Source organism: Roseateles albus (genome assembly GCF_028595345.1).
Classification (GTDB): domain Bacteria; phylum Pseudomonadota; class Gammaproteobacteria; order Burkholderiales; family Burkholderiaceae_C; genus Paucibacter_A; species Paucibacter_A albus.
Genome location: NZ_JAQQXT010000008.1, coordinates 227283 through 284953, shown reverse-complemented (window position 1 = coordinate 284953; position 57671 = coordinate 227283). Strand labels below are relative to the sequence as shown.

The 57671-nt window shown below is 63.5% G+C and carries 42 protein-coding genes (2 of these 42 cut by a window edge); 20 read left to right on the top strand and 22 right to left on the bottom strand.

All coding sequences use genetic code 11. The annotated features are described in order from the left end of the window. A protein-coding gene (locus PRZ03_RS14860; protein WP_273601021.1) for a zinc-dependent metalloprotease crosses the window boundary here: on the bottom strand, positions 1-89 show its beginning. 2668 nt of this gene lie to the left of the window's left edge; the window shows 89 of its 2757 coding nt (coding positions 1-89); the start codon lies at positions 87-89; the stop codon falls past the left edge of the window. A gap of 276 nt (positions 90-365) precedes the next feature. Between PRZ03_RS14860 and PRZ03_RS14855 the strand changes: the two genes are divergently transcribed. Further along, the gene (locus PRZ03_RS14855) at positions 366-971 is read left to right on the top strand and encodes a YqiA/YcfP family alpha/beta fold hydrolase (protein WP_273601020.1); all 606 of its coding nucleotides are present in this window, start codon (positions 366-368) and stop codon (positions 969-971) included. On the opposite strand, the gene PRZ03_RS14850 is transcribed toward PRZ03_RS14855, so the two are convergent. From PRZ03_RS14850 to PRZ03_RS14840, 3 genes are all read right to left on the bottom strand, one after another. Continuing rightward, entirely contained in the window at positions 968-1879 is a 912-nt protein-coding gene (locus tag PRZ03_RS14850) for a DUF2145 domain-containing protein (RefSeq protein ID WP_273601019.1), read from the bottom strand. The two genes, PRZ03_RS14855 and PRZ03_RS14850, sit on opposite strands and share 4 nt — an antisense overlap. Further along, entirely contained in the window at positions 1876-2373 is a 498-nt protein-coding gene (locus PRZ03_RS14845) for a hypothetical protein (protein WP_273601018.1), read from the bottom strand. The genes PRZ03_RS14850 and PRZ03_RS14845 overlap by 4 nt, the downstream gene beginning before the upstream one ends. Positions 2374-2520: 147 nt before the next feature. Beyond that, complete coding sequence (locus PRZ03_RS14840) at positions 2521-2649, bottom strand: hypothetical protein (RefSeq protein WP_263531715.1); 129 nt, start codon at positions 2647-2649, stop codon at positions 2521-2523. Here PRZ03_RS14840 and PRZ03_RS14835 point away from each other — a divergent pair. The 4 genes from PRZ03_RS14835 to PRZ03_RS14820 all read left to right on the top strand — a co-directional run bounded on the left by PRZ03_RS14835 (position 2648) and on the right by PRZ03_RS14820 (position 7202). Continuing rightward, the gene (locus PRZ03_RS14835; RefSeq protein WP_273601017.1) at positions 2648-4336 is read left to right on the top strand and encodes an alkaline phosphatase D family protein; all 1689 of its coding nucleotides are present in this window, start codon (positions 2648-2650) and stop codon (positions 4334-4336) included. The genes PRZ03_RS14840 and PRZ03_RS14835 overlap by 2 nt on opposite strands. Positions 4337-4359: 23 nt before the next feature. Continuing rightward, positions 4360-4980 carry a DVUA0089 family protein gene (locus tag PRZ03_RS14830; protein WP_273601016.1) on the top strand — a complete coding sequence of 207 codons (621 nt, stop codon included), beginning with the start codon at positions 4360-4362 and terminating at the stop codon, positions 4978-4980. Positions 4981-5159: 179 nt separating this feature from the next. Beyond that, on the top strand, positions 5160-6569 hold the full coding sequence (locus PRZ03_RS14825; RefSeq protein ID WP_273601015.1) for a bifunctional enoyl-CoA hydratase/phosphate acetyltransferase: 1410 nt from the start codon (positions 5160-5162) through the stop codon (positions 6567-6569). Between the two features lie 156 nt (positions 6570-6725). Next, positions 6726-7202 (top strand): hypothetical protein, encoded by a 477-nt coding sequence (locus PRZ03_RS14820; RefSeq protein WP_273601014.1) that lies wholly within the window; start codon positions 6726-6728, stop codon positions 7200-7202. A gap of 683 nt (positions 7203-7885) precedes the next feature. Here PRZ03_RS14820 and PRZ03_RS14815 read toward each other — a convergent pair. The 5 genes from PRZ03_RS14815 to PRZ03_RS14795 all read right to left on the bottom strand — a co-directional run bounded on the left by PRZ03_RS14815 (position 7886) and on the right by PRZ03_RS14795 (position 16473). Then, entirely contained in the window at positions 7886-9493 is a 1608-nt protein-coding gene (locus PRZ03_RS14815; protein ID WP_273601013.1) for a PEP/pyruvate-binding domain-containing protein, read from the bottom strand. Further along, positions 9490-11448, bottom strand: a complete 1959-nt coding sequence (locus PRZ03_RS14810; protein ID WP_273601012.1) for a DUF47 domain-containing protein — start codon at positions 11446-11448, stop codon at positions 9490-9492. Before PRZ03_RS14810 ends, PRZ03_RS14815 begins: the two co-directional genes overlap by 4 nt. A gap of 183 nt (positions 11449-11631) precedes the next feature. Beyond that, complete coding sequence (locus PRZ03_RS14805; protein WP_273601011.1) at positions 11632-12537, bottom strand: substrate-binding periplasmic protein; 906 nt, start codon at positions 12535-12537, stop codon at positions 11632-11634. Between the two features lie 8 nt (positions 12538-12545). Further along, positions 12546-14738, bottom strand: coding sequence for a prolyl oligopeptidase family serine peptidase (locus tag PRZ03_RS14800; protein WP_273601009.1), 2193 nt, complete (start codon positions 14736-14738; stop codon positions 12546-12548). A 127-nt stretch (positions 14739-14865) separates the two neighbouring features. Then, positions 14866-16473 (bottom strand): ABC transporter permease, encoded by a 1608-nt coding sequence (locus tag PRZ03_RS14795; RefSeq protein WP_273601007.1) that lies wholly within the window; start codon positions 16471-16473, stop codon positions 14866-14868. A 115-nt stretch (positions 16474-16588) separates the two neighbouring features. Between PRZ03_RS14795 and PRZ03_RS14790 the strand changes: the two genes are divergently transcribed. The 5 genes from PRZ03_RS14790 to rocF all read left to right on the top strand — a co-directional run bounded on the left by PRZ03_RS14790 (position 16589) and on the right by rocF (position 22163). Then, a complete protein-coding gene (locus PRZ03_RS14790; RefSeq protein WP_273601006.1) occupies positions 16589-17731 on the top strand; it encodes an ABC transporter ATP-binding protein in 1143 nt (380 codons plus the stop codon). A gap of 218 nt (positions 17732-17949) precedes the next feature. After that, on the top strand, positions 17950-19389 hold the full coding sequence (locus PRZ03_RS14785; RefSeq protein ID WP_263531704.1) for a S41 family peptidase: 1440 nt from the start codon (positions 17950-17952) through the stop codon (positions 19387-19389). 85 nt (positions 19390-19474) lie between these two features. Then, complete coding sequence (locus PRZ03_RS14780) at positions 19475-20254, top strand: HesA/MoeB/ThiF family protein (protein ID WP_273601005.1); 780 nt, start codon at positions 19475-19477, stop codon at positions 20252-20254. An 87-nt stretch (positions 20255-20341) separates the two neighbouring features. Continuing rightward, on the top strand, positions 20342-21226 hold the full coding sequence (locus PRZ03_RS14775; RefSeq protein ID WP_273601004.1) for an LOG family protein: 885 nt from the start codon (positions 20342-20344) through the stop codon (positions 21224-21226). Between the two features lie 16 nt (positions 21227-21242). After that, complete coding sequence (gene rocF / locus PRZ03_RS14770) at positions 21243-22163, top strand: arginase (protein ID WP_263531701.1); 921 nt, start codon at positions 21243-21245, stop codon at positions 22161-22163. A 27-nt stretch (positions 22164-22190) separates the two neighbouring features. Here the strand turns inward: rocF and PRZ03_RS14765 are convergent, their stop codons facing one another. Continuing rightward, positions 22191-23021, bottom strand: a complete 831-nt coding sequence (locus PRZ03_RS14765) for a DUF429 domain-containing protein (RefSeq protein ID WP_273601003.1) — start codon at positions 23019-23021, stop codon at positions 22191-22193. Between the two features lie 33 nt (positions 23022-23054). Here PRZ03_RS14765 and PRZ03_RS14760 point away from each other — a divergent pair, with 33 nt between their 5' ends. Further along, on the top strand, positions 23055-24575 hold the full coding sequence (locus tag PRZ03_RS14760; protein ID WP_273601002.1) for a S10 family peptidase: 1521 nt from the start codon (positions 23055-23057) through the stop codon (positions 24573-24575). Positions 24576-24578: 3 nt separating this feature from the next. On the opposite strand, the gene PRZ03_RS14755 is transcribed toward PRZ03_RS14760, so the two are convergent. Together PRZ03_RS14755 and PRZ03_RS14750 are read right to left on the bottom strand one after the other, a co-directional pair. Beyond that, the gene (locus PRZ03_RS14755) at positions 24579-25166 is read right to left on the bottom strand and encodes a hypothetical protein (protein WP_273601001.1); all 588 of its coding nucleotides are present in this window, start codon (positions 25164-25166) and stop codon (positions 24579-24581) included. A 5-nt stretch (positions 25167-25171) separates the two neighbouring features. After that, positions 25172-26881: a methyl-accepting chemotaxis protein gene (locus PRZ03_RS14750; protein WP_273601000.1), complete on the bottom strand. Its 1710-nt coding sequence runs from the start codon at positions 26879-26881 to the stop codon at positions 25172-25174. 249 nt (positions 26882-27130) lie between these two features. Between PRZ03_RS14750 and PRZ03_RS14745 the strand changes: the two genes are divergently transcribed. Continuing rightward, the gene (locus PRZ03_RS14745) at positions 27131-27730 is read left to right on the top strand and encodes a response regulator (protein ID WP_273600999.1); all 600 of its coding nucleotides are present in this window, start codon (positions 27131-27133) and stop codon (positions 27728-27730) included. 7 nt (positions 27731-27737) lie between these two features. Here the strand turns inward: PRZ03_RS14745 and PRZ03_RS14740 are convergent, their stop codons facing one another. Next, on the bottom strand, positions 27738-30365 hold the full coding sequence (locus PRZ03_RS14740; RefSeq protein WP_273600998.1) for a response regulator: 2628 nt from the start codon (positions 30363-30365) through the stop codon (positions 27738-27740). Positions 30366-30531: 166 nt separating this feature from the next. On the opposite strand from PRZ03_RS14740, the gene PRZ03_RS14735 reads away from it, so the two are divergent. Together PRZ03_RS14735 and PRZ03_RS14730 are read left to right on the top strand one after the other, a co-directional pair. After that, positions 30532-31086, top strand: coding sequence for a YfiR family protein (locus tag PRZ03_RS14735; protein WP_263531695.1), 555 nt, complete (start codon positions 30532-30534; stop codon positions 31084-31086). Further along, positions 31086-32693, top strand: a complete 1608-nt coding sequence (locus PRZ03_RS14730) for an ATP-binding protein (protein ID WP_273600997.1) — start codon at positions 31086-31088, stop codon at positions 32691-32693. Before PRZ03_RS14735 ends, PRZ03_RS14730 begins: the two co-directional genes overlap by 1 nt. A 30-nt stretch (positions 32694-32723) precedes the next feature. Here PRZ03_RS14730 and PRZ03_RS14725 read toward each other — a convergent pair whose 3' ends face one another. Continuing rightward, positions 32724-34955, bottom strand: a complete 2232-nt coding sequence (locus PRZ03_RS14725) for an EAL domain-containing protein (RefSeq protein ID WP_273600996.1) — start codon at positions 34953-34955, stop codon at positions 32724-32726. A gap of 191 nt (positions 34956-35146) precedes the next feature. Here PRZ03_RS14725 and PRZ03_RS14720 point away from each other — a divergent pair, with 191 nt between their 5' ends. The 3 genes from PRZ03_RS14720 to PRZ03_RS14710 are packed head-to-tail and all read left to right on the top strand — an operon-like array spanning position 35147 to position 41289. Continuing rightward, positions 35147-37198, top strand: coding sequence for a TonB-dependent receptor plug domain-containing protein (locus PRZ03_RS14720; RefSeq protein ID WP_273600995.1), 2052 nt, complete (start codon positions 35147-35149; stop codon positions 37196-37198). A gap of 5 nt (positions 37199-37203) precedes the next feature. Then, complete coding sequence (locus PRZ03_RS14715; RefSeq protein ID WP_273600993.1) at positions 37204-38538, top strand: branched-chain amino acid ABC transporter substrate-binding protein; 1335 nt, start codon at positions 37204-37206, stop codon at positions 38536-38538. Positions 38539-38568: 30 nt separating this feature from the next. Beyond that, positions 38569-41289, top strand: a complete 2721-nt coding sequence (locus PRZ03_RS14710) for an HD domain-containing phosphohydrolase (protein ID WP_273600992.1) — start codon at positions 38569-38571, stop codon at positions 41287-41289. A gap of 27 nt (positions 41290-41316) precedes the next feature. Here PRZ03_RS14710 and PRZ03_RS14705 read toward each other — a convergent pair whose 3' ends face one another. The 5 genes from PRZ03_RS14705 to PRZ03_RS14685 all read right to left on the bottom strand — a co-directional run bounded on the left by PRZ03_RS14705 (position 41317) and on the right by PRZ03_RS14685 (position 48921). Beyond that, positions 41317-42861 carry a methyl-accepting chemotaxis protein gene (locus tag PRZ03_RS14705; protein WP_273600991.1) on the bottom strand — a complete coding sequence of 515 codons (1545 nt, stop codon included), beginning with the start codon at positions 42859-42861 and terminating at the stop codon, positions 41317-41319. Positions 42862-42996: 135 nt separating this feature from the next. Next, positions 42997-44154, bottom strand: coding sequence for a DUF3369 domain-containing protein (locus tag PRZ03_RS14700; RefSeq protein WP_273600990.1), 1158 nt, complete (start codon positions 44152-44154; stop codon positions 42997-42999). A gap of 31 nt (positions 44155-44185) precedes the next feature. Further along, a complete protein-coding gene (locus tag PRZ03_RS14695) occupies positions 44186-45652 on the bottom strand; it encodes a sensor histidine kinase (RefSeq protein ID WP_273600989.1) in 1467 nt (488 codons plus the stop codon). A 28-nt stretch (positions 45653-45680) separates the two neighbouring features. After that, on the bottom strand, positions 45681-47231 hold the full coding sequence (locus PRZ03_RS14690) for a methyl-accepting chemotaxis protein (RefSeq protein ID WP_273600988.1): 1551 nt from the start codon (positions 47229-47231) through the stop codon (positions 45681-45683). Positions 47232-47370: 139 nt separating this feature from the next. Next, complete coding sequence (locus PRZ03_RS14685; protein ID WP_273600987.1) at positions 47371-48921, bottom strand: methyl-accepting chemotaxis protein; 1551 nt, start codon at positions 48919-48921, stop codon at positions 47371-47373. Positions 48922-49187: 266 nt separating this feature from the next. Between PRZ03_RS14685 and PRZ03_RS14680 the strand changes: the two genes are divergently transcribed. Beyond that, positions 49188-50240, top strand: coding sequence for a choice-of-anchor A family protein (locus PRZ03_RS14680; protein WP_273600986.1), 1053 nt, complete (start codon positions 49188-49190; stop codon positions 50238-50240). Between the two features lie 68 nt (positions 50241-50308). Here the strand turns inward: PRZ03_RS14680 and PRZ03_RS14675 are convergent, their stop codons facing one another. Further along, positions 50309-51373, bottom strand: a complete 1065-nt coding sequence (locus PRZ03_RS14675) for a hypothetical protein (RefSeq protein WP_273600985.1) — start codon at positions 51371-51373, stop codon at positions 50309-50311. 133 nt (positions 51374-51506) lie between these two features. Here PRZ03_RS14675 and PRZ03_RS14670 point away from each other — a divergent pair, with 133 nt between their 5' ends. Together PRZ03_RS14670 and PRZ03_RS14665 are read left to right on the top strand one after the other, a co-directional pair. Then, on the top strand, positions 51507-52751 hold the full coding sequence (locus PRZ03_RS14670) for a nuclear transport factor 2 family protein (RefSeq protein WP_273600984.1): 1245 nt from the start codon (positions 51507-51509) through the stop codon (positions 52749-52751). A 32-nt stretch (positions 52752-52783) separates the two neighbouring features. Continuing rightward, entirely contained in the window at positions 52784-54208 is a 1425-nt protein-coding gene (locus tag PRZ03_RS14665) for a L,D-transpeptidase family protein (protein WP_273600983.1), read from the top strand. Here PRZ03_RS14665 and PRZ03_RS14660 read toward each other — a convergent pair. Together PRZ03_RS14660 and PRZ03_RS14655 are read right to left on the bottom strand one after the other, a co-directional pair. Then, positions 54201-55322, bottom strand: coding sequence for an OmpA family protein (locus tag PRZ03_RS14660; RefSeq protein WP_273600982.1), 1122 nt, complete (start codon positions 55320-55322; stop codon positions 54201-54203). The two genes, PRZ03_RS14665 and PRZ03_RS14660, sit on opposite strands and share 8 nt — an antisense overlap. 20 nt (positions 55323-55342) lie before the next feature. Then, on the bottom strand, positions 55343-57671 hold the 3' portion of the coding sequence (locus PRZ03_RS14655; RefSeq protein ID WP_273600981.1) for a hypothetical protein. 1055 nt of this gene lie beyond the right edge of the window; 2329 of the gene's 3384 nt are visible here — the last part of the coding sequence; its start codon lies beyond the right edge, outside the window; its stop codon occupies positions 55343-55345.

Here is a 57671-nt window from a genome sequence, read left to right as displayed (position 1 = left end):
GTGGCGCAAGCACTCAGCAATGAAACGGCCGCAGCCACGGCAGACAAGGTGAGCCGGCGCGAGCCGAGCAGCGAAACATATGAAGTCATTCAGACCATCCTGAAACATTGCACAAGGCTCAAGCGGATGGCCCGAGCCCGAATATATTGGCAGCGTGAGCGCCCATCAACGGTGCTCGCGCGACAAAGTCGGCCACTGTGAACCAGCCGCAGCGCGCCGTCAATGCGGCCGAGCGTGCTTCGCACAAAGCGTTCCGCCATTCGTCGCATTTAGTCACTTGGCAAAGGGTTTACCCCAGGCGCTGGCGCACAAGCCATGACGCCCAGTCGCCAACAAGCCTCTAGCCAGCCCTTTAGACTGCGCCCATGGATACCCGACCCCGAACCACCCACCTGCTCTATCTGCACGGCTTTCGCTCTTCGCCGCGCTCGGCCAAGGCGCTCAGAATGGCCGAATGGGTGCGCAGCCACAACCCTGCGCTGGTATTTGCCTGCCCGCAACTGCCGCCCTCGCCCACCGAGGCGATGGCCTTGCTGCGAGACTTGACGGCAGACTGGCCGAGCCAAGGCTGCGCGCTGATGGGCAGCTCGCTCGGCGGCTTTTACGCCACCGGTTTGGCCGAGTGGCCACGCTTTCGAAGCAGCCGCGCCGTGCTCTTGAACCCGGCCGTCGACCCGGCGCGCGACCTGGAAAAATACATCGGCGAGCAAAGCTGCTGGCAAGACCCTGAAGAACGCTTCTTCTTCCGCCCCGAATTCATCCAAGAGCTGCAAGCGCTGAGCACCGCCTTCAGCAGCCAGCCGCAGCGCCTACTGCCCGTCATCGCCAAGGGCGACGAAGTGCTGGACTGGCGCGAGATGCAGGCCCGCTATGCCAACTGCCGCGTCAAGCTGCTGGAGGGCAGCGACCATGGCTTGTCGGACTTTGACGACTATTTGCCCGAGTTGAGCGACTTCCTGGGCCTGGCCTAATTCAATGCAATGACCCGGTCTTGCGCCTCGGCCACGCAGCCCTCGGCCAGGCCCGGCCCCCAGCCGCGCCGGATCAGCACATAGCGGCCGTTATGGCAAAACTCGATGCGCTGCGCGCCGGCCATGGTTTGCTGCACAAAGCCTTCGATCGAGGCCGGCATGCTGACGAGGTAGCGGGCCGCTGCCAGGTCCTCGGCCGGATGGTCATCGTTGTGCACCCAGGGGATGAAGGCGGCCGCACCCCATAGCAGCGGCGCAAAGCCGATGTCGAACAACGCAGGCCGGTAGCCTTGCGCCTTCAACCAGGCCTGGGCCTGCGGGCGAATCTCTTCTTGCGCCGCGCCCTGCCCTAAGTTCCCCAAGGTGGCCGCCAACAACTCCGCCACCCATTGGTTGCAGTTTTGATAGCGCGCACTGAAGGGGTAGGCGTTGGCGCTGTAGCTGGGTGCCAGCAACTGCAAGGCATTGCGCTTGTCCAGCGCGGCGCGTTCAATCGCGGCGGATTCGGCCGGCGCAAAGAGCAGCACCGATAGATAGCCAATTTCGGCCTGATTGGCTCCGATCAAAAAGCCTGCCAAGCCTTGGTCATAGAGCTTTGGCGCGGCTTCATCGCAGACGTAATAAAGCTGGCGCACCGACCAAGGCGTGTTGTCACTGTCCCGCAAAGCCAAACCCGCGTGCGAATAGCGCATCCCAAAGCGACTCAAATCGGTGCCGGCCCGCGACACCAAAGCGACGCCCTGACCGCTGCGTTCCAACTCTTCTTTGACGATGGCCACAAAGCGCAGCTGCTTGTCCTGCTGGCTGGCACTGAGCTGCGTGGGCTGCTCGCAAAACCGCAAGCCGCCGGCTTGCACCGCGCCGCTGCCCAGCAGCGCGAGCGCCAACAGTCCTAGGACTCGATTCAAATCGCAACGGCCTTGCTGTCGAGTTCGCGATACCACTCGTCGCTCAGCACCAGGAAAAATGCCTGCTTGCTTTGGCCATTAGCAAACTCCAGGCCGTAAGCGTGTTGGCGCGCTGTCACCAGCTGCCCCGTGCTCAGCTGGCTTTTCTCGAAGGCTTGTTCGGGCAGGACCAAATAGAAGTCATCCGCCGCATTTGGCGCCGCTATGTTGGTGGTGGTGGCGGCAGCCGCCTGCAGATGCACGCGCACCATGCCGGGCCGGTCAACGGCAGCGGCCACGTCGATGATTTTGTAGTCGCCGGCCGCAACCTTGTCGCCCTTGGTCGACGAGCCGCTTGAGGCCTCCAGCGATTTGGAGCCGCTGCTGGCCGCACTGCTGGCGCCCTCGGAGGCCGACGAGGCGGTCGAGCTGGCAGCCAAGGCCGGCAACGCCAGGGCGCTGCTCAAAAGCAGGCCCGCAGCAAGAGTCCGCTTGATGAGAGTGGAGGAGTTCATGGTCGGGTTCCCGTAGGTGGTTGGAGAGCTGGGCTGGCGCAAAGCCGAAATCGGCCGCCATGGTAGCAAGGCTTTGCTGCAGCAGCGCTGAGTAGACCCCCTGCCGAATGCCGTAGTCCTTTTGCACGGCAGCGTCACACAGCGCTCCTACAGTCCGCCCGGCTCGAAGCTGCTGGCAGGCAGCGTTCGGATCAAAGACGCGGCATCTTCCGCAAAGCCCGCAAGCGCCAACTCCCCACTTGCGTCGCCCAACATCGCACAAGGACAGTCCATCATGGGTCGCCCCTCCCTCATCAAGCCCGTTCGCGTCGGCAGCAGCCGCCGCGGCTTCTTCAAGAACACCGGCTCGGCCGCCGCCGCTCTGCTGGCCGCACCTATGCTGCCTTTGGCCGGCACAGCTGAAGCTGCAGTCGCCATCAACGGCAACTTCCAACACGGTGTGGCCAGCGGAGACCCGCTGTCTGACCGCGTGATCCTGTGGACCCGCGTCACGCCGACCAATGGCCGCAGTTCGCAAGTGGTGGACTACACCATCGCCAAAGACCCGGCCTTCACCCAAATCGTCAGCACCGGCCGCAGCAAAGCCATCCTGGAGCGCGACTTCACCGTCAAGATCGACGCGCTGGGCCTGAGCCCCAACACCACGTATTACTACCGCTTCTCGGTTGACGGCGTGATCTCGCCCATAGGCCGCACCAAGACGCTGCCGGTCGGCGGCGTCAGCAATTTGCGCATGGCCGTGGTGAGCTGCTCCAACCACGCGTATGGCTACTTCAACGCCTACCGCCGCATCGCCGAGCGGGCCGATCTGGACATGGTCGTGCACCTGGGCGACTACATCTACGAATACGGCGCCAACCAATACGGCAATGTGCGCACGCCCGAGCCAACGAACGAGATCGTCACGCTGGCCGACTACCGCATGCGCCACGCGCAGTACAAGCGCGACCCGGACTCGCAAGCCATGCATCGCCAGCATCCGCTGGTGGCCATCTGGGACGACCACGAAACCGCCAACAATTCTTACGTCGATGGCGCCGAGAACCACCAAGCCGGCGAAGGCGCTTGGGCAGCCCGCGTCGGCGCGGCTTTGCAGGCCTATTACGAGTGGATGCCGGTGCGCGTGGTGGACCCAAAACAGCCGCGCAATAACGCACGCAGCTACGCCTTCGGCAATCTGGTCGATCTGATCATGCTGGAAGAGCGCTTGAATGGCCGTTCGGCCCAGCTGGGTACGAATATCGGCAACGCCAGCGGCTACTTCGTCCAGCAAGGCGCTTACCTGGACCCGGCCCGTCAACTGCTCGGCGCCAGCGAAGAAGCCTGGTTATTCAACAAGCTGCGCACCAGCACGGCCAAGTGGAAGTTCCTGGGCCAAGGCGTGATGTTTGCCCAGGTCAAGGTGCAAGGCGCGCCGAACTCGGCCGGCGGCGGCGTGTTCTTCAACTCCGACGCCTGGGACGGCTACCAGCCCGCGCGCGACCGGGTCTACGAGGTGCTCAAGGGCAGCCAGACCCAAGCCCCGGTCAACAACGTCGTGATCCTGACGGGTGATATCCACAGCAGCTGGGCCGCCGATCTGAGCCAAGACCCGAACAATGCCAACGTGGCGACCGGTGGCTACGACAAGGTCACGGGCCAAGGCTCGCGCGCAGTCGAGTTCGTTGGTACTTCGATCTCCTCGCCCGGCGTGGACAACCCGCAGCAGGCCGCAGGGACGATCGCACAGCTGGCACCGGCCAACCCACATCTGAAGTACATCAAGCTCGACAAGCGCGGCTATATGTTGATCGACGCCGACGCCACCCGCTGCGTGTGCGAATGGTGGTATGTCGACACCGTCGCCAGCGTCAGCAATGTGCAGACCTTTGGCACCGCCTTCCAAGTAGTGGACGGCGCCAATCGCCTGAGCCCTGCCGCGCAAACGCCGAACCGCGCCAACCCGGCCGCCTTGGCTCCTTGAACATCAGAACTGGACATATCGCCATGAAACTCAACCGCTCTTTTGCCCGCAAGGCAATGGCCAGCGCCTTGCTGGCAGCCGCTGCCATGTCTTCGGCCCAGGCCGCCAACTTCGACTTCGCCGGCCAAGCCGTTTACAACACCGATGTCGTGCGCATCAGCTTCAGCCTGGCCGCCGACAGCGCAGACTTCAAGACCTGGACCGATTCCTGGCAGACGGGCCTGAACTTTGACCCGGTGCTGCAACTCTGGGCCAAGGCCGGCAATGACTACAGCTTGATCATCGAAGTGGACGACAACGACAAGCTCGGCGCCGGCCAAGGCTCGCTCGACGCCGGCATTCAGCTCAGCAGTTTGAGCGCCGGCCAGTACCTGCTCACACTCAGCGCTGCCGACAACTACGCCAAGGGCCAAACCCTGTCGGCCGGCTTCACGCTGGACGGCAGCACGCCCGTGGCCATCGCCGACTGGACACAAAGCAGCAGCAACCCCAACTACCCCGACCAAAAAGGCGGGCTGTGGAGCGTCAAGCTGAATTCGGTGGACCAGGCTGCTGTCGTGCCTGAGCCCGGCAGCTGGGCCTTGATGGGCCTGGGTTTGTTGGGCTTGGCCTGCTTGCACCAGCGTCGTCAGCGCAAGGCTTGAGTTAGCCACTGCGCAAGACACAGCCGAAAGGGGCTGCGGCCGTCAAGTGTCGCAGCCCCTTTTTTGATACAGCTCAAGTGAACCCGCCTTGAACCAGCGCGAATGCGCCGGCGTCACGCGCCTGACATGATGCCAATCCAAGCTGTCGTTTGATGGATGACACTTGGAGCTTGGCGCTTATGAACGCACCCGACCTCTTGCGCACCGAATGGATGCGCAACCGCACCTACGACGAATTGGCCCTGGGCCAAACTGCGCGCCTGGTGCGCACCCTCAAGCACAGCGATATCCAGGCCTTCGCCCTGGTGTCGGGCGACGTCAACCCGGCTCACCTGGACGCCGAATACGCCGAAGGCACACGCTTTCACGGTGTGATCGCGCATGGCATGTGGGGCGGCGCCCTGATCTCGTCAGTGCTGGGCAATGAGTTCCCCGGCCCAGGCACGATCTATATGGAGCAGACGCTGCGCTTCTCACGCCCGGTGCATGTGGGTGACACCTTGACCATCGTGCTGACGGTGCTGGAGATGTTTGATGACAGCGGCATCGTCAAGCTGGGCTGTGAAGCCAATAACCAAAAAGGCCAGACCGTCATCAGCGGCCTGGCCACCGTGCTGGCGCCGCGCACGCGCATCGAGCGGCCACGCCCGGCCCTGCCAGAGATGCATTTGTTCGATGCCGAGTCGCGCATGAACGCCTGGCTGAGCCAGATCAAGCTGGCCACGCCGCTGCGCTGTGCCGTCGTGCACCCTTGCAGCGAAGACGCGCTGCGCGCCGCCTTGATGGGCGCCGAGCGCGGCCTGATCGAGCCCTGGCTGATAGGCCCGGAAGCGCGCATTCGGGCCTTGGCCGAGCAGTTGGATTTGAGCCTGCAAGGCTGCCACTTCCAGGCCACCGCACACAGCCACGCCGCAGCCACGCAAGCCTGCAAAATGGCCGCCGAGGGCCAGTTGGACATGCTGGTGCAAGGCAGCTTGAGCAGCGATGAGTTGCTGACGGCGCTGCAAGCGAACCCGGCCCTGCACTGCGGCCGGCGCTTGGCACATGTCTACCGCTTTGACATTCCCAGCTATGCCAAGCCGCTGTTCATGAGCGATGCCGGCATCAATATCCGCCCCGACCTGGACGCCAAAGCCGACATCGTGCGCCTGGCCGTGGGTCTGGCGCATGCGAACGGTCTGGCTTGCCCCAAGGTGGCCTTGTTGTCGGCGGTGGAAACCATCACCGAGCGCATCAGCTCCACGCTGGACGCCGCAGCACTGTGCAAGATGGCCCAGCGCAGCCAAATCGCCGGCGCCATCCTCGACGGCCCCTTGGCTTTTGACAGCGCCGTCAACCTCGACGCTGCCCGCCTGCAAGGCCTCAGCGACTCGGCCGTGGCCGGCGACGCCGACATCTTGCTGGCGCCCGACTTGGAGTCGGGCAGCCTCTTGGCCAAGTTGCTGGAATACATGGCGGGTGCCGCCAGCTGCGGTGTCGTGCTGGGTGCGCGCGTGCCCGTGGCGATGAGCGGGCGCACCGACAGCATGCGCACACGCCTGGGCTCACTGGCCTTGGCGGCAATGGCGACGCGCGTCATGCCGGACTGACTCGAAAATCAAGCGGCTTCAGGAAAATTCTGCCTGATTTGGGAGAGCAAGAGATACATGGCCTAACGTCCAAACAATGTGGCAACATGCGCATCACAACATCTTGAGCGCCTAAGACTCATCGCAAACGCACCCGCCACAGAGGAGTTTCTCGCAATGGCAAAGGTTCCTGAATTCGATGTCGCCGCAGCCCACAAATACTTCTCAGCCCATTGCTTCAACAAAGCATGGGACCTGATCGAAAAACCAGATCGAACGCCTGAAGACGAACGATTGATGGTGGCGCTCAATCAAGCGTGCATCTATCACTGGCTCCAACGTGACGACTGCAGCCAACAACGCCTTTCGGTGGGCTACTGGCAGGCATCCCGAATACAGGCGCTTTTGGGAAACGCTGCTGAGGCCTTGCGCTTAGGCGAGGTATGCCTCTTCTACAGTGGCGAGCTGAAACCCTTCTACCTCGGCTATGCCCATGAGGCCCTTGCTCGCGCGTACGGGCTGGCCGCCAGTCCAGGGGACTCTGCGCGCCACCTGACCTTGGCACTGGAACTCGTTGCCAAGGTCGGCGACAACAGTGAACGGAAACTGCTGGAAGCCGACCTTGAGCAACTGAAAAAAGGCCTGGCTTTGTGAAAGAGACGCCCAAGTCTGCGACCAACTTGACCCAGTCTGCTTTTTCGTCTCTGCTTGTCGCAAAGGAATGTCATGCATCGACTGACTTTCTTGGCCCTCGGGCTGTCAATGCTTTGTGCAGGCTGCACCACTGCGCCAAGCGAAGAGATTCTTAGGCCAGAGCCTGATTTCGTAGCTAACAGCGTTGAATGCGACGAATTGGGAAGTCCCGAACTTCCGGAGTCGTTCAGGTTGGACTCCATGCCTTATGGATGGGCGCTGGTTCGAATCGACGTTGAGCAAGGTGCTGTAACCAGGGTTGAAATACTAGACGCCAGCCCAAGGCGTGCTGTAGAGGCCCCGACGACAGCCCTTTTTCAGAGCGTGCATTTTCCTTCGCTCAAGTCAGCTCGTGGATGCGCATGGATCCACAGTCGTTCAATCACGCCTGGAAGCGAGTGATCAGCAGGACGGTTAGCGGCAAGAATCCAAGGGATTTTTCTGTTCAAAGCCACGATATCGCCATCCCACGCGAGAACTTGCCGTCATTGACGAAGACGACTCACTGATTCGCGTGGGGCAAGCGTTGTGAACAGCTCGGCTCGAACTCCCGGCGGAGCCCGCCTGTCGACCCAGACTTTTGCCTTGATCTTCTTCATCCCTTCCAGCCCATGCGCCCGCAGCCGGCGTCGCTATCTCTCCAATCAAGCGGCCACAGCGACATCCCGCCTCAGTTCAGCCAGCTCGGCCAGCAGCTCCGGCGGGCAGAACCATTCGGTCTGCACCTGTGCGGCATAGACACAGGCTTCATTGCCATCCAGGCTGAGCCAATCGCCCTCGGCCAAGCGAGTACCGAAGATATGAATCTCGCGCCGGGCTTCATCGACCTGCAAGCCTTCACAAGCGACCAGGCAAACCTTGCCCATCTGGCGCGCCACCACGGCCGCATGCGAGGTGCGCGCGCCGTTCTGAGTCAACAGGCCCAGCGCCATTTCCAGCGCAGCACTGTCGCCGGTCTCAGCATCGCGGCGCACCAGAATGGCGGGCCGGCCCGCCTCTTTGGCGGCGCGCGCTCCCGCTTCGTCCAGCACGATCTGACCGATGGCCACGCCGCTGCTTGCGGCTTGGGCCTGCGCCAAGGGCTGCAACGGCTGGCCGTCCGGGGCGACAACGCGGCTGACACGCAGATGTTCGGCGTCCAGGCCTTTGCAGCGCAAGCGGGCCGTCGCCACATCAATCGCACCCTCGCGCAGCAGGTCGAGCGCAATGCGCGCGGCAGCCTGCGGCGTGCGCTTGCCGCCGCGGGTTTGCAGCAGGAACAAACGGCCATCCTGCACGGTGAACTCGAAGTCCTGCATATCGCCCATCTCGCGCTCGAGCCGAGCGCAAGCCTGCAGCAACTCGGCCCAAACCTCAGGCAAGACCTGCTGCAGTTGCTCATGGCCCTGGGCGCTGCGCCGACCGGATACCACGTCCTCGCCCTGCGCATTGAACAAAAAGTCCACCCACAGCGCGGCCTCGCCGCTGCGCGGGTCGCGCGTGAAGCCGACCCCTGCTCCAGAGCGCGCGCCGGCATTGCCGAACACCATGGCCTGCACCGTCACCGCCGTGCCTATCGTGTCTTCGATGCCATGAGCGGCTCGGTAACTGCAAGCCTTGGCGGACTGCCAGGAGTCGAACACGGCGGCGATCGCCTGCTGCAATTGCGCTTCTGCGGCCTGCGGAAAAGGCCGGCCTGCGGCCTGCGCAAACAGCTGCAGATAGCGTCGCGCCAAGGCCCGCAGCTCGGCAAAGTCGAGCAGCCGCTCGTCCCGGCCCGCACAAAGCAAGGTCAATTCATCTTCGAACAAGGCGGCCGGCAAGCCCGCCACCACCTCGCCAAAGCTGGCGATCAAGCGGCGGTAGGCATCCCAGGCCAAGCGCGGGTTGCCGGTCTGGCGGATCAGGCCCTGCACGGTCTCGTCGTTGAGGCCGATATTGAGCAGGGTTTCCATCATGCCGGGCATGGACACCGGCGCACCGGAGCGCACCGACAGCAGCAAGGGCCTGGCCACATCGCCGAAACGCAGGCCGGCGCTGGCCGACTCCAAGGCCTGCAGCGCCGGCAACCACAGCGCAGGCTGCGCGGCCCCGGCCCGCAGCTCGGCATCGGCGCAAAAGCGCGTGCCCAGAACAAAGGCCGGCGGCACCGGCAGGCCTAGCTCGGCCATGCGCAGCAGGTTGAAGGCCTTGAAGCCCAAGCGCTGCGGACTGGTTTGAGCGACCGTGGTCTGGCCTGGGCAGCCGATCAAGCAGAGATCCGCGGTACTCATGCGCCCACCTCGGTCTTGCTGAACACCAGCTCGCGCAAGGCATAGGCCGCGTTCAGCAGCCGATCGGACGCGAACTCCAGCTGATTGGCCAGGTCGTTGACCAGCATCAGCGCGGCGGCGTTCGTCACTTCGGCCGCCATGCAGCGCTTGGCCGCACGCAGCAGCTCATCGCATTGGCGCTCGGCGCGCAGCACCTGCCAGGTGGACGCGACAAAATCATCGTGCTCGGCCGCTTCGCTGGCCCCGTTCAGGCCACGCGCCACGGCCACGGCCCTCACTTGCTCCTGCGTCGCATGCAGCACTGCCTGTGCCAGCTGAGCGAGCAGGCCGCGCAGTTCTTTGTTCCAGCCTTGGTGGTGATGTTCGGCAATCAGGCCGAGCAGGAACGCGCATTCCTCCAGCGCATCGGCCGCATCATCGGCCGTCTCCAGCAGGCGCGCAAACTGCGCCCAGCGCGGCTGGCGGCGCGCCCGCTCGCGCGCTTGCATCACCAAATGATCGGCCTGGCGCTCCCAGGCCTTGGCGCGCTGCGCCAGCTTGGCCGCCGCCTCTTTGTCTTGCTCCCAGCCATGTGAAAGGGCCTGACTGATGCCTTCGGCCAGGGTCTGGCAATAGGCGGCATGTTCGGCCAGTAAATCGAACTCGGGCGCCCTGCGCTGCAGTTGACGCGCCAGCAGCAAACGGGTTTCGTCGGCCACCAGCGCAGCCGGCTGCTGCGCCAGCATCGCGGTCGACGACAGGCGCAAGACCTCCAGCAAAAAGGCCTGCGCACCGGCTTCGCCTAAGACTTCATCCAGCCGGTCTCCGATGCGAAACGCGTCGGCGCCTACGGCCTGCATGGCCTCGAACAGCATGCGCTCGGCGCCGGCCTTGAGCCAGGCCATATGGCCAATCTCTGCCTTGGCCGCCTCGGCCAGCACGGCAATCGCCTCGCGCTTGCCGACAAAGTTCAACAGCCTCTTGCGAGCGCGGTTCCAGTCGATCAAAAAGACGATGCGGGAGGCGATGCCTTCCAGCATGCCTTGCAGCTGCGCCTCATCGGTCGCTTCGAAGCGCGCCGTGCCCAGCTGATAGGCCTCGCCCCGATTCAGCCCGGCCGAGACCCGCGCCTCGGGCGAGGACCATTGCGCGCCATACGTGGCAAGCTGGGCCTGAAAGAACTCGAAGCGGCTGCTGTGCAGATCGGAATAGGTCAGACTGATCGTCAAACCCTGCACTTGCAAGACCAGCACATGGGCATCATTGGTGCCGATATCGTTCTGGATCAAGAGCCGCTCGCCGTCGCGCGTGGCGGCGGTGTCAAGGCCCGGATGATCGAACTTCAGCGCCGATGTGCGCTGCAGGCCGCGCATAAAGGCGGCAACGCGTGGCCGGTCGTCGTCCTGCAGCTGCCAGACATGAGCGCCGTCTATCAGCTCGCTGGCCAGGCTGGCGGCCAGATGGTTGAGCTGCTTGTGCAGGTCCATCACCAGCAGGTGCAGGCTGTCATCCGCAGGCTCACCATGCTTGGCACGGTGGCCATGGCTCAAGGCCCGCAGCAAGGCGGGGCTGAGCACGTCTTCGTCATGCAGCCCATCCAGCTTCGCGGCCCAAAAGGCGACGCGCTCGCGGGTGCTTTTGTCAGTTTCGGTCTGCAAGAGCGGCCGCGCCATCAGGCTCAGGTCTTGCGCGAGTTGCGTGGCCAACTGCGGCAGTTGCGGCAAGAGCACATCTTCGCCGTCGCGGCTGGCCTGCGTAGGCATATCGCGCAGCCAGGCGGCGTCGAGGCCAGCGGCGGCCATTTCACTGCGCAGATCGGGCGGCGTCTTGGCGGGCGCCATGGCGCGATCGGCAGCGGCCTGCAAAACCGTCAGGCACAGCTTCAAGCGGTCATTGGCGAGCAAAGCGGTCTTGACCCAGGCGGGCAGCAAGAGGCTGTGCTGGCCCAGCGAGGCAACGGCGTCGGACTTTTCCATGATTGGCGTACCGCAGCAAAGCGGCATTAGGTGCAATGCCGCCAGTATGTTCAGCGCTCGGTGACAACATGGTTACAAGCAACGCCGGACGGCAAGCCTGATCAAGCAATATTGATCTGGCTCAAACCCGTGAAAACCGAGCGCCGAGCCCAAAGACATGGGCGGGCGCGTCGGACCACCGGGCTAGCCTTCGTGTGCCTGCAGCTTGAAAACCCGGGTTTTGCTCTTGCTCAGGGTGTCCCAGCTGGACTTGAGCGCCGGAACCGTGAAGAAGAGTTTGTCGAAACTCCCGTCTGCCTTCGCCATCTCCAGACCTTGCCGAATGCGCTCCGCCAAGGCCACATTGCCTTTGGTCAGAAAAAAATAGATCGGCTGCTTGTATTGCAGCAGCAAGCCGTCCACCACGGCCAAGTCCAGCTCCGGGTGTTGGAGCAAATCGGCCTCGATTTCATTGATCGCACGCGCGATGAAATCGAATCGCCCGGCGGCCAACATCTTGAACAAGCCATCGTGACTCGTGGCCGTGACAACTTGAAACCCGTTCGTGCGAAGAATGCTCGCATCGCTCCAATGTTCACCCGCACCGACCCGGAACTCCCTCAGGTGCTCCAGGCTTTGAACCTGCGATAGCTTTGCGGCATCTTGCTTGCGGATCAAAAGAAAACGCTGCTCGTTGATGCCCTTCAGCAAGTTGAAGCGCACGGGCTCAAAGGCCGATTCGCGTTGAGCGGTGCTACTGCTCCAGAGCAGGTCGATCTCGCCCCGCTCAAGCATCAGCCGCAGCCGCGCTCGCGGCACGCCGCCGGGAAAGTGGCTGAGCCGAACGGACTCCTTGCCCTTGGCCGTCTTGCTCAAGGCCAGCAGCAGCGCGTTGACATAGAAGCTCCCCACAGCGCCGGGCTCATAATCATGCGGATCCGGCACACGCAGCACAAGCTCGGTCGGGGCTTGAGGCTGAGGCTGAGGCTGTTGCGGCGCCGCTGAGCCAATGATGGGAGCGCCCACCGCAAGCGCGCACAGACCAGCCTCGACCAGGACAGTTCGGCGGCTGATGGTGCGAGCGCTGCTCGCTTGTGGGCGCAACGACATAGGCGGGTTTAAGGAGCCGACGCCGCTCCAAGCTTCGGAGCGGGCTGGAAAGCCGCGTCGCCGAACTGCCAGAGGAAGAAGCTCCACACATCGGCGGTTTCATCGAGGCGCTGCGAGACGCTAGAGCCCATGCCATGGCCGCCTTCAAAGTCAACTCGCAAAATCACCGGGCGGGTCTTGACCGCGTCTGGATTGGCAGTTTGCATGCGCGCGGCCAGCTTGGCCGGAATCCAGGCCTCGACGCGCGGGTCATTGGCGCCGGTGGTGACGATGACGGCGGGGTAGCTGCGCCCATCCTTGACGTTATGGTAGGGACTCAGCGCGAACATGCTCTTGAAATGCGCTGGGTTGGTCACCGTGCCGAACTCGGCGATATTGGGCGCGCCGTTCAAGGTCAGCTCCATACGCAACATATCGGACAAGCCGACCGCGCTTTGCGCCGCGGCGAACAAGTCGCCGCGCTGCGTGACGGCGCCGCCAATCGTGATGCCGCCAGCACTGCCGCCCGTGCCGGCCAGGGTCGCGGGCGAGGTGTATTTGTTGGCAATCAGCCATTCAGCACAGGCGATGAAGTCAGACACGGTGTTTTGCTTGGTGGCGATATATCCACCGCGGTGCCAATCGTCACCGAGTTCGCCGCCGCCGCGCACATGGCAGATCGCCTGCACGCCGCCGCGCTCGGTCCAGGCCAGGCGGGTCGCGCTGAAACGCGGCTCCTGCGTGATGCCGTAGGCGCCATAAGCGCTCAGAATCGTCGGGCGCTTGCCGTCCAGGGTGACCGCTTTGGGTGCCACGATGGACAGCGGCACCATCACGCCGTCATGGCTCTTGACCATCACGCGGCGCGCTTCGACGCCGGAGGCATCGACGGCGACGGGCTTTTGGATCGTCAGCCGCTGCGCCGGCGCATCGGCCACACCGCCTGCTTGCAGCAACAAGCTTTGCGGTGCCTGCGTCCAGCCTTCCAGCAAGACCAGCAACTCGTCGCCCTTGAGCGGGTTGACGCTGCGCAGCGTGCCCTCGAACGGCAGGGCCACGGTCGAGACCTTGCCGTCCTTTTTACCCACACGCCAGAGCTTGCTCACGCCCGCGTCCAGCGCCTTCACATAGACGGCGGTGTCGCCGGTCTCAATGGTTTGCAGCACGCTGTCACCGGCTGGCAGAGCGGTCTTGAAGCCGGGCTTGGCCGAGGCCAGATCCAGGCTCAGCAGTTCGCGGCGCGAGGCTTTTTGCTGGCTCAGCGCATACAGCGATCCGCCGGCCACTTCGGCCCGAGTGACCTTGTCACTAGGCCGCACCACGCGCCGCCATGGTGTGGCCGCACCCTTGAGTTGATCGACCCGCGCCACCCAGTAGCTGCGCTCGGCCGCGTCGCCATGCAAGACCTCGGCCAGCGCCCAGGGCGAGCCTTTGGTGATGCGCACATAGGGCAGATCGGCAATTTCGAAATTCTCTTTCTTGCTCACCTGCCAGCCAAACTGCGCCACATCCTTGGCTGGGTCCTGGCCCAGGATGTGCAGGAAAACCGCGCTCTTGTTGTAGCGCTCCTCTGCAGGATGGCGGTTGTAGAGAAAACCGCTGGCGTCGGGCAACCAGGCCACGCCGCCTTCGTTCAGGCCGGTGCGGTCGATCGCAACAGGCAAGAACTTGGCCGTGGCCACATCGAGCAGACGCAAGACGCTGTCCTCGCTGCCGCCCTTGGACAGGCCCACCGCCAAGATACGGCCGTTGGGCGAGACGCTGTACCAGTCGATCGCATGCTTACCGGGCTCGCCGGGTAGGTTGTTGGGGTCGAGCAGTTCGCGTTCAGCCCCTGCCAAACCGTCGCGTACCCACAAGCGCGCTTGGTTTTGGCCCGGGGCGCGCTTTGAATAAAACAGCTTGCCGGCCACCATCTCATAGCCGCCGGTGCTTTCGCCCGCATCGGCCAGCACACCCAGGCGCTCGCGCAAGGCGGCGCGGCCGGGGATCTGGGCCAGCACGCCGTCCGCAAAAGCGGCCTGCGTCTTCAACCAGGACTGGAACTCCGGCGACTTCATGTCCTCCATCCAGCGATAGGGGTCTACGACAGCGGTGCCGTGATAGACATCGGTGACCGGCTTGGCGGGCGTGGCCGGATAGGGGCCGGCTTGTGCCAGCAGGGCCAAAGGGGCGGCCAAACAGGTCGCCAGAGCGGACTTGAAGAAGATGGATGGGTTCATCGTGTGCCTGATGGGTAGGTTGCCGCGGTAGCGGCGGTGAAGCAGAGGATAAGCAGAGGGTAAGCAGCCGCGCAGTTTACGCATTCGCAAGCAGCGGGCGGAAATGCCAAAAGTCTGCTGAGCCTGCTCAGCGCTGGCGCATTGCCTTCGAGAGCATCAACACGGGCACCAGGCCCACCAGCACAATCGCCAATGAAGGCAAGGCGGCTTCACCCAAACGCTCGTCACGCGCCAGCTGATAGGCGACGACAGCCAGGGTGTCGCTGTTGAAGGGCCGCAAGACCAAGGTGGCGGGCAGCTCCTTCATGACATCGACAAACACCAGCAGCGCCGCCGCCAAGGCCGAGCGCGCCAGCAAGGGCGCGTGCAAGACACGGAACAGGCGGCCACGCGAGGCGCCGAGTAGACGAGCGGTTTCGTCCACGGTGGGCGAAATGCGTGCATAGCCGGCCTCGACCGACTGCAAAGCCACACCGGAGAAACGCACCAGGTAGGCGTAGATCAGGCCGGTGATGGTGCCGGTGACGATGTTGGTGAGGCCAAGCTGTGGCGCATATTCCTGCAGCCAGGCCAGCGGCAGCAAGATGCCCACGGCGATGACGGCGCCCGGCACCGCGTAACCGAGCGAGACCACGCGCGTGGCCGCACCCAGCAAGCGCCCGCCGGCCGAGATGCGCGCCGCATAGGCCAGGACCAGCGCCAGCGCCACGGCCAGAAGCGCCGAGATAGCGGCCAGCTGCAAGCTGGTCCAGGCCCATTGCGCAAAGCGGGCCAAGGGCAGGCCAAATTCGCCGAACCTGGCCTCCAGCCACATCAGCTTCAGCAGTGCGAACACCGGCAGCACAAAACCCAGCAGCACCGGCAAGCCGCACAGTGCAAACGCGCCGGCCGCCGCCCAGCCGCGCAGGACCAAGGGGCGGGCCTCGGCCGCGTGTTGGGCACCCGCCCGGCTGCTGGCAAATCGCAGCTTGGCCTGGGCGCGCCGCTCGGCCCACAGCAGCAAGGCAACCGCCAGCAGCAAGGCCGAGGCCAGCTGCGCGGCGGCCATGCGCTCATTCATCACCAACCAGGCCTTGTAAATGCCCGTGGTCAAGGTGCTGAGCCCGAAATAGGCGCCGACGCCATAGTCGGCCAGCGTTTCCATCAAGGCCAGCGCGACGCCGGCCGCCAGCGCCGGCCGCGCCAAGGGCAGCGCCACCTCGCGCACCCGCCGCCAAGTGCCCGCCCCCAGGATGCGGGCGGTTTCCATCAAGGTGACGCCGCGCTCCTGCAGCGCGGTGCGCGTCAAGAGATAGACATAGGGATACAGACACAGCACAAACAAGGCCACCGCGCCGGGCAGGCTTCGCACATCGGACCACAGCGCGCCCTGAGCACCGCTCAGCGCGCGCAACCAAGTCTGCAAGGCGCCGCTGTACTGCAAGGCATCAGTGTAGGCATAAGCCGCGACATAGGCCGGCATCGCCATCGGCAGCAGCAAGGCCCACTCAAACCAACGCCGGCCGGGGAACTCAAACAGGCTGATCGCCGCCGCCGTCATGCCGCCCAGCAAGGCCACACCAAGGCCTACGCTGACCGAGAGCAGCAAAGAGGTGCCCACATATTCGGGCAGGACTGTCGCCCATTGATGCTGCAAGACCGCCCAGCTTTCCTGATCCAGACCCAACCAGGACCCCAGGATGCCCAGCACAGGGACGGCCAACAGCAGGCAAACAACGGTGACCAGACGCAGCATGCGAGAAAAAAGTGGAGAGGAAGAATTGGGAGCGCAGCGGCGGGCAGCACAGCCGACAATGAATGCGAATTAGGCGCGTTCTGCGCAGCACCGGCCGCCCGCTATCATAAGGGCCATGTTTCTAGCCCTCGACCAGATCGGGCTGCGCTACCCCGGTGCAGCGCAAGCTCAACAAGCAAATTCGCCATCCAGCAGTCAAGCCATGGCCCGTGGGCAGCGGCGCGGCGCAGTCGAGGCGCTCAGCCTGAGCCTGGTCAGCGGGCAGATCGGCGTGCTGATCGGCCCCTCGGGCTGCGGCAAGACCTCGGTGCTGCGCTGCGTCGCCGGCCTGGAGCGCTTGCACAGCGGCCGCATCAGCATTGCCGGCGAGGTCTTGGCCGATGCAGCCATGGGCCGGCACCTGACCCCGGAAGAGCGCCGCATCGGCATGGTGTTCCAAGACTATGCGCTCTTCCCCCACCTGAGCGTGGCCGACAACATCGGCTTTGGCCTGCGCCATTTGAGCCGCCCGGCGCGCGCCGCGCGCATCCAGGAGGTGCTGGACCTGGTGGGCCTGGCCCATGCGGCCAAACGCGCACCCCATCAGCTCTCGGGCGGCCAGCAGCAGCGCGTGGCGCTGGCGCGCGCCTTGGCTCCGGCGCCAAGACTGCTTTTGCTGGACGAACCCTTCTCCAGCCTGGATGTGGACTTGCGCGAGCATTTGTCGCAGGAATTGCGGGCGATCCTGAAGGCCAGCGGCACCACGGCCTTGTTCGTCACCCACGACCAGGCCGAGGCCTTCGCGATTGGCGATGTGGTCGGCGTGATGCACCAAGGCAGCCTGGAGCAATGGGATGCGCCCTACGACGTCTATCACCGACCGGCCACGCGCTTTGTGGCGGACTTCATCGGCCATAGCGTGTTCACGCCGGGCCGCATCGTGCAGAGCGAACAAGGCCCGGCGGTGTTGACGCCCGTCGGCTCCTTGATGGACGCCGAAGCCTGCGCACTGGCCAGCGCCTACCCCGGCGGCTTGTGCGATGTGCTGCTGCGGGCCGATGACATCATTCACGATGATCTGGCGCCGGTCAAAGCGCAGATCGAGCGCAAAGTCTTTCGCGGCGCCGACTTCCTCTACACCCTCAGGCTCAGCACCGGCGAGCGTTTGATGGCCCATGTGCCCTCGCACCACGACCACCATGTGGGCGAATGGATAGGCATACGCGCCGACGTTGACCATGTCGTCACCTTCGCCAAACAGGCCAGCGTCGTCGAGTGAAGCGCGGCGGCTTGCCGCAGCGGCTGGCACAAAGACCGAGATTTAGTCTCTTTTTCACTCCAAAGCCTTGATTTGTCAGGCCAAAGCGCTGCCTTTCCGGCAGGGCTGCGCGGTGCGCCCGCATATACTGAACAAGCGAGATTTGTGCCAGCTCGGAGCTGGGCCAAAACGCATTGATTTTTAGATTTTTCGCTAGACGGATAGGACGGACTCTGCCCATGAGTGCCAAATTCAAAGTTGTAGGCTGGCTGGCCTTAGGTGTTGTGGCCGGAGCGCTCACGACCATGCAGTTGCAGGCCAATGCACGCAGCAACCTATCGCCCTTGCCCCTCGAAGAGCTACAGCAACTGGCGGCCGTCTTTGCAATGATCAAGTCCGACTATGTCGAGCCGGTCGACGAGAAAAAGCTGATCAATGACGCGATCGCCGGCATGGTGGCCGGGCTGGATCCGCATTCGCAGTTTTTCGACAAAAAGAACTTCAAAGAGTTCCGCGAAGGCACGACCGGCAAATTCGTCGGCGTCGGCATCGAGATCGGCATGGAAGACGGCTTGGTCAAGATCGTCTCGCCGATTGAAGGCTCGCCGGCCTTCCGCGCCGGCCTCAAGAGCGGCGACCTGATCAGCAAGATCGATGACTCGCTGGTGCGCGGCTTAGGCATAGACCAAGCCGTCAAACGCATGCGCGGCGAGTTGGGCTCCAAGGTGCAGCTGACGATTTACCGCAAGAGCGAGAACCGCAGCTTCCCCATCACCATCGTGCGCGAAGAGATCCACAACCGCAGCGTGCGCGGCAAGATCATCGAGCCCGGCTACGCCTGGCTGCGCGTCAGCCAGTTCCAGGACAGCACCGTCGACGACTTCGCCAAAAAGCTCGAGGAGCTCTACAAGCAAGAGCCCCATCTGAAGGGCTTGGTGCTGGATCTGCGCAATGACCCGGGTGGCTTGCTCGAGGCCTCAGTGGCGATCTCGTCCGCCTTCTTGACCAAGGATCTGGTCGTCGTCAGCACCAATGGGCAGATTGCCGACTCCAAGGCCAGCTTCAAAGCCAATCCCGACGATTACCTGCGCCGCGGCGGCAGCGACCCGCTGCGCAATCTGCCGGCTGCGCTGAAGAAGGTGCCGATGATTGTGTTGGTCAACGAGGGCTCGGCCTCGGCCAGCGAAATCGTGGCCGGCGCCTTGCAGGATCACAAACGTGCGCTGGTCATGGGCGCCCAGACCTTCGGCAAGGGCTCCGTGCAAACAGTGCGTCAGCTCAGCCCCGAAACGGCGTTGAAAATCACCACCGCACGCTACTACACGCCTAGCGGCCGCTCCATCCAAGCGACCGGCATCCTGCCCGACATCTTGTTGGACGAGACCGCCGAGGGCAATGTGTTCGCCGCCCTGCGCACCCGCGAAGCAGATCTGGAAAAGCATCTGAACAACGGCAAGGAAGAAATCAAGGACGAAGCGCGCGAGAAAGCGCGCGAAGAAGCACGCGAGAAACTCGAAGCCGAGTACGCTAAGAAGAACGAGCCGCCCAAGCCGCTGCCCGAGTTCGGCAGTGCCGAGGACTTCCAGCTGATGCAAGCCTTGAATCAACTCAAGGGCTTGCCGGTGATGGTGTCCAAGACGGCCATCGAGCGCAAAGCCGAGGCGAAAACAGACGAGTAATGCACCGTCCTTAAGCTAAAACAGCCCGCCCTTTTTGGCGGGCTGTTTTGTTTAAGGCACGCCTAGGCCGCGCTATGCTCGGGCCATGAATGACGAGCAATTACTGCGCTACTCAAGGCATATATTCCTGGACGACATCGGCATCGAAGGCCAGCAGCGCTTGCTGGCCGCCCATGCCCTGATCATCGGCGCCGGCGGCCTGGGATCACCCGCCGCGCTCTATTTGGCCAGCGCCGGTGTCGGCCACATCACGCTGGTGGATGACGACGCTGTGGACCTGACCAATCTGCAGCGCCAGATCGTCCACAACATGGACCGCGTCGGCTTGCCCAAGGTCGAGTCCGCCGCACTCGGCCTGGCAGCCATCAACCCCGAGGTGCGCGTCAGTGCCCTGCGCCAACGCGCCGATGCGGCGCTGCTCGACAAGCTGGTGGCGCAGGCCGATGTGGTGCTGGACTGCAGCGACAACTTCGCCACCCGCCAAGCCATCAACCGGTCCTGCGTCAAGCATGCCAAGCCCTTGGTGGCGGGTGCGGCAATCGGTTTTGACGGCCAGATCAGCGTCTACGACAGCCGCCAGCCCGCCGCCCCCTGCTACGCCTGCGTATTCCCGCCCGACAGCCAATTCGAAGAGGCCCGCTGCGCCAGCATGGGCGTGTTCGCACCCCTGGTCGGCGTGATCGGCAGCATGCAGGCTGCGGAAGGCTTGAAGCTGCTCTTGGGCCTGAGCGGCAGCTTGGCGGGGCGCTTGCAGATGCTGGATGGCCGCAGGATGGAGTGGAACGAAATAGTCGTACAAGCCGACCCGCGCTGCAGCGTTTGCAGCAGCACGAAAACTGAAAATGCGCACGAAACAATCACTTGAGCAAAAAATACGCACGAAAATTCTTCGCAGCCTCCCGTAAGCTGCGCCCTGGCAGTCAAGGCTGCTGATCCGACCCGACCAATTCCCATGCACAAGCGCAAACAACTGATCGCCCGCAATTTCCCCAGCGCCAAAGAAGAGACCAAGGCCCTGGCGCCACAGCCCAACTACGACCAGCCGGGCAGCGCCTACCGTTTGGCTTTTGACGACAACGAGTTCCTCTTGCGCGAAGAGCTGCGTCCGGTGCGCATGCAGCTGGAGCTGCTCAAGCCCGAGCTGATGCAGCAAGAGCTGGGCATCAAGTCAACCATCGTGATGTTCGGCAGCGCCCGCATCCCCTCGCAAGAAGAAGCGCAAGCCTTGCTGGACCAGGCTCGCACGGGCGGTGACGCGGAGCAGATCAAGCGCGTCGAAATGCAGCTGGCGATGAGCCATTACTACGAAGAAGCCCGGCGCTTCGCCGCGCTCGTGACGCGCTCCTCCAGCGAGCGCAACAACCCGATCTACGTCGTCACCGGCGGCGGGCCCGGCATCATGGAGGCCGGCAATCGCGGCGCCTTTGAGGCCGGAGGCAAAAGCATTGGCCTCAATATCGTGCTGCCCTTCGAGCAGCATCCGAACCGCTACATCACACCCGAGCTGTGCTTTAGATTTCACTACTTTGCGCTGCGCAAGATGCATTTTCTGATGCGCTCGGTGGCGCTGGTGTGCTTTCCCGGCGGCTTCGGCACGCTCGACGAGCTGTTCGAGACCATGACCCTGATACAGACCGGCAAAAGCCGGCGCCGCCCGATTCTGCTGTTCGGGCGCGAGTTCTGGACCCGCCTGATCAACTTTGACTATTTGGTCGAGACCGGCATGATTGGCCCTGCCGATGTGCGCCTCTTCCATTTCGTCGAAACGGCCGAAGAGGCTTGGGCGCTGCTGGAATCCGAATACGACATGAACCCCGGCGCGCCCAGCGCCGACTAAAAGAAGGAAGACCGACATGACCACTTTGCGATCCGTATCCTTGATTGGTGTGCCCACCGACATCGGCGCCGGCGAGCGCGGCGCCAGCATGGGCCCAGAAGCGCTGCGCGTGGCCGACCTGACCAAGGCACTGAGGAGTCACGGCGTCGATGTGGTCGATCGCGGCAATTTGAGCGGCCCGCCCAACCCCTGGCTGCCGCCGGTGGATGGGTACCGCCATCTGAGCGAAGTGGTGGCCTGGAACCAGGTCACGCATGACGCCATCTACGCCGAACTGAAGGCCGGCCGCATGCCCATCATGCTGGGCGGCGACCATTGCTTGGGCATTGGCTCGGTCAGCGCGGTAGCCCGGCATTGCCGCGATACCGGCAAAAAGCTGCGCATCTTGTGGCTGGACGCCCATGCCGATTTCAACACCAGCAAGCTGACGCCCAGCGGCAATGTGCATGGCATGCCGGTCGCCTGCCTGTGCGGCTTCGGGCCGCAAGAGCTGATCGAGATTGGCGGCCAAGTGCCGGCGATCAGCCCGAAATGGGTACGCCAGATCGGCATCCGCAGCGTTGACGCGGGCGAGAAACGCTTCGTCCACGAGCAAGATTTGGAAGTCTTCGATATGCGCTATATCGACGAAATGGGCATGCGTCACACCATGGAGTTAGCACTGGCAACGCTGGACGCCAACACCCATCTGCATGTCAGCTTCGATGTGGACTTTCTGGACCCGTCCATCGCACCCGGCGTCGGCACTACCGTCCCCGGCGGCCCGACATACCGTGAAGCCCATCTGTGCATGGAGATGATCGCCAACACCGGCTATATGGGCTCGCTCGACATCGTCGAGCTCAACCCGGCGCTGGACTTGCAAAACCGCACGGCCAAGGTGTCGGTGGATTTGATTGAGTCTCTTTTTGGCAAGAGCACCTTGATGCGTAAATAGCTTGCCCTGCCTGCGGCAGAAGGTGCTTCAAGCGCTGACGATCCAGCCCTCCAAAGGGTCGATCACCTCCGGCAAGCCGTAGCCCGGCCTCCCCTGCGCCCAAGCCGCTTGCAGCAAACATAAGACCGCATCCAAGCGGTCACCGCTGGCGTCATCGACCAAGCTATCGCGCTGCGCGTGGCTGAGCTTCAAGCGCAAACCCAGCCGCGTGCGGCCCTGCTCCAGTGCCTCGATCAAGTCCTTGCGGGCGATCAGGCGCTCGGGTGTCTGCTTCGCTTTGTCATCGCTTTTATAGCTGCGCCGACCGAGAATCTCGCGCGCCAGCAGGCCCGGATAAGCCTCCAGCGCGACCCGTTTGGGGTCACCCGCCTGCAGGCCGGGCAGATCGACACCGGCTTGCAGCAACAAAGGCACACCGGCGTGCAGCATGAAGGCCACCGGCGGGTTGACCCATTTCATGCTGGGCGAGGAACCCGCCGGCCCATCGCAAGCACGGTGGGCGAATTTGCCGCCGACCGGCCGGGCCGCGCAAAAACCGGCAAAGTGATCGCGGATCTCGGCCCGGCTCAGCCTCGTGTAGTGGGCCATCAGCGCCGGCCAACTTTGCGGCCAATCCAGCGCCAGCACCAGCTCCCGCGGCAGGCCAAAAGGGAAATCAAAGCCCCCCAACCAAACGCCCGGCGCGGCCAAAAACTCACCAAAGCCCGGCAGCGACTCGAAACTCAACACAGCGTCCAGACGCAAGACCTGACCCTGCCGCCGGCCCTGCGCCACGGTGATCGGTTTGCGGCGTGTCGGGGCGCTGCTGAAATCAACCCCCAGCAAGAGGGGGTTTGAATTTATCGGGCTAGAGTGCATGCTTGACACCATAGCGCACACCCAGGAGCCCTCATGTCCGCAGACCAGCCGAACAGCAAGCCCAAAACCAAAGCCGAAGCCGAGTCCGACCAAGCCCCACTCCCACCGGTCGAGCATCTGGTCAGCACCGATCACAAATTGGTGCTCGGCAAACGCACACTCGAGTACACAGCCACTTGCGGCACCTTGTTGCTGCAAGAAGTGCAAAGCGAGACCGACGGCGCACACAAGGGCCAGTACAAGGGCAAGAAGACCCGCGCCAGCGTCTTCTTCATCGCCTACACGCTCAAGCCCGACAAGAAGGCGCGTGCGGAGCGCCCAGTCACCTTCAGCTTCAACGGCGGGCCGGGCTCATCCAGCGTCTGGCTGCATCTGGGCCTGCTCGGGCCGCAGCGCGTGCCCACCGATGAAATGGGCCAATGCGGCGCGCCGCCCTATGCGCTGACCGACAACGAATTCACCCTCTTGACCGAGTCGGACCTGGTCTTCATCGATCCGGTCGGCACCGGCCACTCACGCGTGGCCGAGGGCGAGAAGCTGGCCGAATACCACGAGTACCAACGTGACCTCGATGCGGTCGGTGAATTCATCCGCCTCTACCTGACCCGCAACGGCCGCTGGGGCGCGCCCAAATACCTGATCGGCGAGAGCTACGGCACCACGCGCGCGGCCGGCCTGTCCCGCCATCTGCAGGAAAAACATAACATCCATCTCAACGGCCTGATGCTGGTGTCAATGGCGGTGGACTTCCAGACACTGAGCTTCGACCATGGCAACGAGTTGCCCTACCCGCTCTACCTGCCCACTTATGCGGCGACCGCCTGGTATCACCAGGCCTTGAAGCCAGCGCTGCAAAAAAAGCCGCTCAAAGACGTGGTCGCCGAGGCAGAGGCCTTTGCCAATGGCGAGTATTGGACAGCGTTGATGCAGGGCTCGCGCCTGAGCACCGAGCAGCGCCAGAAGGTGGCCGACAAGCTCGCCCATTTCAGCGGCCTGAGCGCGCAATACCTATTGCGCTGTGATTTACGCCCGACCGAGTTCCGCTTCTTCAAGGAGTTGCTGCGTGAGCGTGGCCAGACGGTTGGCAGGCTGGACAGCCGCTTCCTCGGCCTGGACCGTGACGACGCCGGCGAACATCCGGAAGAAGACCCCGGTATGAACAATCTAGCCGGCGCCTATGCGGTCGGCATCAACCGCCTGCTGCGCGACACGCTCAAGTTCGAGGACGATGCGCCTTATCTGGTGCTGGCGCCGATCTGGAACAGCTGGAGTTGGAAGGGCTTTGAGAACAAATACGTCAATGTCGGCGACAGCCTGCGCCGCGCCATGCATGCCAACCCGGCCATGCGCATCTATGTGGCGAGCGGCTACTACGACCTGGCTACGCCGCATGCGGCGGGCGACTACACGCTCAGCCACCTGGGCCTGCACGAGAAGCTGCAGGGCAATGTGCAGGTCAGCTACTTTGAGGCGGGCCACATGATGTATATCCACCAGCCCTCGCTGGCGCGCATGGCGCAGGAGTTGCGGGCGTTTGTAAAACAGCCGGTTTGAAACTCAGGCGCAGCGCTTGATCAAGCTCGCTTCGATGCTGGCCTGCAGCAAGGCGCTGCGGCCTTCGACATCCAGCTTGCGGCACTCGGCACGCAGGTCGCTGACCGCATAGCGGCTCAGGAACTCGCCCTCGATACGCGAGCGGTTGCAGCTCAGGAACGGCGCCGCAGCCGTCAGAAGAATCGAACAATCGCGCATTTGGTGAATGTCGCGGATGTACTCCACCAGGGCCTGCCCGACCAGGCTGCTCTGGTACTCCGCATTCAAGATCACGGCGGCAAATTCTTGCGTCGCGTCCAGCGCTTCCATCAGGGCCTTGGGGGTGGCCACCACCAGCAGTTGCAGCTCGCGGCCCGCAAACACCTGGCCCTCGATGGCGCCGACCAAGCTGCGCTGGGCCGCCTCGTCGGACTCCAGCACCAAGACGCGGCAGGCTTGTTCGACGCTTTGACCCTGGACTTGATCTTGGTCTAGCGCTTGCCTGCGCGCAGGCAGGCGGGGCGCGTTTGATGCCGAGCGGGTGCCTGGAAAATTGCTGCTGTCCATACCGTGATCCTCTTGCGCTGCGCTGTGGATTGCCTCTTCAGCCATGCTGTTCAAAATGCCGCCCAGTTGTCGCCAGCCAGCGCTGCGTTCGACGTCACAGGGCGCGCGCTGCGTGCGGGGCTCTTGGCTGCGGGGAAGCTGCGGATGGTGGAACTGCGGGGTTCGCTGGCCTTGGCTTGAGCGGCTTGGGCGGCCACCGCTGGCTCAGCAGAGGCCTCCAGCTTGAACACACCGACCGTGGCGACCAATCCGGCGGCCTGCGTCTGCAAGCTGCTGGACGCTGCGGCCGACTCTTCCACCAGCGCGGCGTTTTGTTGCGTGACTTGGTCGAGCTGGTTCACCGCCTCATTGATCTGCCCGATGCCGCTGGTCTGCTCGATGGTGGCGGCGCTGATCTCGGCGATCAAGTCATTGACGCGGCCGACCTGGGCGACGATCTCGCCCATGGTGCTGCCGGCCGAGGCCACCAGCTTGCTGCCCGCTTCCACCTTGCCGACGCTGGCGCCGATCAAGGCCTTGATCTCTTTGGCCGAAGCGGCCGAGCGCTGCGCCAAGGCCCGCACTTCGGCGGCCACCACCGCAAAGCCGCGCCCCTGCTCGCCCGCCCGGGCGGCTTCCACAGCCGCATTCAGCGCCAGGATATTGGTCTGGAAGGAGATCGAATCCATCACGCCGATGATGTCGACGATTTGCTGCGAGCTGGCGTTGATGTCTTCCATCGTGCGCACCACATCGCCGATCACCTGCCCACCTTTTTGTGCCACGGCACTGGCCGTTCCGGCGATCTGAGCCGCTTGCCTTGCGGTATCGGCGTTGTTACGTACGGTGGCGGTCAGTTGCTCCATCGAAGCAGCCGTTTCTTCCAGATTGGCGGCCTGCTCTTCGGTGCGCTGCGAGAGATCAAAGTTGCCGCCGGCAATCTGGGCGGAGGCGGTGGCGATCGACTCGGCGCCGCTGCGCACATCACTCACCACCCGCAACAGGTTCTCGTTCATTGTTTGCAGGGCCTGCAAGAGCTGGGCGGTCTCGTCTTTGCCGCTGACTTCGATCACGGCACTCAAATCACCGGCCGCGACCGTTTGCGCCACCTGCACCGCGCGCCGCAGCGGCTGCACGATGCTGCGGCTGATCAGCCAGCCCAACAGGCCAGCCAGACCCAAGGCCAGGGCGGCAGCGCCCACCATCAGCCGATTCATCTGCTGTGCGTGCTCGAAAGCAGCTTGCGAATCGGCGGCGGTTTCGGCCTCCTGAAAGGCCAGCAACTCATCCATCTTGGTTTGCCAGACCTTGGCAGCCGGGCTGGCTTTTTTGCGCAGCACCGTGCGAGCTTCTTCGCCCTTGTCGGCCAGCGCCAAGGCCAGCACTTGATTCGTCAGTTCATTGGCGACGAGGGCCGCCTGCTTGACCTCCTTTTGCAGCGCCAACTCTTGTTCGCTGGCGTGCATCTTGTCCATCTCGGCCACGGCCTGCTCGTAGCTGCGCCGCGCCACCTCGATCTTCTTGATCTCACCGGCCTGCTCGGCCTTATCGTCCAGCAGCAAGAGCGAGCGCGTGACGCGACCCACGATATGCCCCGACTCCGACATCTCGCCGACCAGGTGCAGGCCACGCATATTGTCTTCAACGATCTCGTGGATGGCCTGCTCACCGACCCGGTTGCCGTAAATACCGGCGACCGACACTGCCGCGATCAACACCCCCATCAGACCAAAACCCAGGGTCAAACGGCTCGCGATTTTCAGTTGGCTCAATGCTTTCATCTTGTGCTCCAGAGTTCGGGTGTGCCGTTCGAGCGGCTGTGTTTGATTCGATGCTTGGCTTCGCTTGCTTTGCGAATGAGGCAACTCTAAATCAATCAATTCAATCATTCAAGCTAAATCAATCAATTCATTCAAAATATTCTCAATCGAGCTTGGCGGTTCGATAGTCGTTTCAAATCGATCACATCAGTCAATTCACTCTACAATTCAGAACGAATAGATGGCTTTGAATGCTTAGAGGGAATTTGAATGAGCGAGAGAGCCGCGTCATACACCACCATCGAGGCGGCCAAGCAGCTGGGCATATCACCGGCCAGCGTGCAGCGCTGGGTCGATGCGGGTCACCTGAAGGCTTGGAAAACGCTGGGCGGGCATCGCCGCATCGATGCCGCCAGCGTCACGGCACTGCTGAACTCGCAGAGCTTGGACGCTGCGCCCCCCGCAGCGCAGGCCCCGGCGCAGAGCCAGGCGCTAGACGAGCCCACCCTGCTGCTAGTGGACGACGACGATATCGCCCGCGAACTGCTTGAAATGCAGGTGCGCATGCTTTTGCCCTCGGCCAATTTGCTCTTGGCCGAGAACGGCTTTCAGGCCTTGATGATGGTGGGGCGCAGCGCCCCCGATGTCGTGATCACCGATATGGTGATGCCGCATATGAACGGGATCGAGATGATTCGGCAGCTGCAGGCGAGCCCCAAGCCGCCGCTGATCATTGCCGTGTCCAGCCAGTCACGCGAGAACCTGGCGCGGCTGGGCGGCTTGCCCGACGAAGTGCTGCTGCTGGCCAAACCGGTTGATCAGGCCCTGCTCGCCAGCGCCTTGAACAAGTTGCAGAGGGATCGTGGCTAAGCAGCCCTCAAGGACCACCCACGCAGGCCACGCGCAAAGCGGCCTGCACGGCCAGCAGTTGGGCCTCGAATTGCTGCAACAAAAAGCGCCAATCTGCCGCGCCCTCGACAGCGCCTTCGCCCAGCTCGACGGCCAGCAGAGAAGCCTCCAACTCGCGCGCCACGGCAGACAAACGATCGGCGCCGATGATGGCCGCGGTGGAAATGGCGGTGTGCGCAATCCGCGCGGCCTGGGCCGCGTCGCCCGCCTGCATGGCGGCCAGCATTTGCTGCGCGTCGCCCAGTCGCGTGGCGAGAAATTTGTGCATGAACTTGTCCAGCAATTCGGCCCGCCCCTGGCAATGCCCCAAGGCCTTGTCCAGGTCCAGCACCGCCAGCCCGGCCATCTTCTGTGCCTGCGCGCCTTCTACGCCCGGCTCAGCCTGAGCGGCACGCGCAGCAGGCAGCGCTGCCGGCAGCCATTTGGCCAGCGTTGTGAACAGCTCCTGCGCCAACACCGGCTTGCTGACGTAATCATTCATACCGGCGGCCGCACAGCGCGCGCGATCGCCGCTCATGACTTGCGCCGTCATGGCGATCACCGGCAGGCCCGCCAGTCGAGCATCCTGCCGGATCAAACGCGTCGCCTGCAGCCCGTCCATCACCGGCATCTGCACGTCCATCAAGACCAGATCAAAGTTCTGTTGACTCAGCCACTGCAGCGCCTCCTCGCCGTTGCCGGCCACCCGCACCTGCATGCCGGCCAACTCCTGCAGCAACTCGCAAGCCAGCATCTGGTTCATATCGTTGTCTTCCACCAGCAAGACATGGCGCCCGCGCAAGCCAGCCATCAGGCCAGCCTCGGCCGGGTCGGCAGGGGCGGCAGCACGACGCTCCGCGGCCGCACCATCAAGCGCCGGCTGATCGGGCCGGGGGCCGATGGCCTGGCCAATCGCCTCACGCAGCGTGCGCTCGGACACCGGCTTGGCCAGGCAGCCCGCCAGTTGCATACGCTCGACCGCGGGCTGCAAAGCATGGGCATCGAAGGCGGTCACCAAGATGATCTGCCGGGCCTGCACCAGCCCCAAGGCCTGCAGCCGCTCGGCCGCTTGCAAGCCATCCATATCGGGCATGCGCCAGTCCAGCAGCAAAAGATCAAACGCTTGGCCGGCCAGCTGCGCCATTTGCAAGGCAGCGATGCCGGCCCGCGCGCTGTCGGCCAGCGCCGGGCGCAGGCCCAGGCTTTCAAGCCGGTGCTGCAAGATCTCGCGCGAGTTCAAACTGTCATCGATCACCAGCACGCGCAGCCCAGCCAAACCGGCATCGGCGGGCTCGAAGGGTGCCGGCTCGGCGCACACAGCCAGCCTCACCTCAAAGCTGAACTCGCTGCCTCGGCCCAGCTCGCTGCGCACGGCAAAGCTGCCGCTCATCAACTCGACCAATTGCTTGCAGATGGCCAAGCCCAGGCCGGTGCCGCCGAACTTGCGGGTGATCGAGCTGTCGGCTTGCTGAAAGGGCTGAAACAGCGCCGCCATCTGCGCCGCACTCATGCCTATGCCCTGGTCCCGCACCCTGAAGCGCAGCTTGAGGGCAGGCGCATCCAGCAGTTCGGGCGCCTCCACGCGTTCCACCAAGACCAGGATTTCGCCGCTATCGCTGAATTTAAGCGCATTGCCGCACAGATTGATCAAAACCTGGGCGAGGCGCAGCGCGTCACCGCGCACCCGCTGCGGCACATCAGCGGCGCAATCAAACAGCAGCTCCAGCCCCTTGTCTTGCGCGCGCAGGCCGATCACGGCGGCGACCCGGTCGAACATTTCTTGCAGCGAGAACTCGGCCTCCTCCAGTTGCAAATGGCCGGCTTCGATTTTGGAGAAGTCCAGCACGTCGTTGATGATGCTCAGCAAAGCATCGGCGGCCAGCTTGGTGGTGGCCAGGTAGCGGCGCTGCTTGGCGCTGAGGTCGCTGCCGAGCAGGGCCAGATCGGTCATGCCGATGATGGCGTTCATCGGCGTGCGAATCTCGTGGCTCATATTGGCGAGAAATTCGCTTTTGGCCCTGGTGGCCGCTTGCGCCGCGTCGCGCGCCAGCGCCAGCTCGGCGGTGCGCGTCGCCACCCGGCCTTCCAGCTCGGCCGCGCTGTCCAGCGCCTGGGCCTCGGCCGCCATGCAGCGGGTGATCTGCACATGGGCGCGCAGCGCTGCCGACAAACTGATGATCAGCCGCTCTTGGCCCAGCTCGGCCTTGCTGCGGTAGTCATTGATGTCGTAACTATTGAACACATCGGCTTCGGGCGCATAGCCGGGCTGACCGGTGCGCAAGATGATGCGGCAAGCCGTCATGCCGCAATGCTCTCGGATATGCGCCACCAACTCCAACCCGGCGCGCTCGCTCTCCATCACCACATCGAGCAAGATCAAAGCAAAGTCGCGGTCACTGGCCAAGAGCTCACGCGTGGCCTGGGCCGAGTAGGTATGCACCAGCGCCAGCGGTCGGCCCAGAATGAGGGCCTGACGCAAGGCATAGCGGGTGGCGCTGTGAACCTCCTCGTCATCATCGACCACCAAGACCCGCCAGGGCGGCAATTTGACCGAGTCGGCGGACTCGGCACCCAGGTCGGGCTCATCGCTGAAAAGAAGGTTCGGCTCCTGGCTCATCAATGGTCTCGAGAATGGACTAGGAATGGGGCTAAAGCTATGGCGGCTGCGCTCGGCAGTGTGCCTCAAAAGCTGCGGCCGGCCGGCACAAGCGCAAGAATCCGGTCCTTTTTGCGCCGCCGGGCGAGAATTTGCACGGCCATAATCGCGGCGACATGAAGCCCCTATGAAACGTCTTGCGGCCGCCATCGCCCTGTTGCTGAGCCTGCTGATCCTGCTATCGGCGGGCGGCTCGGCGCTGGCCCAAGCGACGCAGGCGCGGGTCTCGCCCGAGATGGCACGGGCCAAGTATGTCGCCGCCTTTGGCAGTTATGTCGAATGGCCGGCAGGCGCCTTCGCCAGCGCCGACGCCCCCTTCATCATCGGCGTGATGGACGACGAGCCTATGCTGCGCCTGCTCGAAGCCGGCTTCAAGACCAGCCGACTGCAGGGCCGCCCGGTAGAGGTCAAACGCATTGACAACATATTGCAAGCCGCCCATGTCCACCTGCTCTACACGCCCGAAGGCAATAGCGCGCCGCTGCGCCCCTTGGGCGGCTTGCCCATCCTCACCATTGGCCCGGGTACCGGTTTCCTGGACCGCGGCGGCATCATCGGCCTGCTGATGCGTGAAGACCAGGTGCGCTTCGAGCTCAACGCCAAAGCGGCCGAACGCTCAGGGCTGAAGGTCTCGGCCAAGCTGCAGCAACTGGCACTCAGAACCTACGAGGAGGGCCGTTGATGGCCTGGCAATTCAAGTCCCTGGCCCTGCAGCGCAAGCTGCAGCTGGCCATGGTCCTGGGGACGGTATTGGCCTTGTTGCTGGCCGGCCTGGCAGTGCTCAGCTATGAGACCTCCACCTTCAGGCCCCGGGTCGAGCGCCAGCTCGACGCCGTCGCCAAGGTGATGGCCGATATCAACCAGGCCTCACTGGACTTCGACGACGCCAGACAAGCGCAAGACAACCTCGCCTTTTTACGCCTGTATGAAGGCATCGATGCCGGTGCGCTCTACCGCGCCGACGGCAGCTTGTTCGCGGAATGGGCCAGCAACAACGCCAAGCCCAGCAGCCCCGTGTCGGCGCCAACAAACGGCACGCAGTTCGAACGCAGCAGAGCCAGCCTGAGCTTGCCGGTGCTGCGCGATGGGCGTGAGCTGGGCCGCGTCTGGATCCGCGTCCAACTGCCGCCACTGCTGCAGCGCCTGCCCCAGTACGGCATCATGTTTGGCGCCCTGGCCCTGGCCGTGATGGTCTTGGGCGCCGTGCTCTTGTGGGCGGGCCGGCATCTGGTCAGCCAGCCCATGGAGCGGCTGAGCGCGGCGGCGGACAAGGTCGGGCGCACCGGCGACTTTTCACTGCGGGTGCCCAAAGACAGTGACGATGAAATTGGCCAGCTGACCGATGAGTTCAACCGCATGCTGGCCGTGGTCGGCGAGCGCGACCAGGCGCTGCTGGCCGCTAACGACTTACTTGAACAGCGCGTGCTGGCGCGCAGCCAAGAGCTTGAGCAAGCGATGACGCTGCTGATGCAAAACGAGAAGCTGGCCGCTCTGGGCAATGTGGTGGCCGGCGTTGCGCATGAGCTGAACACACCGATCGGCAACGCCTTGCTGGCCGCCACCAGCCTGGGCAAAGGCACCCAGCATATGCGCGAGCAAATCAGCGGCAACTCGCTGAGCCGGCGCGGGCTGGAAGAATTCATGGCCTCGGTGGAAGAAGGCTCGGGCATTGTGTCGCGCTCGCTGGAACGCGCTGCCGGCCTGGTGCGCAGCTTCAAAGCGGTGGCCGTCAATGAGACCAGCGAAGCGCGCATGGATTTTGACTTGCGCCATGTCTTGGATGACTGCATGGCGCTGCTGATGCCGGGCCTCAAGCACCGCCCGATCGAAGTCACGCTGGACTGTGCTGAGGGCATACGCTGCAACAGCTACCCCGGCGCGCTGACGCAAATCGTCAGCAATCTGGTCGAGAACGCGGCCCGCCACGGCCTGGAGCCCATAGGCGGCGGGCGGGTCGAGGTGCAGGTGCAGGAGTCCAGCGCCTTGCCGGACCCACTGGACGCCGACGGGGGCAAGGGCATGGGCAAGAACAAAGACCAGGACCAGGGCTGGCTGACGCTGCAGGTTCGCGACTCGGGCGCAGGCATTCCGGCCGAGCATCTGCACCGCATCTTCGAGCCCTTCTTCACCACCCGGCTGGGCCAGGGCGGCTCGGGCCTGGGCTTGCACGTCGTGCACAGCCTGGCCAAAACCCCCTTGGGCGGCACGATAGAAGTGCGCAGCCAGGTCGGCCAGGGCACCACCTTCGAGCTGCGCTTCCCGCGCCGTGCGCCGCTGGATCAGCTCTAGGCCACTCGCCGTTCAGGCTGCTCTGGCTGCTCAGATGCGCGTCGCCATCCACGCCTTCAACTCGGCCAAGGGCATCGCCTTGGCATAGAGCCAGCCCTGCGCGGTGTGGCAAGCCTGCGCACGCAAGAATTCCGCCTGGGCTGCGGTTTCAACACCCTCGGCGACGATCTCGGCGCCGATGCGCTGGCCCAAGGCGACGACGGTTTCCACAAACGCGTCGCCGTGGCGGTCACCGATCTGGCTGACAAAAGCGCGGTCTATCTTCAGCACATCAATCGGCAAGGTGCGCAGCTGCGACAGCGAGGAGTAACCGGTACCAAAGTCGTCCAGCGCCACCCGCGCGCCTTGCGCGCGCAAGGTGGTCAAAGTGGACACCACCAGCGCCGGGTCATCCATCGCGATGCTCTCGGTGATCTCCAGCTCCAGCGTACCGGCGGGCAGCGCATGACGCGCCAAGACCTCGGTCACCTGGCTTTGCAACTCGCCGCTGCGGAACTGTGGCAGGCTGACATTGACGCTGATGCGGGGCGGTGCGCCCCTCAAGCCCTGCAACTGCAGCCAGTCTTCGGCCGCCCGGTGCAAGACCCACAAACCCAGCTCGCCGATCAAGCCGGCCTGCTCCGCCAGCGGCACAAACACATCCGGCGTCGCGACCATGCCGCCCGCGCCATCGGGCCAGCGCATCAAGGCCTCCAGCCCGACCAAGCGGCCATCCTGCAGCGCCAGTTGCGGTTGATACCAGACCTCTAAATGCTGAGCCTGGATCGCAGCGCGCAAGGCCCGCAGCAGAGCCAGGCGGCCGGCCGTCTGCGTCTCCATCGTCGGGTCAAAAACCACCAGCTGCGCCTGTGCGCTGAGCCGCGCACGAGCCAAAGCGATATTGGCGCGGCGCAAGGCCGCAAGACCTGGCCCTTGATGGCCCTGCAAGGCGTAGTAGCCGGCCGCAAAAGCAACCGGCAGCCGGTGCTCGCCGGCCTGCACGCCGCTCTCGAACAACAGGCGCGACTGCTCGGGGCCGAGCTCGGCCACCGGCCCCACCAGGCCGAACACATCACCACTGAGCCGCGCCACCCGAGTCTCGGCCGAAAAGCTCGCGCGCAAGCCTTGGGCGATGGCGTTCAGATAGGCATTGCCCACATCATGTCCAAGCCCGTTGTTGAGCTCCGAAAACCGTTTCACGTCCAACAGCAGCAGCGCTTGCGGCGAGCCCTGCCCGCCCGCTTCAGCGGACTGGCCTTCCACCTGCGCCTCCACATCCTTGACAAACTGCACCCGGTTGCCCAGGCCCGTCAGCCCATCCAGGAAGGCCAGCCGGTTCAACTCGCCGATCAAATGCACATTGCCAAAATAGGCCGACAAATTGGTCGCGAACACCTCGACCAGCTGCCTATCCAGCGGCGCCAAAGGCTCATGCGCCAGCATATAGACGGCCGCCTCATGGCCCTCGGCAGACAGATACAAGACCGTGGACGACGCACCGAACTGATGCTGGCGCTGGCGCAGCGCCTCGGTCACCGCCGCGCGCACCGCCGCATCGGCGAGTTTGTCCAAGGTGCAGCTCAAGTAATCAGCCAGTTGCCCGCCAGCGCTGATGACGTAAAACGTGTCCGGCCGCTCGCCGCGCTTTTCTTCGCCCCGGTGCACGCACACCAGGCCATCACGCGGCAGCCCCAAGAGCGCGGCCAACTGCGTCAGCACGCCCTCGGCGAAGCTCAGCATCGCATGCCGCTCCATCAGGTCGGCCGAAGAGCGCACGATCAGCTCCAGGCCACGCCGGCTCTCGGCAATCATGCGGATTTGGTCAAAGGAGCGCAGCGCGGCCGTCACGGCGGTGATCAGCCGCGTCTGCGTCAGCTCACTCTTGGTGCGGTAGTCATTGATGTCGTAGGCCTCAATGATGGGCAACTCCGGCGCCGAGCCGGGCTGGCCGGTGCGCAAGATGATGCGGGTGGCTTGCATCTGGCAGTCGTTGCGAATGAAGGCCACCAGATCCAGGCCGGCCTGAGCATCCTCCATCACCACATCCAGCAGCACCAGTGCGAAGTCGCGGTCATGCGCCAGCAGCGCGCGGGTCTCGGCGCCCGAATAGGTGTGCACCAAGACCATGGGCCGGCCCAAGACCAGCGCGCGGCGAAACGCATAGTCGGTCGCGCGGTGCACCTCTTCATCATCATCCACCACCAAAACCCGCCAAGGCGTCAACCCGGCCGGCGCGTCGTCTTGAGGTGAATCGATCAAAAAGAGTTGGTCTTCATCGGGCATCGGTATTCACTCCACGGTCGTGCAGGCGTCCAAACAACGCAGCGCATGTTATGCCAAACATCGGCCGCTTCGATGCGCGCAAATAAAAGGTAAAAACCTGTGTTTCTCCTGCGTAAAGCTCCTTGACCAAACTGGCGACGCTGCTAATACTTCAGGCCACTCCTTCATGGCTACGGCCAAGGCATTGCCCCATGGAAAAGTTATGTTTTTGCCTGCTAGGTGTCTTGCCCGCCAGCTTGCTGGCGCAAAGTCCCCCTGCCTCGCCACCTGAGCCGGCGCTGTTCGGCATGTCGCTGGAGCAACTGGCCGACATCCGGGTCGAATCCGCCAGCCTGGTGTCCACCAGCCTAGCGCGAGCACCAGCCATCATTTCGGTCATCGCCCGCGAAGAAATGGAAGCCTGGGGTGATCGCTCGGTGGCCGACGCGCTGGCCCGCGTGCCCGGTCTCTACCGGGTCGATGCGCAGGGCTTTCAAGATGTGGGCGTGCGCGGCCTGTTCGGCGGGCAACGCAGCTGGAACCGCCAGCTCAAGCTCTTGATCGACGGCCAGCCGCAATCCTTTCGCCCCGACGCCAGCAACTTCCTCAGCCCCTCGCTGCTGCCCATGAGCAGCATCGACCGCATCGAGGTGGTGCGCGGCCCAACATCGGCGCTTTACGGCGCCGATGCTTTTTTGGGCACCGTCAATGTGATCACCCGCAAAGACCATGTCGGCGCCAGCGAGGCCAGCGCCAAGCTGCGCGCCTATGCCGGCCGGGCCAACGGCGTGGACGCCAGCATCAGCGGCGGCAACGGTAGCTTGGGGCTGCTGTTTGCCGTCCAGGCCGAGCACTACGAGCTCAATGGCCTGCAGCTGCCGGCCAGCTCGCCGCTGCTGGGCGCACAGCCGGCCCTGCGCGGGGTCGAGTCCAAAGACGCACGCCAGCAACCAATCTCGGTCTTGGGCCGAGCCAGCTTCGACACCGAGGCGCTCAAGAACCAGCTGGAGCTGAATTACTCACTCTCGGACAGCGTGGCCGAATTTCTCGACTTCGGCGTGCTGAGCCACAAAAACCGCTACTCGAAGTACAACGCCCAAGCCGGCTGGCAAAGCCAATGGGACATCAGCAGCAGCTGGCAGGCCAAGTTCCGCTGGAACGTGGCGCGCTCCGGCCCTGGGCCCAAAGAGAGACTGGAGGTCGGCACCAGCAGCTACCCCCGGCGCGAGTTCTCTTCGACCGCCAACGACCTGGGCCTCAACTTCAACTGGGCGCTCAACCCCGACCATGGCCTGAGCTTTGGCGCTGACCGCACCGTCGACAATCAAGACAGCATGCAAGTGCTGCTGGTGGCGCCCAATGGCAGCAACAGCTTGAGCGGCAAGGCCAGCACCGCGATGCGCCTGGCCAACACCGGCGTGTTCGGCCAATACCTGTGGCAAGCCAGCGACAAGCTGGGCTTGAGCGCCAACTACCGGCTTGATGATCACAACCAGTTTGGCCGCAACACCAACTGGCGCGCAGCGGCCGTGTATGAACAAAGCCGCGAGCTCAACGCCAAGCTGATCTGGAGCACCTCCTACAAAGCGCCCAGCGTGTTTGACCTCTTGGCCCAGCCACTCTACAGCGGCGATGTGATCGGCAATCAAAAGCTGCGCGCCGAGACCGCCGCCAACACCGAACTGCAAATCAACTGGCGGCCCAGCCCCAAGCTGCAACTCACGGCCAATGTCTACCAACTCGAAGTCAAGGACAAGATCGAGTTGCAGCAGACCGGCCTCAACTATCAGCCCGTCAACCGCGGCCGATTCTCGGGCCAAGGTGCCGAACTGGATGCCCGCTATGAAGAAGGCGCGCATCGCTTTGGCTTTGCCTGGACGGCGCTGAATCTGACCGAGCGCGACCCCATCCCACTGGTGGGCGATCTGGTCCGACCGCCCGAGCGCTTCCCCGAGCATTCGGTGCGCGCCGAATGGCGCTGGCATTCGGGTAGCTTTGGCCAATGGGCGAGCGAGCTGCTGTATGCGTCCAAACGCCACGCCACCTTCAGCAACGCCTTTGCCAATTTCCTAACGCCCTATTCCCTGTCCCACAGCACCCGTCTCAACCTGGTGTGGACACAGGTTTTCTTCAGCAGCCATGAGCTGCAGCTGCGCATGGACAACCTGCTGAACGCCAAATACTCCGAACCCGGCTATGGCAGCGTGGACTTCCCCGGCACGGGCCGCAGCGCGCTTCTGAGTTACCGCTACCGTTGGAACTGAACGTCATGAACACAGATTTCAAACTCAAACGCATGGCCTCCTTCGCGCTGCTCAGCGCAGCCGGCCTGCTGGCCAGCTGCGGCGGCGGCGACGGTGTTGAGGGCAGCAGCAAGCAGACCGAAGGCGCGCCGGGCAGCATGCGCCCAGGCATCCAGGGCGAGCTGATGATTGGCGTGCTCTACCCCTTCACGGGGCCGTCTTCGGCCAACTATGACTCGCGCGAACGCTATATCCGCCAAGCGGTGGCCGAGATCAACACGGCCGGCGGCGTCAACGGCAAGACCTTGGGCTATATGGTGCGCGACAGCAAGGCCGGCACCACCGAGGGCAGCGAGGCGCAAATCGGTGAGTATCTGGATTTGGTGAACGCCGGCTGCATCGGCGTGATCGGCCCCTTGACCAGTGGTGAAGCCTTGTTGCTCGTACCCACCGTCCTCAAGACCGGCGTGCCCATGATAGGCACCGGCCCCAGCACCACCGACCTCGACACCATGGATCGCGGCACGCCCAGCGTGTTTTACCGCTTGATCGTCTCCAACTCCTTCTCCGGCGGGGTGGCGGCGCAGATCGCGCGCCGTGATGGCAAGCAGACCGTCGCCATCATCCATTCGAACGACAGCTTTGGCATCTCCGCCCGCGACAACTTCAGCGCGTCCTTCATCAAGCGCGGCGGCCAAGTGCTGGCCAGCGCCAGTTTCAAGGCCGGTCAGACCGCCGACTTCGGCGCCGTGATTGCCAAAGCCATGGCCAATGGTCGCCCCGACGCGATCTACCTCGCCGCACAGTCGGGCGAGGCCGTGGGCTTGAGCAAAGACATGGCGCTGGCCATCGCCCAGCCCCGTCCCTCGCTGTATGCGGCCAGCTCGCTCAGCACCTCGCAGTTTGTCAGCACCGCCAACGCCTCGGTGGTCGAGGGCATGACCATCATGGGCGCCGACAACAACCCCAAGCGCCCCGAGTACCTGGCCTTTGCCGACCTCTTCACCCAGGCTTTCGGCACGCCGCCCGATGTAGGCATCAGCCCCTCCGGCTATGACGCCGTCTATCTATTGGCCCTGGCGGCACAAGCCGGCGGCAGCACAGACCGGGCCTCGATGGCCAAATGGCTGGGCCCAGTGTCGCGCCCCGACAGCGCCAGCCCCTTGAAAATCACGCCCGGCCAATTCGGTCTCGCCCTGAAGAACCCCGGCCTGGACTGGGACTACAACGGCGCCAAAACCGCCGTCAACTGGGACGCGCGCGGCGACCTCAGCACCGGCTCCTTCATCGTCTACAGCGTCAAGCGCAATAGCGCCGGGCAATTGGCGCTGGTGCAAGTGGATCAGGTGGCGCCGGACTGAGGCGAGCCCCGCAAGCCCGAGGACGCCCGCTTGAACCCCAGTCTATTTGCCACCGAGACGGAACTCGCTGCGCTGGAGCGCGAACTCGCCGCCGCCAGCACCGACAACGACCGCCTGCCTGCGCTGGTCGCGCTGGCCTGGCAACTGCGCCAAAGGGAGAGCCGCCGCGCCTTGGCATTGCTGGAGCAGGCCGAACCATTGCAGCCTCTGGCAGAGTCGCCTGCCACTCGATGCCTGAGCTCCTGGCTCGCCCGCAGCAAGTTGGTTCGCGGCGAGGTCGCTTGGCTCGGCGCAAACATTGCGCAGGCCCAGCAATTTGCCGACCAAGCGCTGGCCAGCTTTGATTCCCTGAACAACGCCTTGGGCCAAGGCGACGCCCGCCTGTTGATGGCCAATATCGCTCATATGCTGGGCCACGGGGAACAACGCGATACCTGCTTGGCCCAAGCCTTGAGCGCGTTCGAGCGATCGGGTGACGGCAGCAGGATCGACTATTGCGGCGCCCGCCAGATCCTGATGCTGAGCATGCGAGACCCCCAGTCTGCAAGGCTGCAATTGGCGCAACGCTTCGACGCCAGCCAACCACTGAGCGATATCGCGCTGGCCATGGTGGAGGCCACCCGGGGCGTGATCGCCGCATTAACCGGAGATTTTCCCAGCGCCTTTCACAGTTATGTCGCGGGTCATCAATTGGCGCTGGAAACCGGCCAGTTGCGTGATGCCATCTTGGGCGCGAGCAATGTGGCGGTCACCTTCTCCAATCTGGGTGATCTGAGCGAGGCGCTCCAATGGGCCGAGCAAGCGGCAGCGCTGGCCCGCCGGACCGATTGGCCGGTGGTGGTCGGCAATACCTTGTTTCGAGTGGGCGATATCCAACGGCTGCTGGGTCGCCAGCAAGACGCTCAAGCAAGCCTGGCCGAGGCGCAAGCCGTGATGCGGGTCGTTCGCAACTCTCATGGCACCTTGTTGAACCTGCAAGCGCTGGGCGACTTGGCGCTGGACATGGGCAAGCCGGCGCAAGCGGCAGAGTACTTTGCTGAATCGGTGGAGCGCGCACAAGCCAGCCGTGCCGGCGATCTTGTCGTCTACGGTCACCGCGGCTTGGCCGATGCCTTGAATCGGCTCGGCCGCGTGCCTGAGGCACTGGCGGCCGCCAAATTGGGACTGAAAGACGCTCAACAGTTGGGCATCGTGCTGGAGCAAGTCAAGTGTTTGCGCATTTTGGCTGCCATTCACAAGCAGCAAAATCTCGCCGAGCCCGAGGGCATGGTCGCTGCAAACCCATGCCTGCACTACCTGCAACTGGCCTTGCATTTGTCTTCTCAGGTCGAAGGCTTGCTGCCCTCGGCGGACTTGTTTGACGAGCTTGCCAAGGCGCATGCCGACTGCGGGGACTTCAAGACCGCCTATGAACAGGCTTGTAGCGCGGCAGCGGCGCGCGGCAAAAAAAGTACGCAAGACGCCAACAACCGGGCCATCGCGATGCAGATTCGCGAGGAAACCCTGCGCGCGCAAGCCGAGGTCGAGCACCACAGAATCACCGCGCAGGCCGAAGCGCAAAGGGCCGAATCACTGCACGAATCGGCTTTGACGCTGGAAATCCTCGGCCAGGTGGGCCGCGAAATCACCGCCTGCATGAATGTCGATCAGGTTTGCAGCACGCTCTACCGGCATGTCAACGACCTGCTGAACGCCTCGTCTTTCTTTGTCTTTTTGCTCGATGACAGTGGCCAGCAACTCTCAGGCGCCTACTTCATCGAAGACGGCCGCAGCATGGACTTGCAAGACCGGCCGCTGGACCACCCCACGTCCTATATCGCGCGCTGTGCCCGCGAGCGACAGGAGTTGCTGGTCGACATCGATCCCGACAGCGTGCCCGTCAATTTGATCCCAGGCAGCCAGAACCAATTGACGCTGCTGTTCGGCCCCTTGCTGATGGGCGAGCGGCTCTTGGGTGTGATGTCGATCCAGTCCCTGGAGCGGCATGCTTATGGTGAGCGCGAGCGCTCGATCTTTCGTACCCTGTGCGCCTATGCCTCGATTGCAATCGACAACGCGCAAGCCTATGCCGAGGTCACCGCGGCCAAACTCAAGCTCGATGACCGCGCCGCCTGGTTGGCCGACGAGGTCAGCAAGGCCACCGCAGAGAGCCTCAAGCGCGAGCGCGAGGCGGTGTTCCATTTGTGCAAGGCGGCCGAATACCGCGACCCCGAAACCGGCGCCCATATTCTGCGCATGGCACATTTCTCCAAGGTGATCGCCGCCGGGCTGAAGCTCAGCGAGGCCGAGCAAGATCTGCTGCTGCAGGCAGCACCGATGCATGACATCGGCAAGGTCGGCATTGCCGACAATATTCTGCTCAAGCCGGGTCGACTGACGCCGGACGAGTTCGAGATCATGAAACGCCATGCCGAGTTCGGCCATGAAATCTTGCGTGCCAGCAGCTCGCCGGTTCTGCTGGCTGGCGGCTTGATTGCCATCACCCACCACGAAAAGTTTGACGGCAGCGGCTACCCGAAAGGATTGATGGGCGAGGCCATCCCGATCTTCGGCCGCATCGTCGCGGTGGCGGATGTCTTCGACGCCCTGACCTCGGAGCGGCCCTACAAAAAAGCTTGGTCACTCGAAGACGCAGCCGCCTTTATCCGGGCGCAATCGGGGGCCCATTTCGACCCGGCCTGTGTGGAGCAGTTCTTCGCGCATTGGGATCAGATATTGGAGATCAGGCAGCGCTTCAAAGACGCTGACTGATTCTCCCACCGGCTCAAATCAAGGCACTCAGCCGCGCAATCTGAAGGTCGCCACCGAGTCCACCATTTGCGTGGCTTGATCGCGCAGGCTTTGCGCAGCGGCCGCAGACTCTTCCACCAGCGCCGCGTTTTGCTGTGTCATCTTGTCCAGTTCATGGACCGCCTGCCCAATCTCGCCCAGGGTCAAGGCTTGCGCCGAGGTAGAGCTGGAGATCTCGGCCACGATTTGCGTCACGCGTTGCACGCTTTGCACCACTTCGCCTATCGTGTCGCCGGTGTCTTGCACCAGCTTGGCGCCGCTTTCGACCTTGTCCACCGAGGTGGAGATCAGAGTTTTGATCTCACGCGCCGCCTGCGCGCTGCGCTGCGCCAGTGAACGCACTTCGCTGGCCACGACCGCGAAGCCACGCCCTTGCTCACCGGCGCGGGCCGCTTCCACCGCCGCATTCAGCGCCAAGATATTGGTCTGGAAAGCGATGCCATCGATCACGCCGATGATGTCGGAAATTTTATTGGACGAAGCCTGAATCTCACTCATGGTCTCCACCACCCGGCTGACCATCGCGCCGCCCCGGTCGGCCACAGCGGAAGCCGTCTGCGCCAAGCCGTCCGCCTGACGCGCCGCTTCCGCGTTGCTGCGCACGCCTTCGCTGAGTTGCTGCATCGCCGCACCCGTCTGCTCCAGGCTGCTGGCAGCTTGCTCGGTGCGGTTGGACAGGTCCATATTGCCGGTGGCGATCTCGGCCGAGGCAATGCGCACCTGCTCAGCGGCGCTGCGCACGCCCGAGATGGTGGTGGACAGCTGCCGCTGCATCTGCTGCAAGGACTGGGTCAAGTTGGCCATCTCGTCGCGGCCCTCGACCCGCACTTCCTGGGTCAAATCGCCCTCGGCGATGCTTTCAGACAGGGACTGGGCGCGCGCAACTGGCTCCGTCACCGAGCGCGTGATAGCCAACGCGATGCCGATGCCAATCAGCGTCGCCGCGCCCGACAGCAGCAAGACCAAATTGGCAACGGCACTGGCTCTTTCGCTGGCCTCTTGGCGCGCGGCTTGCAAGCGCTCGCGCTTGTGTTCGGCATAGTCATTGATGGTGTCGATATAGCTGTCCATGGCCGGGATCAGTTCGGTGGCCACACGCGCGCGAATGTCTTGGCCGTCCTTTTTGGACTTGCTGACTTCATCGCGCAAGGCCTGGTATTGCTTGCGGCTGGCCGCAATCTTGTCGTTCAGCCGGTCGCTTTCAGGCGTCTTGCTCAGCGCGTCGAGCTCCTCTTGCACCTTGTCGATGCGCGCCGAAGTCTCTTTGGACTTGCGGGTAAAGGCATTGACGAAATCAGCATCATCGACGGTCAGCGTGACGATACGACGCTGGATATTGGACTCGGACATGCCGGCCCATTGCCGCGCCAAGGCCAGCCCTTGAGAATCCACATCGACCAAGCGCTCGATCTTTGCATTGAGTTGTTTGACCCTCAGCACCCCCATCAACGAACCCACCAAAAGCAAGCCCATCACGACGGCAAAACCTGCAAGTACGCGGGTGCGGAGTTTCATGTTTTGAATAGTGCTCATGCTGATGTCCTCTAGCTTGAAATGCAAACCGGCGGGCGCAAACCCTGCGCGACCGGTAAACCGCTTATTCTCTGCCGCCCTCATCTGCCCCGGTCAGCGCTGCAACGCCTGCAAAGCAGCTCATTTGCTGACCCGTCAAGGCCGCAGCGCGCCCATCGCCGACTGCAACACCCGCTCCAAGCCTGCAGCGTCGTAAGAACGACCACTTTGTGCCGACAGGCGTGGCAACAAGGTCGCCAGCGCTTCGCCCAGGGCCGGCTTTTGGCCCGCTTGCAGCGCATCAAAGAAAACTGCCACCGCGCGCGCAAATTCGGCCTGCGCCTGCTGCTGCTTTTCAAAGTTATGCAGATTGTCAAAAGCCCAGGTGATCTTGCTGCAGAACAGGGCCAGCAACTTGCGCTGCGCATCCACCAACGGCCAGGGTGCAGACACCAGGATGACGAACTCATGGCCCTGCGGTGTGGCCACGAACAGCACATCCAAAGGGTGTTCAAAATGACTTTGATGATCGGCAAAGGCGCGCGCCGTAGCAGCCGCAGCGGGCGCCGGCACCTCGCTCATTTGGCTGATGCCCGCATAGCTGCCGGTCGCCGCCATCACGACCGGCGCCAGTTCGCCTTGCAGGCCGGTCTGGCGCAGGCAGATCACGCCCTCTGCGCCAACGTCCAAGATCGCGCTGATCTGATTCAGCACGCCGGAGGCAAACTCGCGCAGCGAGCGCACATGGTAGAGGTCGCTTGAGGCATCCAGAATGCGCTCCAGGCCACGCCGGTTGCGCTCGATCAGCACCAGGCTCTCATAGGTGCGCAGCGAGGCGATCACCGTGGTGAAGAGCTTTTGCTGGCTCATATCGGTCTTGCATTTGTAATCGTTGATGTCGTACTGGACGATCACATCGCTCTCGGGCGCCTGGCCGGGCTGGCCGGTGCGCAGCACGATGCGGGTCAAATGATTGCCCAAGTCCTCGCGCACCTGCCTGGCCATGCGCAGGCCGGCGTCGTCGGTCTCCATCATCACGTCGAGCAGAATCAGCGCAATATCGGGCTCGCGCCGCATCGTCATCACGCCCTCCAGCGCCGAATGGGCCGACAGCATTTGCAGCTTGCGGCCCTTGTAGCTGACGGACATCAGCGCCAGCCGGGTGGACGAATGCACATCCGGCTCGTCATCAACGATCAGGACGCGCCAGGGCGCGGCTTCGAGCGGATTGCTTTTAACGGCTGCGCCGGGCTCCGGCGCATCGTCCAGCAGCCACATTTCATCGGCCGGGTTCGGTTCATTGGCTTGACTCATGAGCGCGTTTCTTCCCGGCTGAAGTGGGGCATTATTTGCCCATGCTGCTGATCTTGGGCGCCACCCGGGGCAGGCTGATCAAGAATTTCGTGCCCTGGCCGAGCTGGCTCAACAAGCGCACTTGGCCGCCCAAGGTGTTGGTGATCAGGTTGTAGACGATATTCAGGCCCAGGCCACTGCCCCCCGCATGGCGCTGGGTGGTGAAAAAGGGGTCGAAGACTTGACCCAGGTGCTCGGGTGCGATGCCGCGGCCCTGGTCGGCAAACTCGATCTCCAGCATCTCGCCACTCTGGCTGATATCGATCGTGACCACGCCAAGTGCCGTGCTCTCATCAAAAGCATGGCGCTGCGCGTTCAGCAGCAAATTGGTCAAGACCTGCGAGAAGGCGCCGGGGTAACTGTCCATTTCCAGACCCTCGGGGCAGCGCAGCTCAATCTGCATAGGGCGGCGCTTGAGCTCGGCGCGCAGGCTCACGAGCAACTCCTCGATGTAGGCGCGCACCGCAAAGCTGCGCCGCGCCTCGCTGGTCTGGTCCACCGCCACTTGCTTGAAGCTGCGTACCAGATCGGCCACCTTGTGGGCGTTGGAGCTCAGCAATGCGCTGCATTCGGCCGCTACCTGCAAATAGTCCTGCAGGTTTTGCTTGCGCAAGCCGCCGCCCTCCATTTGCAGGGTCACCTCTTGCGTGGCTTTTTGCAAGGTGGTGGCGCAGGTCAAGGACACGCCCACCGGCGTATTGATCTCATGCGCGACGCCCGCCACCAAGCCGCCCAGGCTGGCCATGCGCTCGGACTGCAAAAGCAGCTCTGAGGTTGCCGCCAGCTGCGTGAACACCTGTTCGGTGGGCCGCAAAACGGCCCGGCGAATCATCACGTAGAAGATGCCCATGCCGCCGATCAGACCCAGCACCAAGCCGACCAAGGCCACCCGAACGGCCTGCTGCGCGCTGCGCTGGGCTTCGCGGTCGGCCAGCTTGGCGCGCTCGGCGGCGCGGTCGGAAATCGCATCCAGCGCCGCAAGCAGGGGCCGGTCGGCGCCGCGCACCAAGGCATCGGCACCTTGCGGGCGGAATCCATCGGCCTCAAAACGCTGCCTCGCCTGCTCGTAAGCTTGGCTCAGCGTCTGATGCGCTTGCAAGGCGGCGTCAATCGCCGCGCTGTCAGACACATGTAGCGGGCCTGCTGCCCGCAAGGCCTGCAGCCCCGCTCGCACGGCCTGCTCCCGGGCCTGCACCGCCTCCCAGAGCTGGGCTGCCTCGGCGCTGCTATTGCTGCGCAGCAGCAGGTTCTTCCATTCCTGAACCTGCCATTTGAACTCGACCGCCACGTCCAGCATCCGCTCGGCCCGGTCATGCTCGGGCAAGGCTTCGGCGCTGTAGCGCTCCAGCGCGCGCCATAGCCCATGGCCACCATAGAAGGTGAAGCCGGCAATCAGGGCGAAGGCCAGGGCCGCGATCAGCAGCAGGTCGCGGAAGATGCGCTTGGCGCTTTGGCTCATGGGCGCCTTGAACTGGCTGCGGCGCTGATTACAGCTTGAACACCGCCACCGAGCGCGCCAGTTCGTCCGCCTGTACTTGCAAGCTCTGCGCAGCAGCGGCGGACTGCTCCACCAGCGCGGCGTTTTGCTGCGTCATATTGTCAAGCTGCGTGATGGCCATGCCGATCTGCGAAATGCCCGAGCTTTGCTCGCCGGTGGCGTGGCTGATTTCGGCCACGATGGAGCCCACCCGGCCGATCGACGCAATCACTTCTTGCATGGTGTCACCGGCCCGGCTCACCAGCACTGCGCCCGCCTCGACGCTCTCGCCGCTGGCAGTGATCAAGCCCTTGATTTCTTTGGCGGCCTCGGCGCTGCGCTGCGCCAAGCTGCGCACCTCACTGGCGACCACCGCAAAACCGCGCCCTTGCTCTCCGGCGCGGGCAGCCTCCACGGCCGCATTCAGCGCCAGGATATTGGTCTGAAAAGCGATGCCGTCGATGGTGGAGATGATGTCGCTGATCTTGTTGGAGGAGGCGCTGATGCGGCTCATGGTCTGCACCACCTCGCCCACCACAGCGCCGCCCCGCTGAGCCACCTGAGCAGCATCGACCGCCAACTGGTTCGCCTGCCGCGCTGAGTCGGCGTTATGCCTGACGCTGGCGGTCAGCTCTTCCATCGCCGAGGCGGTTTCCTCCAGGTTGGAGGCCGCTTGCTCGGTGCGGTGGCTGAGGTCATGCCCGCCCGCCGCAACCTCGGCGGAGGCGGTGGCAATACTGTCGGTGGCACTGCGCACATTGCCCACCACATCACGCAGCGAGGTCTGCATCGCCTTGACGCCGCGCAGCAGATCACCGGTTTCGCATTTGCCATGCACCACAATGTTCTCGCTCAAATCCTGCCCGGCAATACGCTCGGCCGACTTTTGAACCTCGGTCAAGGGCTGCAAAATCGAGCGCAAATTGAAGAAGGTGTAGACACCGATCACTAGCACGCCACCGAGCAAGACAAAGATGAGACTGCGTCGAATCGCGACCTCATTGGCGGCAATGGTCTCCACCTCATGCAATGCATCTTTGTCAATCGAGGCCACCATCTCTTCCAGCTTGGCCTCCATAGGCCGGATCGCCTTTTTGGCGGCGCCCAGGGCTTTGTTCGCGCTGGCAGGATCGGCAAAGGCTTTTTCCCCCAGCTTGCCCATAAAGCTCTCCATCTCGCCTTTGTAGGACTTCATCCCGCTGTTGATGTCGCGGAGTTCGTCTTGCACGTCTTTGGGGATGTCGAGTTTGTTCAACTCCTGCACGGCTTTGTCCAGCGCCACATAGGTTTTGGCCCAATCGGCACGGTACTTATCGACCGCGGCGGCGTCATCGAGATTGAGCGCCATGTCTTTTTCATAACGGCGCAAATTGCCGGCCTCGGCGCGAATCTTGGAGGTCAGGGCGAGCGACTGATTGTCGTTATCCACAAAATGCTTGAAGGCACTCTTGGCCTCGTTCAGGCTGTACAAGCCGGTCAGGCCGACGACCAAAAGCACCAAAACCGAAATACCGGCCAGGGCATACAAACGGGCACGCACGGTGAAATCTTGCAGATTCATGTACACCACTCCTGAAGGGGAAAACTCCGTGGCTCAATATATTTGATTCACCAATCGCACGGAAGAGGCTTGGCAAAATAACTTTGCAAAGTTATGTGCTCAACACCGGCAGGGCAAGACCTGACCCTGTTCGGCGAGTTCAGAGCCTGAACACCGCCACCGACTTGGCCAAGTCCTCGGCCTGCACCTGCAGGCTCTGGGCTGCAGCGGCCGACTGCTCGACCAAGGCGGCGTTTTGCTGCGTCATGGTGTCGAGTTGAGTGATGGCCGTGCCGATCTGGGCAATGCCGGTGCTCTGTTCGGCCGTCGCGTGGCTGATCTCGGCCACGATGGAGCTGACCCGGCCAATCGAGCCGATCACCTCTTGCATGGTCTGCCCGGCGCGCTCGACCAACAAAGCGCCGCTGTCCACCGCCTCGCCGCTGGCAGTGATCAGGCCCTTGATCTCCTTGGCCGCCTCGGCCGAGCGCTGCGCCAAGCTGCGCACCTCGCTGGCCACTACCGCAAAGCCGCGCCCTTGCTCGCCCGCACGGGCTGCTTCCACGGCCGCATTCAGCGCCAGGATATTGGTTTGAAAAGCAATGCCGTCGATGGTGGAGATGATGTCGCTGATCTTGTGCGAGGAGGTGCTGATGCGCTTCATGGTGTCGACCACCTCGCCGACCACCGTGCCGCCGCGCTCGGCCACCTGGGCGGCGTCCACCGCTAACTGATTGGCTTGACGGGCCGAATCGGCATTGTGTTTGACGCTGGCCGTCAACTCCTCCATCGCGGAGGCGGTTTCTTCAAGACTGGATGCGGCCTGCTCGGTGCGGTGGCTGAGGTCGTGCCCACCGGCGGCCACTTCGGCCGAGGCGGTGGCGATGCTGTCGGTGGCATTGCGTACATTGCCGACCACATCACGCAAAGACTCTTGCATGGCCGCCACACCGCGCATCAAGTCACTGGTTTCGCTGCGGCCAAGCGGGCGGATCTTTTCGCTCAAGTCTTGGCCGGCAATACGCTCGGCCGACTGTTGGACTTGCTGCAAAGGCTGCAGGATCGAGTGGATATTGAAGAAGGTGAAGGCGCCTATGAACAGCATCGCCAACAAAGACACCGAGATCAAGGCAATGCGGGTGCTGTCTTGCTTGGCCAGCGTGGCCGCGACCGCACTGACGCCGGCCTTGTCCAGCGACTCGACCATTTCCTTCATTTTTTGTTCGATCGGCCGGACCGCTTTTTTGGCGCCATCCAACGCCTTGTTGGCCGCATCCGGGTCGGCAAATTCTTTGGCGCCGAGCTGCTTCATAAAGCCCTCCATTTCGGACTTGTAAGCACCGAGCAGACCATCAATTTCGGTGTCGAGGCGACGCGTGTCGGGTTCCAGATCCAGCTTGGCCAAGTCGTGCAGGCCTTGGAGCGTCGCGGCATAGTTGGCGGCCCAATCTTCACGGTATTTCGTGATCGCGTTGTCATCCGCGAGATTGATCACCATGTCCTTCTCGTAGCGGCGCAGATTGCCAACGCTGGCGCGAATGCCCGAGATCACGTTGAGAGCGGCATTGTCATCGTCGGCAAAGTGCACAAAGGATGCTCGCGCCTGATGCAGGCTATAGAGCCCCGCGCCCGCTACGGTCGCCAGCATCAGCATGGCAAAGACAGCCAAGGCATACAAACGGGCGCGCACCGTGAAATTCTGCAGATTCATATGCAAACCTTCGTGAGGACTTGATCGCTGACTATAGGGCGTACCCCAAAGCGCCCAAACTGCATAAAGGCCAGATTTGCACCCCATTTGGCCCACCTTCAACAAGGACCTGAAAACCAACAAATACCACTTGCATACCCCCTCAAATAGGGGGTACCCCCCGATTCACGGGGGGCAAGAAGCGACTGCCCTCCCTAGAATCGCGCCAAGCCAGGCAAGGGGCTCAAAAACGGTTAGATCAACCACTACTCTCCGAGGGACAGAATATGAAGAGCAGTTATCTGAATCGCCAAGTTGGTATTAAATTGGCATCTGTAGTCGCAACAGCGCTGTTGAGCCTGTCGGCACAAGCCGCCGTCATCAACCTGGGCGCCGCCCAGGGTTACAGCGGCTTCTTTTTCGGCGATGTGAATGCCGCGTCTGACGTTGAAGGCCGCTTGGCTGTCGGCGGCAACCTGACATCGGGCTTCGATGTGGGCTATCGCAATGCTTACGGTTCGTCCGAGCCATCGTTGGTGGTCAAGGGCAATGTTCGAATGAAGAATGACGGCGGCTGGGCGAGCGGCACGATCTACAACGGCCCCAAGTACTACGTTGAAAACACCAACGCCACCATCGGCCCCTCTACCGCGCCTTGGGTTACCGCCCAAACGAAGCTGGGTGATATTGTCTACGGTGGCCAACTCGAAGCACCGGGCTGGAACCAGTACAACACAGCGACCAAAAACGCAAACTACATCGATTTTGCGGCCGCCAAGACTCAGCTGAGTGGACTGTCAACGCAACTGGCGGGCATGACTCAAACCGCCGGCGGCGGCGGCTGGAAGTTTGAGAACGATGGCCTGAAGTTGACCGGTGACGGCACGGACAAGCCCCAAGTGTTCAATGTCGGCAACACCGAGCTGAAGAACATTTCCTTCGCCAACATCGGCGCCAAGGCCGCTGTGATCATCAACAGCACCCTGAAAGACGTCGTCTTCAGCGGCGATGTAGGCGGAGACAAGGCCAACAGCCCTGACGCTATTGCACAACACCGCGATCGCATCATCTTCAACCTGGTGAACGCAACTGCGGTCAATATTTCGTCCTTTGTGAACGGCGCAGTGCTGGCAATCGGCGCCAACGTGATCGGCTCCGGCCATCTGGAAGGCACCCTGATTGCTAACTCGCTGAGCGCTGGCCCAAACGGCAAGGTCGAGTTGGGCTACGAGCCCTTCCACGGCTTCACCACCCCCGTGCCTGAGCCTGTCACTTACGCATTGATGCTGGCTGGTCTGGGCGCCATTGGCTTTGCCGCCCGTCGTCGTAACAAGGGCTGAAACGCCTGCTTTGCATGAGAAAAGGCTCCCTCGGGAGCCTTTTTTTTGTGGGCCTTGCAGTCTGGGCCTCAGCGATCGCGCCGACGCCGCAACAACAAGAAAGCTGCGCCCCCTGCGGCTAAGGCAGCAGCGCCCGCCATCAAGGCGTTGAACCAACGCTGCCCGCCGTCACGCTCGGCCAGCTTGGCTTCGAGATTTGCCAGCTCCAATTTCAAACTTTGGTGGTCCGCCTGCAGCGCGCTGAACTGCGCCTGCGCCCGCTGCAGGCGCTCGGGGCCGTCTTGCGCCATCAGCAAATCGGCCGCGCCTGCGGCACGGCCAACGTCGATGGCCATCAACAAACTGGCGCCGGGTGCATCGGGGCGCACATAAAAAGGCTGGTCTTTGACCGCTTTCACCGGTTTGCGTGCGCTCAAGCCCATCGTGGCCGACCCGTCAAGATCGCTGTCAAAGCGCCAGCGCAGCCCGCTCGCTTCGGCATCCGCCAGCGTCAGCGGCGGCAGGCTTGCATCGCCCAAGCGCAACAAACTCCTGGCTTGCGCTGGCCGCCGCTCGGTGCGGACCTTGGGCAGAGGAGACGGCTTGGGCGCGGCATGCGGCCGAGCCGCTTCGTCGACCAAGTTGAGGAGCTCGGTGTGAGGCAGCTGTGTCGAGACGGTCCTGAAACCACCTGCCGGCGGCGCCATGCTGTGCACGGGGTCCACCAAGGCCATCACTTGCTGAGCCGGGCAACCGAGGGTGAGCACCAACACAGGCTCCACCATCTCCAGCCTGGAACGCACCCAGATCAGCGCCGAGTTCGCGTCGGCACCTTTGAGCAAGGTTTGCTGCACGTCAATCGCGGCCTGCGGGCCGTCACCGGCCTCGACCTTGAGCTTCAGGCATTCCAGAGCTCGCACCTCACCGGGCGACCAGCGCACGGGCAACTGCAATGACAGCGGCTGTCCCAGGCCGGACAACATTTGCGCAGCCCCCAACTCCAGGCCCTGAGCGGCCGACCAGCTGCTCAGCGCCAGGGCTCCGCAAATCAGGCGCGCGCCACCGAGCTTGGCCCATGCTGCGGATTGGGAAATCAAAGCGGGGCAGCGATCCATGCAGGCGCGTAGAGTGATCAAGGCTGAGGGAAACATCATGGAAGACACCGTTCGGTGCGGCCCATGTCCGGCGGCCACTCTAGCATGAGGGCTGGCCTGCGCCGAGCAAGAAGGCTTGATGCTTGCACCCAAGCGGCCCCGTACAATCGAAGCAAATCATTTCAGCCGCGCCATGACTCCATTCACAGCAGTGACGACTCCTTTCTCGCTCCGCTCCATTTGCCTGGCCGCAGCGCTGTTGATGGGCTCCGCGCTGACCCTGGCCGATGAGGTCAGCGATGTGCAGGCCATCTTGGCCAGCGGCAAGGCGGCCGAGGGGCTGAAGAAGGTCGATCAGCTCTTGCTGGCCAAGCCGAATGACCCGCGCCTGCGCCTGCAGCGCGGCATCGCGCTGTCGATGCTGAACCGGCAGGGCGAGGCGATTGGGGTATTCCAAAAGCTGATCGAAAGCCACCCCGAGCTGCCCGGCCCATATAACAACCTGGCCGTGCTTTACGGCAATCAGGGCGACTATGAAAAGGCTCGTCAAGCCCTGGAGTTGGCCATCCGCACCAACCCGACCTATGCGACCGCCTTCCAGAACCTCGGCGACGTCTACGCCAGACTGGCCGGTCAGGCCTATAAGAAAGCGCTGGCCCTGGACAAGTCCGACGGCAGCTTGCCGCTGAAGCTGGCCGTGGTGCAAAACGTGTTCGAAGCCAGCGTTGACCCGCGCGCGAGCAAGGCTGCGGCCTCTCCTGCACCAGCACCTGCTCCAACGCCTGCTCCGGCCCCCGCATCGGCGGCAACGCTTGTGGCGGCAGCGCCGGTTGCGCCGCCGGCCGTGGCGCCTGCGCCGAAGCCCGCTCCAACTCCCGCAACGCCGCCTGCTGTCGCGCCTGCTGTTGCGCCCGCCGTGGTAGCAAAGCCGGCCGACTCGGCCGTAGCGCTGGCGCCGAAGCCGGCTCCGGCACCCGCACCTAGCGCCAGCGCGCTCGCTGCCGCCAAGCCCGCCGCCGCAATGCCTCCCGTCGCTGCAACGGCAGCGCCGGCGCCGGTCGTGGCCAAGGCCGAACCCGCTCGCCCCGATGCGGCCGAGCTGGACAAGCAAGCGGTCGAGAAAGCCTTGCGTGACTGGGCCAAGGCCTGGAGTTCGCGCAATATGGTGGCCTATTTCGACGCCTATGCCCCCGACTTCAAGGGCAAGGCGCCCAGCCGCAAGGTCTGGGAGCAGGAGCGCCGCGACCGCATCACCGGCAAGAAGAAAATCACCGTCACCTTGTCTGATCTGCGCATCAAGGTCAGTGGCAACAAGGCCACAGTTCGCCTGCGTCAAGACTACAACTCGGATGCATTGAGCGTGAAGAGCAGCAAGAATATAGAGATGGTGAAAAACAAGGCCGGTGATTGGCAGATCACGCAAGAGGCTTCGAACTGATTTCCAAACTTTTTGTGCACGCTGTGAGCGATATGAAAGACACGCAACCAAGTCCAGACTGCAAAGCCAGCGCTGAGGCCAAAGCCGAGCGGCAGGAGCCCCTGCGGGCGGGTGCAGCCCTGGGCATGGTGGGCAATGTCAAGCCGGTGGTGCTGGCCTCGCTGGGACTGGCGGCCGTTTTGGGCACGGTCGGCTTTGTATTCGCCAAGGTGGACTTCAATGCGGGCGCATCCAACCTCAGCTTCCCCTTGCCTTCAAGCCAGCCCCTGCCGGCGCATGCCTCGTCCAAGAGCAGCCCGGCCGAGCGTTTGATTCAGACCGAAATCGACGGTCATACGCCCGAAGGTCAGCTCATCCTCGCCTACCAACATCTGGCGCGTGGCAATGAAACGCAAGCCTTCAGCACCGCCGAGCAGTTGGTCCAGCGCCAACCGGACTTTGCGCTGGCCCAACTCCTGTACGGGGACTTGCTGCTGGCCCGCAGCGGCCGCCCGGAAGCGGCAACGCAAGTACCGCAGGCAGGTGCAGCCAGCGGCGCTGCGGCTGTTGCCGCAGCAAGCAGCATTGAAGGCCTGCGCGCCGAGGCCAAACTGCGCCTGGCCGCGCTGGTGGAACGCCCGCCGCATAACGCCCTGCCTCGACAGCTGCTGAACTTGACACCAGGCGTCCGCCATGCCGTCGTGGTGGACACCAGCCATGCCCGCCTGTATCTGTTTGAGAACGGTGCCGACGGTCTGAAGCTGCTGCGCGACAGCTATGTGTCTATCGGCAAACTCGGCACCGGCAAACTGCAAGAAGGTGATCAGCGCACACCGCTGGGCATCTACCACGTCGGTGTGCGGCGCGACGAGGCGGCAGCCCGTTATGGCGCGGCCGCTTTGCCCCTGAACTACCCGAGCGAATACGACCGCGTGCTAGGCCGTGGCGGCAGCAGCATCTGGTTGCATGGCGAGCGCGCCGGCAACTACGCACGCGGCCCGCAGTCCACCGATGGCTGCATCGTGCTCAGCAATGACGAAATGCGCTCACTCGCCGATATCGTCGCCGCGCGTGAAACGCCGGTGGTGATTGTTGAAAAAATCGAATGGGTGGACCGCAAACTAGCGCTCAAGGCCCCGGCGGACAATGGCTTTGAGCAGGCTTATCAAGCCTGGCAACAGGCCCGCCTGAGCCAAGACGCGGTCAGCTTGCGCGGTTTTTACGAGCCAGGTCTGGAGCGGGGCTCGGACAGCACTGCCGCCCGGCTGGACGCCAATCTCGCTCGCATGGCCAAGCAAGAGCTGCCGGTGCAGAGGCTAGAGCGCTTGAGCAGCCTGCCCTGGCCCGACGCGCCGGGCGTGAAGATCGTCACCTACCGCGAGCTGAGCCCGGGCGGCGGTGCGCCCAAGCTCAAGCGCCAATACTGGCGCGAGAAAGATGGCCACTGGACGATCTTTTTCGACGGCCTGGTCAGTTGACTTTCTCAGGCGCAGCGGCCGGCGCCGGTGAACTGGGCAAGGCGCCCTGTCGAATGCCCACCACTGCGATTTCCACCCGGCGATTGGGCTGCAAGCAGGCAATCAGCTCCTTGCGCTTGCTGCCCGCTTCGCTTGGCGGGCAAGCCTTGATCGGCTGCCGCGGCCCCATGCCATAGGCGGCCACCGGCGCGCCCAGATTCTGCGCCAGCACTTGCGCCCGAATGGTTTCGGCGCGACGCCAAGACAGGTGATCGTTGTAAGCCGCGCCGCCGAGATGGTCGGTATGGCCAATCACTTGAATGTGGTCGATACGTTCATAGTCGCGTCCAATCGCGGCGAGCAAGGCTGCCAAGGCTTGCCGGCCCTCGGGCAAGACTGCAGCCATATCGGCGCGGCCGAACTTGAACAAAGCATCGCCATTGAGCGTCCATTTCTGGGTGCTTGCGACGCGCTGAGGCTTGGAGTCAGCGCGCGGCGCGGCCGGCGCGGCCACGGTGAGCGTCGCCGGCACGGCAGCGCAAGCGGCCGCCCCCTCTTGCGCGCGTTGCAAGCGCCCTTCCGCCATGCCGATATAAGGCGCGGCGTGACGCCATTGCAGCTGGTTTTCTTCATTGCCGGCATGCACCAAGTCGACCTCGGCGCAGGCCACCAAGCCTTGCACGCAGCGGGCACCCGGTGCGGTCTTCAAGCCTTCCAGCGCCGCCCATAAATCCTCACGCAGCCGCGCTGCACCGTTCACCAGCGGCGTCAACAAGGCCGGGTCAGACGCCGCCTGCGGCACGCCGCCCTGCGCCAAATAACGAGCAATCTGCTCTGATTGCGTCAAGGCCTCTTGCGTAAAGGCACTGCGATCGTTGCGTGCATATTCATGCCGCGCCACGTCCAGCCAACATTGCGCTTTGGCCATGCTGTAGCCCGACAGCGGCAGCTGCCCGCTCTCATTGAGCTGGCGCAAGCGCTGCTGCTGCGCGTCGAAAAGCGTCAAGTCGGCCGCGATGCGTGCATCGGTGATGCGGGCCTCGGGCGGGTTGAGCGTCTGAGCATTGAGCCCGCCAGCCAGCGAGGCCAGCGACGCCAACAGCGCGGCAGCGATACAGGTTTGAGTCATCTTCATGGCATAGCTATTCATAAAATTCAGCGCTCCTCTGGCGCCGGGCCGTTGGCGCCATTGGCACCATTGGCACCATTGGCACCATTGGCACCGAGGGTGCCCAGGGTTCCAAACAGCTGCTGGTCAAATTTGAAACGCAGGCGCAGATACGCGCCCTTGGCCGTGTAGTCATTGCTGAGGTCGCGGTCGCGGAAGCCGCTCAGGTTGTAGCCCACGCTCAGCCACAGGTTTTGCCGCATCAAGTAGCCCACCTCGGCGCCATAAGCACTTTGACGGCTTCTACTGCCGACCTCGCTGCCGGCGCCCGCGCCGCCTTGCATCACGCTGGCCAGCAGACCCAGGTCCCAGTTCTCGGTCACGTCATAGACCACGCGCCCGCCCAGCAACCAGGCCTTGTAGCTGGCGCGCACACCGCCGTCCAGCACCGGGAAGCGTTCGTCCACCTGCTTGGCCGCCAAGCGCCCACTCACCCACCAAGGCCGAGAGGGGTGGTAGTTGCCATGCAGGCTGCCCAGTGTCACGCGGCGCCATTCATCTGCGGCGTTGATATTGGACTCACGCTTGTACTCGACCATAGACAGCAGATCGAAGCGAGCGTTGTCCACCGGCCGGTAGGCCGCGCCGAGTTGCAGTCGGTCCTGCGAGCCATTGGCGCGCGTGCCGTGGTTGTCTTGCCCCAGGTAGTAGTTGCGTGCCAGCGCGGTCCAATCGCGGTTGATCTTGCGGGCCGCGCCCAGCGTGATCAGCAGGCTGTCCTGCATGCCCTGCGGACTGCCCGATCCCGGGCTGCCATCCAGGCGCCGCCACTCGGTGCGGGCCGAACCTTTCCAAAGCTCCGACGCGGTGTAGTCCACACTGGCGGTCAGAGCGGTGGCTTTTTGATCATTGTCGGCTTGCACAATGCTCAAGCGCTCGGCGCCACCGGTCACCAGCACCCCCTCGTCCAAGGTCCAGGCATGGCGCACGCCGGTTGCGAGCTGCTGATCTTGCCCGTTACTGGCGTCGCGCAAGCGGTACTCGCTGAAGAACTGACCGCCGCGCATATAGCTGGAATCCAGGCCGACCGACAGCGCGCTGCTGCGCTGGCTGGCGTCCAGGCTGTAGTAGGAGGCCAGACCGGTCTGCGTTTCAGCGCGTGCGTAGATGCCGGTGCGCTCGGCCACCTGATAGCGCGCACCCAGCAGCAAGCGGTGCTGGCGGGCCGAATCGCTGCCCACTTCAGCGGCAGCGCTCAAGGTCAGATTGTCCAAGGCCTCGGCGCGCAGGCCCAGGAACAAGGTGGTGGCACTCAGATCGGGCACGGCGCCGGGCGTCATGCCGGCGCCGAGCCCGACATTGTTCAGGCTCGCCAAGCCATTGCCGTTGCCGCTACCGTTCCCATAACCCGGAATGCCGCCGGTATTGCCGGGGTAGAAGGCACTGCCCGGCGCCGGGTTGGCGCCTATGCTGCCGTCCATGCCGCTGACGCGCCCCTGCTCTTGGCTGTGGCGCAGCCCACCAGAAACCTGCAGCGTCGGCGTCAGCTGATACGCCAGCGAAACCGTGGCGCCGCTGCGCTTGGCTTCATTGCCCAGGTCCTGAATATCGCGGGCATCCAAGGTCAAGGTCAGCGCCGGCATCAGCTTGGCACTGGCGGTGGCCCCGTATTGCTGGGTGCCCGGCGTGACGCCGGCATTTGCATTGCCAAAGTCAAGCTCGGCGCGGCCGGCCCAGGCGCGCAACTTCAGGCTTTCACCATCATGGAACACCTCAACCCGCTGTGCCTGGCCCTTGACTTCACCCAGCGTGGCGCCCAGCACCGGCGCCGGCAAGGTCGCCGCCTGCACCCGCCCCTGGCTTTGCGCGATTTCGGCCACCAGCATGGTCTTGTCGCTCAAGCGCACACCGCTGTTGATGCTGCGCAAGGCAAACGGCGCCAAGGGGTTTTTGTCCTCGACAACGCTGCCCCCGACACTCAGGCCGGGTGTCAGATTGAATTGGCCGTCAGCGCCGTAGAGCCAGAAGGCCTCGCCACCTTGGTCCACTTCGTAGCTGACGCGCAGGCTGTGCGGGTTGCCTTGCTCATCCAGGCTGGCCAGCGGCCGCGCCAACAAGATGCGTCCGCTGAAGGGCTCAAAGGAGTAATCCACCCAGCGCTGCAGCGGCTGGCTGGCGATGACGCGGCGCAGATCATTTTTGTCACGCACCAGCACCTCGACCTTGTCGCTATTTTCCAGCGCGTTATTGCTGGACACCGCGAAGGGCCCGCTGGTGCCGTTGGCGCGCAGCTCATCCACCACTTGGCGCAAGGTGTCGCGGCTGGCAAAGACATTGCCGAAACCCTCGCTGCTCTCGTAATGGCCGCGCGCGCCA

Coding starts and splice junctions, on each gene's coding strand:
- PRZ03_RS14855 (WP_273601020.1), top strand. CDS start 366: ATGGATACCCGACCCCGAACCACCCACCTGCTCTATCTGCACGGCTTT.
- PRZ03_RS14845 (WP_273601018.1), bottom strand. CDS start 2,373: ATGAACTCCTCCACTCTCATCAAGCGGACTCTTGCTGCGGGCCTGCTT.
- PRZ03_RS14835 (WP_273601017.1), top strand. CDS start 2,648: ATGGGTCGCCCCTCCCTCATCAAGCCCGTTCGCGTCGGCAGCAGCCGC.
- PRZ03_RS14840 (WP_263531715.1), bottom strand. CDS start 2,649: ATGATGGACTGTCCTTGTGCGATGTTGGGCGACGCAAGTGGGGAGTTG.
- PRZ03_RS14830 (WP_273601016.1), top strand. CDS start 4,360: ATGAAACTCAACCGCTCTTTTGCCCGCAAGGCAATGGCCAGCGCCTTG.
- PRZ03_RS14825 (WP_273601015.1), top strand. CDS start 5,160: ATGAACGCACCCGACCTCTTGCGCACCGAATGGATGCGCAACCGCACC.
- PRZ03_RS14820 (WP_273601014.1), top strand. CDS start 6,726: ATGGCAAAGGTTCCTGAATTCGATGTCGCCGCAGCCCACAAATACTTC.
- PRZ03_RS14815 (WP_273601013.1), bottom strand. CDS start 9,493: ATGAGTACCGCGGATCTCTGCTTGATCGGCTGCCCAGGCCAGACCACG.
- PRZ03_RS14810 (WP_273601012.1), bottom strand. CDS start 11,448: ATGGAAAAGTCCGACGCCGTTGCCTCGCTGGGCCAGCACAGCCTCTTG.
- PRZ03_RS14805 (WP_273601011.1), bottom strand. CDS start 12,537: ATGTCGTTGCGCCCACAAGCGAGCAGCGCTCGCACCATCAGCCGCCGA.
- PRZ03_RS14800 (WP_273601009.1), bottom strand. CDS start 14,738: ATGAACCCATCCATCTTCTTCAAGTCCGCTCTGGCGACCTGTTTGGCC.
- PRZ03_RS14795 (WP_273601007.1), bottom strand. CDS start 16,473: ATGCTGCGTCTGGTCACCGTTGTTTGCCTGCTGTTGGCCGTCCCTGTG.
- PRZ03_RS14790 (WP_273601006.1), top strand. CDS start 16,589: ATGTTTCTAGCCCTCGACCAGATCGGGCTGCGCTACCCCGGTGCAGCG.
- PRZ03_RS14785 (WP_263531704.1), top strand. CDS start 17,950: ATGAGTGCCAAATTCAAAGTTGTAGGCTGGCTGGCCTTAGGTGTTGTG.
- PRZ03_RS14780 (WP_273601005.1), top strand. CDS start 19,475: ATGAATGACGAGCAATTACTGCGCTACTCAAGGCATATATTCCTGGAC.
- PRZ03_RS14775 (WP_273601004.1), top strand. CDS start 20,342: ATGCACAAGCGCAAACAACTGATCGCCCGCAATTTCCCCAGCGCCAAA.
- rocF (WP_263531701.1), top strand. CDS start 21,243: ATGACCACTTTGCGATCCGTATCCTTGATTGGTGTGCCCACCGACATC.
- PRZ03_RS14765 (WP_273601003.1), bottom strand. CDS start 23,021: ATGCACTCTAGCCCGATAAATTCAAACCCCCTCTTGCTGGGGGTTGAT.
- PRZ03_RS14760 (WP_273601002.1), top strand. CDS start 23,055: ATGTCCGCAGACCAGCCGAACAGCAAGCCCAAAACCAAAGCCGAAGCC.
- PRZ03_RS14755 (WP_273601001.1), bottom strand. CDS start 25,166: ATGGCTGAAGAGGCAATCCACAGCGCAGCGCAAGAGGATCACGGTATG.
- PRZ03_RS14750 (WP_273601000.1), bottom strand. CDS start 26,881: ATGAAAGCATTGAGCCAACTGAAAATCGCGAGCCGTTTGACCCTGGGT.
- PRZ03_RS14745 (WP_273600999.1), top strand. CDS start 27,131: ATGAGCGAGAGAGCCGCGTCATACACCACCATCGAGGCGGCCAAGCAG.
- PRZ03_RS14740 (WP_273600998.1), bottom strand. CDS start 30,365: ATGAGCCAGGAGCCGAACCTTCTTTTCAGCGATGAGCCCGACCTGGGT.
- PRZ03_RS14735 (WP_263531695.1), top strand. CDS start 30,532: ATGAAACGTCTTGCGGCCGCCATCGCCCTGTTGCTGAGCCTGCTGATC.
- PRZ03_RS14730 (WP_273600997.1), top strand. CDS start 31,086: ATGGCCTGGCAATTCAAGTCCCTGGCCCTGCAGCGCAAGCTGCAGCTG.
- PRZ03_RS14725 (WP_273600996.1), bottom strand. CDS start 34,955: ATGCCCGATGAAGACCAACTCTTTTTGATCGATTCACCTCAAGACGAC.
- PRZ03_RS14720 (WP_273600995.1), top strand. CDS start 35,147: ATGGAAAAGTTATGTTTTTGCCTGCTAGGTGTCTTGCCCGCCAGCTTG.
- PRZ03_RS14715 (WP_273600993.1), top strand. CDS start 37,204: ATGAACACAGATTTCAAACTCAAACGCATGGCCTCCTTCGCGCTGCTC.
- PRZ03_RS14705 (WP_273600991.1), bottom strand. CDS start 42,861: ATGAGCACTATTCAAAACATGAAACTCCGCACCCGCGTACTTGCAGGT.
- PRZ03_RS14700 (WP_273600990.1), bottom strand. CDS start 44,154: ATGAGTCAAGCCAATGAACCGAACCCGGCCGATGAAATGTGGCTGCTG.
- PRZ03_RS14695 (WP_273600989.1), bottom strand. CDS start 45,652: ATGAGCCAAAGCGCCAAGCGCATCTTCCGCGACCTGCTGCTGATCGCG.
- PRZ03_RS14690 (WP_273600988.1), bottom strand. CDS start 47,231: ATGAATCTGCAAGATTTCACCGTGCGTGCCCGTTTGTATGCCCTGGCC.
- PRZ03_RS14685 (WP_273600987.1), bottom strand. CDS start 48,921: ATGAATCTGCAGAATTTCACGGTGCGCGCCCGTTTGTATGCCTTGGCT.
- PRZ03_RS14680 (WP_273600986.1), top strand. CDS start 49,188: ATGAAGAGCAGTTATCTGAATCGCCAAGTTGGTATTAAATTGGCATCT.
- PRZ03_RS14675 (WP_273600985.1), bottom strand. CDS start 51,373: ATGATGTTTCCCTCAGCCTTGATCACTCTACGCGCCTGCATGGATCGC.
- PRZ03_RS14670 (WP_273600984.1), top strand. CDS start 51,507: ATGACTCCATTCACAGCAGTGACGACTCCTTTCTCGCTCCGCTCCATT.
- PRZ03_RS14665 (WP_273600983.1), top strand. CDS start 52,784: ATGAAAGACACGCAACCAAGTCCAGACTGCAAAGCCAGCGCTGAGGCC.
- PRZ03_RS14660 (WP_273600982.1), bottom strand. CDS start 55,322: ATGAAGATGACTCAAACCTGTATCGCTGCCGCGCTGTTGGCGTCGCTG.